We start from the raw sequence: 56,336 nt of genomic DNA, 5'->3' as shown, positions 1-56,336 counted from the left end.
AACCCTCCCAGAGATTGTGAATTTTTATAAGTTTTGCTTTACTATATGTTCTTTATAAGCTATTAGGGTGTATCAGAAAGATCTGGTCCGTCTACTCCATCCCTGATCTCATTTATACGGTCCTGGATCACCTTAAGCTCCTCAATGCGTGCATCAAACCTCTCAAGCACCTCGTCGGTACGGGATGCCACAAGCGCGTTTACATCTGAAAGGGTGGAGATAGCGTTGGCAAGCGCTTCCTCACCATCGGCACGCTTCTGCTCAAGTAAGGCTTCCCGGTCCTGAGCGGTTGCCGCGTTACTGTATTCTTCAACGGTAGCGGACATCTTTTCAAGATACGGAGCTGCTTCTTCCATTACGGTACTAAGCTTTTCTTCCAAATCAACCATAGATACCACATCGGTTTTTTCCTGTGCAAAAGAGATAAACAGTGCGCCGCTGATCAGTAAGGTGGTTAGTGTTTTCATAAGATCCTCCCAGAGAAAGTGAAAAAGTGTTTTTTTCTTTCAGGCCTGTTTCTGAGTAGATGATTTAAACAAGCACCGTGCCATACTACCTAACTTATTAATTTTCAACTTATTACAATCACACCAACTTTAGCGGTTAAATAAATTGTGGGTAGTATTGCCCCCTTTAGCTCCTCTCCCTATCATCAGTTTCAAGCTAAGTCCCTGATTTCTTTTGCGATTTAACCTGCTTAGGAAATAGTGTGGTCATTTAACCCCTGCCAAAAAACAGCCCTCTCTTTTTGGTGTACAATAGGTTTATATAGTAATTTTGTGTAGTATTACATTTTATCTCTACAAACATTCAGCCTCAAACAAGGTAAACTTCATGAAAACCAAAAAAACTTCTATCCGGGCATCAGTTATTGCTATGATGCTTTTTCTTATCAGTGTAACAGTGAACTCTACCCACAGCTCAGAGCTTAAAAATCTTGAACGACAGATTATGAACCTTGTTACGAATGGTTCAATTGTTCTTCATGATGAATCGGGAAACCCTCTGATCTCCTACAATAGTGATCAGCCTCTTGTTCCGGCCTCGATAATAAAGATTCTCACCTCTGGTGCAGCATTTGATCTACTTGGGGAAGATTTTCGGTTTAAAACAGATTTTTATAGAGATGACAGAAACAATTTAGCCATAAAGGGATGGGGGGATCCTTTTCTTATTTCCGAGGAGATTGAGATCATAGCCCATGAATTGAAAAACCGGGGAATTAATAGCATACATAGTGTGCATCTTGACAATTCCAGTTTTTCGCCAGACATCATTATTCCCGGTGTTGCACAAACTCTAAACCCCTACAACGCAATAAACGGTGCCCTGATTACTAATTTCAACACCCTAAACCTCACCAGGAGCGCCAATGGGCAAATAAGCTCAGCTGAGGAAGTAACGCCATTAACTCCCCTTGCACTCGCAAAAGCACAAAGCATTGAACCAGGAAACACACAAAGGATCAACCTCTCTTCAGACATGAATGACTGCCTGCGCTATGCTGGTGAGCTCTTTATTGCGATTTTTGAGCGAGCAGGGATTGAGGTCGAGAACCAAACTGTTTCATTTTCTTCGATTGATCCTTCATGGGACCTTTTCTACACACATCTAAACTCCAACGATCTTACAACTATATCACGGGGACTTCAGAAATATTCCAATAATTTCATTGCCAATCAGCTGTTTTTAACCATTGGAGCAGAAAAGATGGGCTATCCTGCCACTCTGGAAAAAGGACGTCAGGTTTTTGAAGATTACATAAGAAATTCATTACAAATAAGCCCTGAGGAACTGATGATGCATGAAGGATCAGGGATATCCAGAAGCAATACTATTACCGCCAATGTAATGATTGGAATACTTGAGGAGCGAAAAGACATCGCTGATCTTTTGCCCTCGCACAGAAATGCGCTCGCAAAATCAGGTACTCTTACGGGTGTTTATAACTATGCCGGCTACATCCCATCTCCCAATGGTAACAGACCATTTGTGATTATTCTTAACCAAAATGCTAACAACAGAGATGCAATTCTTGACCTGCTCGTGCAATACTCAAACAGTATAAATTAGTAATCAAGAAGAGATGTAAATGCCAAAGCCACAGTTCAATATAAATGTAACTGACGCTTTGGCATTATTAAGAGTTATAATTATTCTACACAACATCCGTCCCTGTCTCCCGATTAAGGGACACGGAATTGTTTGATTATATACAGATCTACATCTTACTCCGGCTCCTTTTTAGAACGGATTGGGGATCCACGTCCAAAGGTCTCAATAAATGGTGTAGTCGGTAAGTAAGATACCTTATTGACTTACACTCGGTTATATTATTCTATTTTGGACAAAAATAATTCTCTACAACCGTTAAGCCTTAGCTCATTACCCCCCCTTGCTGTTCAGTACCTTACTATACACAAATTCAAGCTATTAACCTATCCAAAAGCCAAAGCGATCAATCCTCATTTACAAAAACCCCGCTGTTTTCTGCTTCAGTTTATATGCTAAAAGCCTAAGCACGATAGTTAAATATGCGTGACAGATACTGAAAAGTAGTGTATAATGATTGGTCGGTAGTCTAAGCGCCACAAAAAAAGACAATTTATTTCAGGATGTTTTATTGCATTTTGCTATAATACAATTACTTATGATCTTGGGTATAAATGTTGATACTGTCTTATTCACTACAAATTCATAATTAGCAGTGGAGATGCCTATGAGAAAAACAATTGCTACTATTATCATGCTAACTGTCAGCTCAGCGATTATAATGGTGGGAGAAGCCCAAAAAAACACAGTATTACCGGAAGACAATTTTGAAGTAAGGGTTACAAAGGTTATAAATGAAACAGAACCACTTCTGGAAGAAATTGAGCAGATCATGGCTGAGTTTGAGACGTTAACCATTGATGAGGTTGACTCAACAACAAATGATGATTATAATAACGTAGTTCTGTTAAGTGATCATTTAAATTATCTTTTAAAAGTACTGGAAGAGAACAGTCGTGGTAAAGAAAACTCAATGATTGCAAGACACGAATAGAAAGCAAAGAGAAGTAACAATCACCTCTCTTTTTTTCTCTTCACTAATCAAGCCAAAGAGCAGCAGTTACACCTCTTGGATAGTACCTGCTTCCACATACTTTTCCCCGGTTCATTTGATCGCTGAATGCAAAATATGAGTTTTGAGAATTAAGCAGCCACCCGATATGGGCCTTGTCAGCCTCAATATCTGCATCCATTCCAAAGATGTTCTCTGTAATATATTGACACAGATAAATTTTGCTTAACCAGGAATTGTCACTTGTAGAAGACAACTTCCATCCGGAATCATCAAACAGACAGACTCCCTTTTTAAGAACAGCCCTGCAGTGAGCAGCCAGCGCTTCCACAAATTCACTGTACCTGGAGTCTCTAAGAACCTCTCTGCAACAAACATCTATAAATACCAGGCCTTCAATGATAGGAATAATAACCGACTTATTTCCTTTTTCAAGCAGAGCGGGTATAGATTCATCGCCCTGTTTATAGCTAAGAATTGTCTGAGCACACTTATGAGCCTGCAGGGAAGCCAACTCAGACATCTCTTTTTGCTTTGAATTAAGCATTTTTTCAAGGAGTATATAAGCTGCCCAGCACTTTACAGCCAGATAGGTGTTTCTTCTGGACTGTCCCAGAGATGAATCAACGTTATCGTAGGTAGTAATTTCCGCACCGCCTGCAGTCCTGGCGGAATCAAGATCCATCACCCCGTCTCTGAGATTTTCATCATAGTGATCACGATTAACCATGCTTTTAAGACACTCAACTAACAGAGGTATTTGCTTATTAACCCATTTGGTATCTGAAGCAGCGTGTGCGTAGACCCCGGCACACAGCACCCAGTTAACAAGCTGTTCGTGGGTCATATGAGAAAAACACCCATCAATACCTTCAAGTTCGTAGGCTGAATGCCCGAAGCGGGAAAATGAGTTTGCAACCCCCATATCATGGGTAAAACTTACTCCACCCGGAAACTTTTTTTCGGATTCAGGCAGTTTTACCATATCACGGTATCTGTATTTATCGGGATCAGCATACAAGTCAAGAACATTTCGAACAGTCCAGGGATTCATCTTCATCTCAAAAAAGAGCTGATCGACAAAAAGGTCGAAGGTGTTTATCATTCGGTACTCACCTTCATTTACTACCCAAACAGGTCTGTTTTCACTTATGAGAAGCTCTGTATTTCCATAATAACTTCTTATGGCATGAGCGGTCATAAATTTTCTTTCCTCAGAAAGAGTGGAGTTCTCCAGTAATCGGTTACCGTCCAGAGCTGCTTTTTTATACATCTCAACATTAGATAACCCATAGAGCGCTACTTCCTCTATTTGGTTCCAAAATTTGGTATAATAGTAGGCTGTGTCAATACCCGTGGTTACTATTCCACCCCGGTAAAAACATACAGCAAACCTCCAGGTAGATATTTTCCCCGCGGGAGCAGTCATTACCAGCGCAGCAGTGGTACCGAGACCAAAGGAGTAGTTGTTTTCAGTTTCGGGAAAACAGATCTCATCAATAGAGAACGCCTGGGCTGATTGTGTATTATTATCTATTGTACATATTGCATACTGACGGCCCTGGGCGATTCCGGTGAGGTTATCCGATGTTTTATTTAACTGGCGCATTGCGGTATACGGATCGTTTCCTTCAAACCCAAATACAGCTTTGCGCTCTGTACTACACGCCCGGTTATCTACGGTAATTTCTGCAAAAACGGCTGGTATGATAGCGTTCTTTAGTTCGTTATGAGATGCAGTGTCCGGATCCGGTATAGCGTGGACGGGAGAAAAGATCTCAAAGCTTAAATCTTCAGCTTGCCATTTATCTGTACACAGAGCATAATTACGCTTTATAGCAGTAGATGGGAAAGAGTGAATTTGGTTTGGTTTTGAGTCAGTAGTTTGTGCCTGATTGTCGAATTTTTCTCTCATGTTTTTTGCCGATGCAAAGAAAGGCATCATAGAAAAGGTCTTAAAATCCTTTGATTGCAGCCCGATATAAACATTTTGATTTGCAGGTCCGCTCAGCTCCATTCCAAGCCCGCCGCAGGCCCCCGCATGACCCAATGTGAATGAAGCAAATGCCCCCATAGGCGAATGGTGTGCATTGAAAAATTGGTTTTCCATCTATTACCCCTGTTCTCTTAAAAGCGATCCCTTAGTGATAATTACACTGAATAATATAATCAAATGAATAGTGGTGTTCAATTTGTATGTTTGTATAATGCTGATTTGAGTACATCTGAAAGAAACATGTAACAACCGGGCGCATTGCTAATAATCCGAATTCAACAGCTGAGGGTAAGGAATGGGCATATGAACAAGGAAAGAACTAATGAGAACAGTGTCACTGATTACTCCCACTGTTTTAGCTTAAAATGCCCCATTGTATTAATTATCATCCCCTCTTATACTATCAAAGTGAATATGGAGATGATATCATGTATCCTTAAGGATATTGCTTAAGTTTTCGGTGAATTCACTCCCCTACAAAAGCCCTGCTCGAAATAGAAAACAACTCCTGAGTATACTTATACTCTTTTTTCTTTTTGGGAAAAGTGTTGTCAAACACCTTTGCAGCCTTAGTATCTATTTGGTAGACTTCACTGGGATAGTATCTCCATTGCCTCCCCTGAAGAGAACCTTTTTCCAATTCAAGGACCAGAAGACTGTAGGGATATTTCCCTTCACTGTCACTAACAGAAAAATCTTTTGAGCATTTAAAGCCATGTACACAGTAATTATGCGGATGCCCTTCTATAACAATTGCTTTATAATTGTCAGAAACAGCCTTTTTAATTGTGTGACGAATCAAAGCCGAACCAATACCTTTTCTTTGGTATTGAGGCAGTACACTAACTGGTCCAAATGTTAAAGTAGTAAGGGTAAAACCATTTTCATCGATTAGTTTTGATCTGGCATACATGATGTTACCCACAACCCTGTCATCAACAACTGCAACAAAGCCATACTCCGGCAAAAAGTCTGGATGTTCTCTCATAACATGGACCAGATAGTGCTCATCACAGCCAGGATCATACAGATTCCAAAAAGCCTCACGCGTTAGGTTTTCTACCTGCCTGTAATCATCTTCCGTTTCATTTTCTAATGGTTATCGACATGTCCCTGCCCTCTGCCAGTTTTATAACGATTGATGTTCTACTCCAAGTGAAATTTCCAAAGGTTTTTACTCTTGCCATCTTCATGAATGATAAATTCATGTTCCTTTCCCGATGTATTCTTCCACTTTATTTTCTCTGAAGGTATCCCCTCAGGCATAAAGGTTTTTATAACTACAGTTTCATTGCGCACCGTATCAATTCTATGAACAATATCTGTCTCAATCAACTCCTGGCTGCAATCATCCCATTTTAAATTAATCAGTACAAAATCCTTTATGACTCCCTGGACATTAACTTCAACATACTCTCCATCCATAGCCCCCTTTAGTATGGTGGTATTACCGTTATGAACTGATTCTGGCGCTTTATACAGTCCTTTTATAGTCACTGTAGTACTTGTTTCTTTATCGATACAATTACCTGCAAACAGATTGAAAGCTACTGATAAACAGATGCAAATAAAAATAACAACTTTTGAATTCATAATATTTTTTGTTGACCCTATCATTAAGCTCTTTTACCTAAACACTTAATTACAGCACTAAGAAATTCGGTTCTATTTAGGGGCTTGGAGAAAGCATAGTTTGCACCAAATTGTTTTGCTGTTGACAGATAGACATCCGGGTGAACTTTTCCTCCTCCGGAAACAGCAATAATCGGAATATGTTTGTAATGTTGGCGTAGTTCAATTATTGTTTCCAATCCTTCTTTATCCGGCATTACAATATCAGTTATAATGAGGTCTGGTTGGTATGAATCAATTATTTGTAGCCCTTCTTTCCCATTAAAAGTCCCGACGGCATCGATGCCTTCCCGTTCCATCATTTGCAAAAGCATACCTCTAAAGAGCTCATCATCATCAATTATCATTACCTTTGGCATTAAGATTCACCTTTCTTCTGCAATACCTCGCTAATTAGCTGTGCAATACTTCGTTTTCTAAACGGTTTGAATATTAACGCATCAATACCAGCATCCATTGCACTTTGTTCATCTACAAGCTTACTGTATCCGGTACATAAAATAATAGGTATATCGGGTTTAATTTTTCGGATTTCCCTGGCAAAATCAACACCGGGATAAACCGGCATTGTTTGATCAGTTATAATCAAATCAAACATTCCAGGGGTTTTCTTAAAAGCACCAAGGGCTTCAAAAGAGTTGTTAAAAGTGATAACTGTATAGCCAAGATCACTGAGCATCTCTTCAGCCATTTTCACCATCAATTCTTCATCATCAACAAACAAAACAGTCCCTGTTCCCTGACTTACAGGCCTGTTTTCCTCTGGGGTACACGAAGCACATACATCTTTTTTGTATTTAGGCAAATAGACACGAAAAGTAGTTCCTTTTCCCAATGTACTTTCAACTCTGACTGTTCCCCGATGACTCTGAATTATACCGAAGAGCACAGCCATGCCCATTCCAGTTCCTTCACCCTGAGTTTTGGTGGTAAAAAATGGATCAAATACCCGCTTAAGTGTATCGGTATCCATACCACATCCGTTATCACGTATGGTTATAACAGAATAAACTCCCGGAGGAACTGTCCCCGCTCTCCCGGTGATTTTTTCAGTAAACGACTTCTCCTCATGGATCACTTCCAGAAGTCCCTTTTCGTTTTGCATTGCATAGGCAGCATTGGCGCACAAGTTCATCACTATTTCATGAATTTGTGTAGGGTTAGCCCAAATGGGACACGTGTCTTTTTTGATATTACTTTCAATAATAATGGATGATGGTAAACTTGCCCTGAGTAATTCAATAACTTCTTTAATCAGTGGACTAAGATACTGAGGTGTCTTCTCGTCATTACCACGACGACTAAAGTTAAGTATCTGATTCACCAGATTCTTAGCACGTTCGCCTCCCTTTAGAATGCAGTGAATATTTTTAGCAAGCCTGCTTTGAGGCTCAACATCATCCAGTGACAAATCTGCATAGCCGATGATGCCACCTAAAATATTATTGAAATCATGAGCTATGCCCCCGGCAAGCGTTCCGATTGCTTCCATTTTCTCAGCTTGTCGAAGACGCTCACTCATGCGTTTGTTCTCCGTTATATCGAGAAAAACGACTATCCCCGCCTCTACTTTATCGGAGGTTCCAAGTATTGGAGCAGCATTAGCCCACACAATTCTTTTTTCTCCATCAGGACGTTTAATAACAAACTCCTTACTGCAAGTTTCACTGTAGATAATAGCTCGTGCCAAAGGTACTTCATCCTTTTGGTAAGGATTTCCGTTGAAATGATATATTTGCCAGCTTTCAACATAATTGTCTATGGTTATATTATTTACAGAATAATTTGCCGGTATACCTCGAATATCCATTGCGGCTTTATTAACATAACGTAATTTACCATCAGGAGCATCCGCTATCGCAATCCCCGCGTGGCTATTATCTAACGCAGCTTGTAAAAAGGCCTTGTTTTTCTGCAGCGCTTCAATCATTTGTTTACGTTCAGATATTTCTGTACGGGTTCCATACATAAGTAACGGTGTAGAATCACCTGATCTGCTTAGAACTTTCCCTCTATCCAAAACCCAGATCCAGTCTCCATTTTTGTGCATTACCCTGTATTCACATTCAAAGTACTTATCATTTTCTGAAAGATGGCCTTCCAAGGCCTTATTATACAGTTCAAAATCATCCGGGTGAATCACCTTTTCCCAGGAGCTTCTACTAACAGGAAGTAATTCCTTTAGATTATAGCCAAGAATTTGGGCCCATCTATCATTGACAATAATTTCTCCGGTTTGGATATTCCATTCCCATGTACCTACGCGTGTTCCTTCTATTATATCTTCAAGTCTTCGACGTTCATCAGTAAGATTGTCTATTTGCTGTTCCAACTGTGAATTCACCCGAACATTTTCAATCGCGATAGCGGTCGCATCGGCAATAGCCTGTAGATTATTCTTATCATTAGGCGAAGCCAAATGCTCTTTGGCCCAATAAACACCTATTGCACCAAGGGGATCCATACTCCTTATCGGAACCATGAGTAAACTTTTTACAAAAGTAGGCCGGTAAGCATCATGGGGTATTCTGTCGTCGGCATAAATATCTCTGATAGCAACCGCTTTCTTGTGCTCCATCACCCATCCACTGATACAGCTCGACTTTGGAAACCTTTGCCCTTTCCATAAAGGCTCAATTGCTTCCTCATCGGCATAAAAGCAATTATCATCCTCGCATAAAACAAATGTTGCGCCATCAGCACCGGTGAAGCTCTTCGCGGTTTTTCGCACGATTTTCATAATTGATTCAAGGTCCCGCGCCAAGGACAGTTCACATATCATATGAGCAAGGCCAGAGGCATCATTAGATATATTGCCTGTCATGAAAACATTCTCCTCATCTGGGTATATTCGAAAACGGTTTTGTATGCGTTGCTTCCCACCACTTGATTAGTTCACCCTGGCACATTGCTATCAAACATAAGATTGTACCATAGTGAGTAATCAATTTCTAATAACTATAGTCACTCATCTCCTGGTTCATCGTTCTCTGAAGCCTCTTCACCTTCATCATCCTTTATCGTTTCTTCAACGATATTTGTAAGGCGTTCTTTCTCCAGGAACTCTTCTACCTCATTTTCCACCGTTTCATTTATGTGATGTTCCTGAGAAAGACCAAGGTAAAGCGAATACACAATAAACAAAAGAATAACGGCAAAGGGAAGCCCCGTGGCAACAGAAGCAGTCTGAAGAGTAGTTAATCCACCTCCAGCCAGAAGAACAGAAGCTATGATTCCCTCCATTATAGCCCAAAATACTCTTTGCTGTACAGGTGAATTCAGTTTTCCTCCTGAAGTCAAATGGTCAACCACCAATGATCCGGAATCTGAAGATGTTATAAAAAACACTACCACCAATAGGATTCCAATAAAAGAGAGAAGCAACGGCAAGGGGAAATGAGCAAGCATTTGGAACAGGGCGGTCGATACGTCCTCCGTGACGGTAGCATATATTTGCGCTTCCCCGGTAGTTTCCAGAAAAATGGCCGATCCTCCAAAAACAGACATCCACACGAAGGAAAGGAGTGTCGGAATAAACATTACACTTATAATAAACTCCCTCACAGTCCTGCCTTTGGAAATCCTGGCTATAAACATTCCTACAAATGGTGACCAGGATATCCACCAGGCCCAGTAAAAAACCGTCCATAGCCCCTGCCAGTTTGTGTCTCTGAATGTTTCGGTCCAGAAGCTCAAATGTACAAGAGTTCCAAAGTAATACCCGATATTTTGAGTAAACCCTCCTAAAACATAAACGGTTGGTCCGGTTATAACAATGAATACCATAAAAAGAGCCGCCAGCCCCATATTTAGTTTACTGAGCCTCTTTACACCACCATCAAGTCCCAGGATAACCGACCCCGTGGCAACTGCTGTAATTGAAGCGATAAGTACAATTTGCACCCATAGAGTAATTTGAATACCAAACAGATAGTTAAGCCCCGCATTTACCTGTGCAACTCCCAGTCCCAGAGAAGTAGCCAGGCCAACTAATGTAGCCAGAACTGAGAAGATATCAATTAAATCACCCCAGAAGCCATATATCTTTTCCCCAAGAAGAGGATAAAATATTGATCGTATAGTTAATGGAAGCCCTCTGTTAAAGGCAAAAAATGCAAGCCCCAGCGCGACCACCGAGTAAACGCCCCAGGGATGAAGCCCCCAATGAAAAAACGTTACCCCCATGGCAGCCTGAGCGGCTTCGGGAGTTAATGCTTCGATCGCTTCAAACAGAGGGGATGGAACATGGAAGTGGGTTATGGGCTCCCCCACACTCCAAAACATCAGGCCGATACCCATCCCTGCACTTAAAAGCATTGAAAACCAGGCCAGAGTGGAAAACTCAGGCTGTGCATCTCTCCCCCCAATCCTAATTTTGCCAAAACGACTGAATGCAAAAAAGAAAGCAGCTATAATAAGTACATTTACCGTAAGTATCAAAAACCAGCCGAAATTATGGGTGATTATTTCGAACGCACGTCCAAAAAAAACTTCTGCAGGCTGGCGAAAAGAAAGTACCAGCCCTATAAATACAGTCAAAAAAGCTACTGAGATCATAGTGACCCACAGATTAACATCGAACCCTATACCCGTCCAGTTATTCTCCCCGGGTTCTCTTCTTTTGGAATCATCGAAAAAGGATGCTGTAGGTTTGACCTGCAGGCCCTGAAAAGGTTTTCTGTCCTTTATGGCCTTCGACCGCGCATTTTTCTCTATTCTGGATATTCTTTGAAATAGTTTCCGTTTTAATTCCTTCTCGTCGTCCTTGTCTTCCATTTTCACCCCGATTTTTTGGAAAGTAAAAATATGTATAGCAGATATGTTTTTGGCGGCATTTTGAAAAAACTACATAATGCTAATTTTATTGTAAATGGTTATAGTTCAAGATTATAAACAGCAAATATGGATTCATTTTTATTGAAGTATTTGATATTCCGGTATGGAGTACTCAGGTTGTGATAGCAGTTTTGGGTAGGAAAAGACCGGGTAATCAACGTATTTACCACGTTTTCTCCCCGATCTTTGGTGTTACTTAATGAATTGTACTGATTAGTTCAAAGCTGCATGATAAACACCTTCAGTATAGCTTGCCACGGTATTCCAATTATACTTATCTTCAACCGCAACCCGTCCATTGCGCCCCAGCGCACGACAGTGGTCGTGATCCGCTAAAAGGGAACCGATACCATGTGCCAAACCACCAGGATTAGCATCGACTAAAAACCCATTAACATCATGCCAAATAAATTCCGTTGGACCACCAGCACTTGTTGCCACAACCGGTTTTCCTGCCGCCCATGCTTCCAGTGCTACTATCCCAAAGGGTTCGTTTCGACTGGGTAAGGCCAGAATATCTGCAGATCGCATCAGTTCACTGTATTCACCTCTGGAGACGCTGCCAAGAAAACGAATAGCATGAGTTACTCCAAGCTCATCAGCTCTGTTTACAACTAAATCTTTTTCCGGCCCATCTCCCGAAATGATGAATTTGGCAGAAGGGAAATAACCAAGCACCATGGGTATCGCTTCCACTAACAGATCCATACCCTTTTGAACAATCATTCTCCCGGCAGCAAAGATAGTGGGATCAAGAGGGTCGATACCATAACGTGCCTTTACAGAACCGGGCTCAAGAAACCCATCAAAGGCGTTATAAGATATTCCATTTGGAACCACATGAATCTTCCAGTGCGGCACCTGGTATATGCGCTGAAGCTCATTAGCGAGAAAACCACTCACAGAAATAATCACGCTTGCATGATTACAGGCAGCATATTCGGTGTCTCTTATCCATCTGGCAAAACCATCATGAAAAATATTGCCATCCCGACCATATTCAGTCGAATGCATTGTCAGAACAGAAGGTGTTCCAAATCCATCGGTGATGTATTTAAGTACATTACCTGTTAACCAATCATGAGCATGCACCAGCTCAAATTTTCCGATCAGAGATGTTACTTCGTAAAACCTGTGAGCCATAGCCTGGCACATCCAGTCCATACTTTCCACAAAATTATCACTGATTCCGTGATCGATGCGGTGATAATGCACTCCATCGATCCGATCATAATAGCTCTGCTCCGGTTTGCGGCGGGTGAAGACATGTACTTCATGGTTCCTGCGTTCAAGGCCGGCGGCAAGTTCTGTGGTATGAACACCCAAACCACCAATATTGATTGAGTGTAGAGATTCCCATGAAAAAAGAGCTACACGCATAACAGCGTCTCCTTTAGTTTAAAAGGTGTATTTAGGTAATGTAAAAAAGGGAATTTTAATTTTAGATCAATGTTCTGTGAGAATAAAAATGAGTGATGCTTGTCGCATTTCGAAATAAAATATAGTTTTTGGACATGGTACGTCAAATAAATTTATTGTTATTATAAAAAATGTCTCCCAAATCATACTATTATATATAGTGATGAAACAGATCTAAATCACATTCATCCCATAGGGTTTAAAAAATATTTGACCTAACAGCGAAGCTTCTATTGATGGGGAATTTAAAATACAGAGGTCGATAGAGGTGCCTGAGGGTGGAAAGGGGAAAGAGAGTGCATTTTTTTCCTCTCTATGCCTCATCTCTGACTAACGCGTTTTTTTACTGCGTTCTCGGTGACTCTGCGTTTTTTATCTTTCTGTAAGAGAGGGTTAACCGTAAAATATGTAAAGACAAATGTGTGAACAGACTGTTGAAATCTGAAAGAACTTATATCCATAACCACAAAAAAAAGCAGCTTCTGCAAAAATTTTACATTATTTGGATGGTAGTGGATCTAAATTACAGAAACGGCAGTTCTTAACAATCATATCACCTTTGTGATCTGCTATGGCAACCATAACAGTTTTTCAAAATCAGATATATGGTTCAAAGTTTTTCTTTCACGAACAAAAATCTTCGGGAAGCTTACCCCTGTAACATTGAAGTGGTTTTTTAACACAAGCCAGCAAGCAGTAGTTACAATCGATACAGTTTGAAACAGACTGTTCACCTTTTTTCCACTTCTTTGGTAGATCCGGTTCATTGATCAAAGGTCTGCACAGAGCTACATAATCAGACTTACCCGACTCAACTATTTCATTGGCTGACCTTAACTCCCGTATACCACCAACAGAGATAACGGGTACAGAAACCGCTTTTTTTATTTGTTCCGCGATCTCAACATTATAGTCTTTTATCTCTCTGTGCAGTTTGAACCTTTTTTTTACAAACAGATTAATAATACTCTTTTTTAACCCCCGGACATTGTGTAACCCAGGTACCACCTTATACAAAACTTCATAGGGGATACTTTGGCAGCGCACTGTTTCAAACAGATTCCCATTGCCACATGATACTTCAATTGCATCACATGAAGAAAGCTCAAGCAACTTTGCTACAGCTACTGCTTCTTCGGGATTCATTCCCCCCTTCTGCTCATCATTTCCGCTTATTTTTATAATGATTGGAAAAGTGCCAACCTTCTCTCTTGACCGGGTTAATATCTCCTTTATTATACGAAAGCGATTTTCAGTCGATCCGCCCCACTTGTCTTTGCGTCTGTTTAGGTAAGGTGAAAGAAATTCGGAAAGAAGATATCCGTGTGCGGCAAGTAGTTGCACACCATCAAAACCAGCCCTTTTTGCACGAAAAATGCATGAAACAAAAATGGCTATAAGCTCTTCAATCTCTTTTGCGGTAAGCTCAACAGAGGTACTGTGGTTTATTTTGTAACATCTTTTAGAAGGAGCAACCGGATGCTTCCCAACAAGTTCTTTTGCTCCCAATCCACCAGCATGCCCAATCTGAAGCATAATCGGTGTGTGGTGTTTTTTAACAGTAGTAATAATTTTTTTGTATATAGCGACCTGTTCATCACTGTCAAAAACCGCCATGTTTGAACAGGATCTCGCGCTTTTTAGAATCCCTGCATAGCCGGTTATGATCATTCCTACCCCGCCCATTGCAATCTGTTCATACAGGTCTATAAGCGGCTCAAGTGGCCTGCCATGCTCATTTGCCAGCCCTTCGTGTGTTGCAGAACGGATTATGCGATTTTTAAGCGTAATACCTGCAAATGTATTCTTCTCGAATAATTCCATCAATTCTCCGACCGTTATCTATAAAGATATCATCAATGAGCATTCTAAATCTGATAAATTACATTTATCCCTAATTAAAACAAAGTCTTACCTCTCCAAAAAACTTTTTATCACTGGTGATTTGTTTGAATTGTTAAATGTAATACTATAATTTTACTACAGTTTTCAGTTTTACGCTTTTAGTTTTTCCTGATGTTATGTTAAGAGAATACAACTCAAATAGTATAAATGCCTCTTATTACAATCAACTCAAAGGAGAAAATCTTTGTTTTACAATGAGTTGGAAACTAATCGGGACTAGATGCGACCAAAACAAGGACGAGTTTTCATTACATCACTTTTTTTTCGCCTTACAATATCAAAATTGCCTCCCAAAACCATAGTTTTGATAGCTACTGCAAAAGATTCATCGCACCCGGAGCTCCTATTTTTTATCAGTACGAAACCACTCCATTCACACAACCCTATCTTGAAAGAAACACCTTTAGATAGTATTTTAGCTCCTTACAAGGTTGCAACGTGATCATTTAAAGATAACACCATTTCTACCAGAGCTTTCTATGCCTTTTAATATATTAGTTGTCCTTATACTCATGGGTGGATGGTTAGTAGGAAAGTCATTTTCCAAAGCCGGCCTGCCATCTGTACTGGGCATGGTCGTATGGGGCCTTGTAATCGGCTTTTTATGGAGTGACTATCTCCCACCCCAGTTATCTGCAATTGAGCCTTTTTTAAAATCTATGGCCCTGATTATTATTCTTTTACGGGCTGGCCTGGGAATTAAAAAAAGTACATTAAAAAAAACCGGGGTCACTGCCCTGCTGATGGCTTTTATTCCCTGCATAGTAGAGGGCACGGTGTTAACTGTCCTGATCCATTATTTTTTTGGTTTTCAGTGGCCCATTGCGGGTCTTACCGCATTTATGCTGGCTGCGGTATCCCCGGCGGTGGTGGTGCCATCTATGCTCGACCTTAAGGATAAAGGGTATGGCAAAAAAAACGATGTTCCAACGATCGTGTTGGCCGGAGCAAGTATTGATGATGTTTTTGCTATCACTGTCTTTACAGTCTTTCTTCAGTCGCTCACAGCCAACCAGGTTAATTTAACCAGATTTTTACTCTCTGTTCCTTTTGCTCTGGTGACAGGAATTATAAGTGGCATCGTGATTGGTTTCACTTTGGTCTGGCTTTTTAGAAGAAAAGGTGCCGATATAAGAGCAACCGAAAAAACACTCATTTTGCTGATGATCGCCGTAATGCTGGTGCAGATTGGAGACTGGCTCCATATGGCCTCTTTACTGGGGGTTATGACAATTGGGTTTATTCTACTTGAAAAACAGGAAAAAATCGCACATGAGCTTTCTTTCAAACTTTCAAAAATGTGGGTGTTTGCGGAAATAGTACTCTTTGTTCTTATCGGAATATCTGTTGACCCACTTGTTGCTCTCGATGCTGGTAGTAAAGGATTATTGATTATCTTTCTGGGGGTACTGTTTCGCGCTGCATCAGTTCTTTTTGCCACTTCGTGGTCTGAACTCACTTTTAAGGAGCGATTGTTCTGCGCAATCGCCTATACACCAAAAGCAACTGTTCAGGCTGCACTGGGTGGTGTCGCGTTATCGATGGGAATCGAACATGGTGAGACGATTCTGGCGCTTGCAGTGCTATCAATAATGATTACTGCTCCCTTAGGCCTTATCGGAATCAGACACTTTGGAAAACATCTTCTCAGTATGGAGTTTTCTGAAAACGAATAGACAAACTATTATCATGTACCGATTCATAGATATCGTACCTGAAAATCAAACAGAAACCCAAAATACGGTCATCTGATTTTACCCGCAAACTCAGCGATTCTGTTACTCTTCAAGCAGTGTTACCAACCGCTCTTCAATGTGCCTTTTCACTTCGGGGCTATCTGCGGTTTCGTATAAGAAGTAAAGAAGCGCCACACCGGTCTCTTTTCTTCCCGAACGCTGATAAAAAGAGGCTGCAAGAGTACCCAGTTTCTCTGATGGAGCACCGGGCACCTGTGTAGCAATGGTGAAATATTCCGCTGCCCTGTCAGGATCATCATAGTATCTGAAATAAAGCATTCCAAGATAAAAGGGAATTTGCCACCTTTCCTGAGAAAGATGAATCATTCCCCGCTCCATAATAACCCTCGCTGCATCGGGGTTGTTACACACCTCAGGCACAAGAAGCCCTGCGAATTCATAGGCCGGGAAAAAGTGTGGGTGTAAACGGGTGATAATATCAAGTTTCTGTATAAGCCAGGCGTAATCTCTGTCGGTCTGATGCTGTGCACCAAAATAGAGCACCGTTCTTATCCATAAATAATGAGCAAAGGTATCATGAAAACCCAAAAAGAAGGGCTTAACACGTTCGCTGCCCGGTAAAAAAGCCATACTTTCGGGCTTGGGTTCACTGCCATTTATCTTAGTCAGATGGTTCTGTGTTTTAACGGTGGCAGAGAACACAATAAGAGCCGCTGTAATTAAACAGATCGTTTTTTTCACCCCTACAAATCCTTTCTGCCAAAAAGCCAAACGGAAAGAATTAATAACAGTGCAGTATAAAATACACCATAAAGAAAGGTAAAAAAGATATGTCCCTCAGGTACCGGCATCCCGTACACGACCATTGTTCTGATATTAAAGTGGTCAAGATTCGGTAATATATAGTGAACCATTCTAAGAACAAAGGAATGGAAAGCACCCATTGACTGCTGTGCACTCAGCGATACAAGGTTATTCAGATGCCCGGCTGCATAGAAAGCGAGTGTAAATATGGCGGCAAGAGTAGGTGTTGTAAAGGTTGAGAAAAAGATCGCAGCCGAAACGATCACCGCCATTTCGACCAGAATAAGAAAAACTGCCGAAACGATCCCTGCGTTAATACTCCCTCCCATTGTCTGAATCGCTATCATAAAAACAGCGGCAATAAGAAGAAAGTTAAGCAAAAGAGTGAGAAACAACCCGGTAAATTTACCCAATATAAAGGAAGCTCTTCCAACAGGCCGGGTAATGACCCCGTACACGGTTTTGGTACTGATCTCTACTCCAAGCATCCCTACACCGATAAAAACAGCCAAAAGCAGCCCGGTAAGGGACATGGTTGCAAGCCCAAAATCGGTCATTACCTGAATACGTGAAAAGACCGAAAGGTCCCCAAATGAGATAGACAGAAGAAGCACCACGCCAGCAACAAGCAAAATATTATAGAGTACCTTGTTGCGAATGGTCTCCTTAAAGGTATTTGATGCTACAATTGAGAGCACTTTCATGAATTTTTCTCCGCAGTTGATCCATAAAGAAGGGTTTCGAGGGGCATTGTCCGTTTTTGTATTGAGTGACAGTAGATCCCCTTAGAGTGCAGTAGCTCCTGACAACTCATCAGCTCTTTCTCTCCCGGCACAAAAATCATCCATGTATCATCGGGGTTTATCGTACTGTTCCACCCACGGCTATTCAAATCCTGCTGCAACTCCTCTCCAAGCTCTTTAACCAAAAGCTCAGAGCCCAGGTATCCACGCTCAAGAAGCGCATCAACCCTACCGGTGTACCTTAGTTTACCACCATCAAGCACAATCACATCATCACACACCACCTCTATATCCTCAAGCACATGGGTGCTGAAAAAGATCGTTTTACCCTCATTGCCTAACCTCTTAAACAGGTTTCTGAATAATCTTCTGGCAGGTGGATCAAGCCCGCTCATCGGTTCATCAAGTATAAGCAGGTCAGGATCACCCAGTAATCCACATGCCATGTTCAGACGCTGCTGCATCCCCTTTGACATCTCCCTGATCTTAAGCTTCTCTTTTCCGCTCAGCTCAACGATATCAAGAACCCTTTTGACCTCACCGGCAATCTTGCCCTTTTCGATGTCCAGAAGCTCAGAAACAAACCTGAGTGATTCGGCCACCGAGAGATGGCGGTAAAAATAGGGCTGCTCAGATACGTAAGCAACGTTTTGGCGTGCTTTAGGCTGTGATGCATCCACGGAACGAATCTTTATCGTTCCCCTGCTGGGAGCAACAAGCCCCATAATCATCTTTATTGTAGTGGTTTTACCGGCACCATTGGGACCCACAAATCCGGTAATACGGTTTTGGGCAACACTGAAGGTAACATCACTCACTGCAGAAACTGCAGTGCCCTTAAACCCCTTGCGGTAGACCTTGGAAACTTTTTCCAGTGTGATTATATCCATAAGGCTCATTGTTTTTGGTGAGTTTTGAATCGGTTACAATACTTCCATATTAAATATGACACTTTTTTTCTATTTTTTCAATAGTCAGACGCATTTAATTACTAACGCCCAATCAGGGGGTGTATGATCAATGTGACCCCACAGGCTTCATGATGATAAGTGATTGGATACAAAGAGTTTAAACCTGAGCAAAGCAACCACGTAATTTTTTTTGAAAACTCCTCCCCTGGCTGACATTTGGGCTTACCTGAATTAAAACCCTCTGTACCCTTCACCGTTATCGGTAACAAAGGCCTTAAATGAATAATCCGAGGCATCATTTATACAACCAAACCACCTGAGTTTTTTCCCCTATACACTGCCTGTATATATATTGATAAAGATACCACTACTCTTCATATTGCGCTTCAAAGGATAAGATATCTATGAATGATAACTTGTATAGCAAAAGTGTTAATTACATGAAAACTCTTTGCGAAAAGATTCCGGAACGAAGTATAGGTAGTGAAGGTAACAGAGAAGCCACCAGATATTTTAAGACTATCATGTCATCATTTGGTTGGAGAACAGATATACAGGAATTTGACGCCATTGACTGGGTTGATGGAGGAGCCACATTAACCGTTGGTAATTCCGGCTATGACGTACTTGTTAGTCCCTACTCACTCTCCTTTTCGGGTAAGAGGCAGCTCACAAGCGTTTCAACCATTGAAGAGCTAAAGAACAGTACATTTGAAGGAAAGATTTTGCTGCTGCATGGAGAGATCGCTAAAGAGCAGTTGATGCCCAAAAATTTTGTATTTTACAATCCAGAGGAACATCAGCAAATAGTTTCGCTTTTAGAACAAGGTAATCCCAAAGCTATTATTTGCGCAACAGGTAAGAATTCTTCCGTGGCCGGAGGTGTATATCCTTTTCCGCTCATTGAAGATGGGGATTTTTTGGTGCCATCAGTGTATATGACCGAAGAAGAGGGCAAACGACTTTTACCTCACGTTGGAAAAGAGGTACAGTTATCCTCTGACTCCAAAAGAATACCCGGCAAAGGGTATAATGTAGTTTGCAAAAAAGGTAGCGATAATTCAAAAAGAGTTGTTGTAACAGCTCATATTGATGCAAAAAAGGGAACACCGGGCGCAATTGATAATGCTTCAGGTGTTACAGCCCTGTTACTGCTTGCCGAAGTTTTGAAAGACTATTTGGGTGATAAACAGATAGAGATCGTTGCCCTTAACGGCGAAGATTATTATTCTGTGCCGGGACAGATGAAATACATTGAAAAAAATCAGGGCCAATTTGAATCGATGCTAATGAATATAAACATTGATGGTGCTGCTTACAAAGGCAGTAATATTTCATTTTCACTCTTTGAGTTGCCTCATGAGCTCAAAGCTAAGGTTACGGCTCTCATAAAGAAACACCCTGACATTGTGGAAGGTTCCCCCTGGCCCCAGGGAGATCACAGTATCTTTGTTCAATATGGTGTACCGGCTGTTGCCATTTCTTCACAGTGGTTTATAGATAATATGGATAATCAGAGCATAACCCATACCCCTAAAGATAATTTATCCATAATTGACTACGGTAAGATAGTAACTATCGCAAAAGCGGTGGAAGCGTTTATAAGGTCTGTGATTATTAATTGATATACACTGATTGTTGAATTTTAGGAAGATTTTTTAGAAGGAAGGATTTTTATGGGGCTAAAGGCGATGGATTGGGTCTCCCCCGGGCGTCAATGGTGAAAGAGTGGAAGGATCCGTTTGGGGGGACCCTTCGGCTATAATCTCGGGAGGAATTTGGAATTCTTGTCTCGCGGTCTTGCCGTCCCACATTTTTCCCAGGTTGGAAACCTGGGGCTAATATAGAAATCCCCTTTGGGGTATTACATACTAATTCCCATCGGTTTAATCAGGCTAAAAACCGAATTTGTATGATCTATGGTTTTTGTAGAAGGATTGTTCATTTCTCTTGCTCCTTCCTGCTCAACAGGGCGACTTCTATTGTAGATGATACTTTCTTTGGCCTTGATCTCCCCTTCAAGCGCTGAAAGCGCGGGATATTCTTGATGCCATCGAGATTTGTGGGAAAAGGATTTTTATGGGGCTAAAGGCGATGGATTGGGTCACCCCCGGGCATCAATGGTAAAAGCGTGAAAGGACCCGTTTGGGGGGACCCTTGGGCTATGATTTCGGGAGGAAGGGAATTGGAATTCTTGTGTCGCGGTCTTGCCGTCCCACATTTCCCCAGATCCCCAGGTAGAGAAACCTGGGGCTAATATAGAAAACCCCTTTGGGGTATTACATACTAGTTACCATAGGTTTAACCAGGCTAACAGATGAATGTGTACGTACTATGGACCTCATCCCGCCGTTGGCCACCCTTCTTCCACAGGCGAAGGACACGCATAAACATGGTATTTAGAGTGAGGTGATTAACATGTGTGTTTCAATTATCTATATAGGAAATGGGAAAAAGGATTTTTATGGGGCTAAAGGCGATAGATTGGGTCTCCCCCGGGCGTCAATGGTAAAAGCGTGAGGGGACCCGTTTGGGGGGACCCTTGAGCTATGATCTCGGCAGGAAGGGGGGAATGGGAATACCATTCCTGTTATATATCCATATTTTTTTCGTTCTTCCATAATACTACACGAGAAAATACCGATCGTTTGCTCTTGATCTTTTTCATAAGCGCTGAAGGCGCGTTATTCTATAGCCCGGGGTAAGCCAGTCTTCTGGCGCAACCCCGGGTCCTGGGCGCAAAAAAGATCCCAAGCGCTGAAAGCGCGTAACATTCGTTGATGGCTATTGGGATTTGTGGGAAAAAGGATTTTATGGGGCTAAAGGCGATAGATTGGGTCACCCCCGGGCGTCAATGGTAAAAGCGTGAGGGGACCCGTTTGGGGGGACCCTTGAGCTATGATCTCGGCAGGAAGGGAATTGGAATTCTTGTGTCGCGGTCTTGCCGTCCCACATTTCCCCAGATCCCCAGGTAGAGAAACCTGGGGCTAATATAAATAACCCCTTCGGGGTATTACATAGTAAATCCCAGAGGTTTAATCAGGGCTAACAGACGAATTTGTATCTTCTATGGCTTTTGTAGAAGGATTGTTCATTTCTCTTGCTCCTTCCTGCTCAACAGAGCTTCTTCTATTGTAGATGATACTTTCTTTGGCCTTGATCTCACTCTTAAGCGCTCAAAGCGCGCAATTTAATAGCCCGGGGTAAGCCAGTCTTCTGGCGCAGCCCCGGGTATTGATGCGAAAAAAGATCCCAAGCACTGAAAGTGCGGGATATTCTGGTGGTATTTGGATATGCAGGAAAAATGAAACTCACAACCCTTTTTTTCGCTCATAAGTCACTTAGAAATGAATATCACAACTCGTTTTTTCACTCATAAGTCGCTTAGAAATGAATATCACAACCCTTTTTTTCGCTCATAAGTCACTTAGAAATGAATATCACAACTCGTTTTTTCACTCATAAGTCACTTAGAAATGAATTTCACAACCCTTTTTTTCACTCCTAAGTCGCTTAGAAATGAATATCACAACTCGTTTTTTCGCTCATAAGTCGCTTAGAAATGAATTTCACAACCCTTTTTTTCGCTCATAAGTCGCTTAGAAATGAATTTCACAACTCGTTTTTTTGCTCCTAAGTCGCCTAGAAATGAATATCACAACTCGTTTTTTCACTCATAAGTCACTTAGAAATGAATTTCACAACTCGTTTTTTCACTCATAAGTCACTTAGAAATGAATTTCACAACTCGTTTTTTCACTCATAAGTCGCTTAGAAATGAATATCACAACTCGTTTTTTCACTCCTAAGTCGCTTAGAAATGAATATCACAACTCGTTTTTTCACTCATAAGTCGCTTAGAAATGAAACTCACAACTCGTTTTTTCGCTCCTTAGTCGCTTAGAAATGAAAATCACAACCCGTTTTTTCACTCCTCAGTCACTTAGAAATGAATTTCACAACCCTTTTTTTCACTCCTAAGTCGCTTAGAAATGAATATCACAACCCTTTTTTTCACTCATAAGTCACTTAGAAATGAATATCACAACTCGTTTTTTCACTCATAAGTCGCTTAGAAATGAATATCACAACTCGTTTTTTCGCTCATAAGTCGCTTAGAAATGAATTTCACAACTCGTTTTTTTGCTCCTAAGTCGCCTAGAAATGAATATCACAACTCGTTTTTTCACTCATAAGTCACTTAGAAATGAATATCACAACCCTATGAAAAACAATCCCCAAAAAAATAGTTCCCCATCTCTTCTTTGGCGAAAACGCCAAAGAAGCTGCTGATGTTTTTATGTGTCTGCTTTCGGCAAAAACTCAATGATTAAAAACATCACTACACTTCACAATACCCCGCCCGGAGACACCGACACTGTCACTTTTGAACTTTTTGGGTATGAATTTATGGCTATCTCTCCCGGCAATCTCTTCAAATTAAATCCATCCATCTCGTTTTTCATAAATTTTGTTCCACTGCATGATAAAGACGCACGCGCCCGGCTTGTTAGTTTGTGGAATAAGCTCTCTGAAGGTGGCACGGTGCTCATGCCTCGGGATAAATACCCTTTCATTGAGCGGTATGGATGGCTCGAAGACAAGTACGGCGTTTCATGTCAGTTGATTTTAGCGGACTCAACAGGTTGACCCCAGGCCGGAAATTATCCCATCGATGATGTTTGTCACTGAAATCATTCTTAGTCATGGAATCCTTCAGACGAGTAGTAGCTTTGAGCCGTGAGCGGTGAGCCTTGAGCAGGAAAAGGAGAAAGGAAGCTATTTCCGTTTCTTTGTTTAGTAATTAGTCATTGGTAATTGGTAATTATGTCACCCATTCTTAGTCATGGAATCCTTCAGACTCACCTGCAGAAGGCGGCATGTTTAAAAAACGTTGGTTGGTCTTAATCCATTCTTAGTCATGGAATCCTTCAGACGCACGTGCGCTCATCGCAGAGCCCTGGGTGGGATGAGAGGCGTGTCTTAATCCATTCTTAGTCATGGAATCCTTCAGACTGTTGCTTCAACAGCAAGCAAAGAAAAGGGACCTATTATATCTTCCCAAAAAGCTGGCGTTTAAGCCACGAAAGCTCACTTTGAAGTTGAGCTATTGTAGATTGCAGGTTTTGATACTCAGAAAGTGAAATAGGAATAGTTTTTTCTGTTGATTTCATATTTACACCAAAATAATACACAGAAGTTATAATGTAAAGCGTTTTCTTCTTCTTACTGTAGTATAATCTATTCCTTCCAGTATCATCAAAAGCTGATCATAGGTTAAATACAGATCTGGTTGAGGATGCTCAGAAAAAGAAGGAATCTGGAAATGTCCCTGTTCAAGTCTCTTATAGTATAACCAGAAACCATGCCTGTCCCAGTGCAATATCTTCATACGGTCGCACGTTCTGTTCACGAATACAAAAACATTTTCAGAAACAGATTGCTTACCCATATAATTATGAACAAGACCACATAAGCCATCAAATGACTTCCTCATGTCACAAGGTTCTGTGCACAGATAAATAGGTGTAGATGCGCTAAAACCGATCATGTCACACAACCTTTATTAAGGTCTGCAATTAACCTATAAACAGAGGTACTGATCTCCGTTCCACGCCATACGATTCGAGCTCCGGAATTAAGGTCAATAGTCAGTTCAGATGTTGCAGGGTATTGAAGATGCGTTTGATTCTGCTGTATGTTTGGAGCTAATTTTATAAATGCTTCGTTATTTGTAGTTTTTGAACTCTCATTTTTGTACCGGCCTAACCACCCTTTAAATGTACCAAGGCTAATATTCTTATCTCTACAAAACTCCCGACGACTCTGCTTACTTCTGTAGTACTCAGAAGCTCAATTCCTTCTCTGCTAAGGTGCTTAGTGTTCATGATCATCTCCTTTATTAAAAATAATAGAGATAATATGGTATTTATTTTAAGATGTTAATAGATGGTTATTACCGGATGCTTACCGTTGGTATAGGCAGGTATCCTGAAACGTCTTTTGCCCTGGCTGATGGTGCACTCTGTTTTTTGACACACACTCTTAATCGATCTTCACGGAGAAAATATCCTGAAAGGACAGTTTTCCTCTTCCTGTAAGGGGCGAGCTCGATAAAATGCAGACCATGGGATAACGGTATATTATTTCTTCTGCTCTCAGAGGTTTCTAGGGAACGGGAACGAACAACGTGCACCGGGTGCCATCATATCCTTTACAAAGCCCTTTGCAGCGTTCGCTGCTGTGAGCGCACTATACCATGAGTATAAAGATCTGTTCTCTTCAGTCTGCTAAGCCACCATCCTCAATTGTCCAATCAAAAACACTTATAAGGTATTCTCTTGCATCTGCTGCATCTAAAGTATACTTGTTGTTCCCAGCATGAAAATCCACATTTTCCTGAACACCACCCTCCTCTACTTCAGCCAGTTCTGCCCATCCATTAAGCAGAGCGTCATAATTTTCTAAAGAAAGAGATGTTCTTACCAGCATTTCATTCATATTATTAACATTAGACACATTCCAGGACCCAATGTCCTGGTCAAAGGATGAGGCATCAGAAAACATGGAAGACATTCTTGTCACATTGGACACATCCCAATTCCCAATATCCTGGTTGAATGATCCGTTATAAGAAAACATGGATGACATATTAGTCACATTGGACACATCCCAATTTCCAATGTCCTGGTTGAAACGGTGACGAGCATTTACCATCCAATCTCCGGAAAACAATCCCCTCATATCAGTTACATTCGATACATCCCAACCACCGATATCCTGATTAAAGAGTTGGGCTCTACTAAACATACCACCCATATCAGTAACATTGGACACATCCCAACCACCGATATCCTGGTTAAAGGATGAAGCATAAGCAAACATGGCAAACATACCTGTCACATTGGACACATCCCAGGATTCAATAGCACCATTAAAGGAAGTTGCTTGAGCAAACATATTATGCATACGCGTCACCTTAGACACGTCCCACTCATCAAGATCCTGATTAAAGGAAGAGGCACCCGAAAACATCCGGCTCATATCTGTAACATTAGACACATCCCATGAACCGATATTCTTGTTAAAAAATGTAGCACCATTAAACATCAGTCTCATATCTGTAACACCCGACACATCCCAATTTCCAATGTCCTGGTTAAAGGATGTAGCATCGTAAAACATCCCCTGCATATTGGTAACACCCGACACATCCCAGGTTCCAATGTCCTGGTTAAAGGATGTAGCACGATTAAACATCCCCACCATATCTGTAACATTAGACACGTTCCAGGAACCGATATCACCGTTAAAAGAAGTTGCAGCACTAAACATATGGCGCATATTCGTAACACTCGGTGGAATAGAAGCGGGTACTTCCAGAAGGTTTTCGGCACCTCCAAATGCTCCGACTAATAAAGTTAAACCCAGATCACCAAAAGTTTTTACCCTAACCAATTTGCAACTCTGCGGAAAGCTCCTGTATGAACCATACCAGCTTAATGTACCGGTAATGGTTACCTCATATTCTCCTTCCTCATCATACGTGTGTTCATGAATGCCTTCTCTCTGGATGATTTGGCTATTGCCATCTCCCCAATCTACCCTTACAACCACGTTTCCACTGAGCGGAAGTTCTATTGTAGTTCCTTCAGAAAGTTCAGTATTGAAGACAAGCACCATTGCAGCACTTGTCCACTGAGCTGTAACTGTAAGATCCTCAGCTGGCATGACATCAGGAAGATCTGGGTACCAACCATCAAAGGCGTAACCTTCGCGGCTGGGAGCTTCAGGGGCAGTTACTGAAGTACCAAAGTCTTGAGTTATCGCACTGACTTCACTACCACCATCACTGTCAAAACTGATAGTAACTGAGTTAATAATCCACTGAGCTGTAACTGTGAGATCCTCAGCTGGCATGACATCAGGAAGATCTGGGTACCAACCATCAAAGGCATAGCCCTCACGGCCGGGAGCTTCAGGGGCAGTTACTGAAGTACCAAAGTCTTGAGTTATCGCACTGACTTCACTACCACCATCACTGTCAAAACTAATAGTAACTGAATTTATATCCCACTGAGCCGTAACTGTGAGATCCTCATCTGGCATGACATCAGGAAGATCTGGGTACCAGCCATTAAATGCATATCCCTCGCGGCTGGGAGCTTCAGGGGCAGTTACTGAAGTACCAAAGTCTTGAGTTATCGCACTGACTTCACTACCACCATCACTGTCAAAACTGATAGTAACTGAAATAATATCCCACTGAGCATAAAGCGTTACGCCTTCTGTTCTCATTGTAAACTTTGCTTTATCTTCATAATAATCACCGCTACCATCAGCTTTGGTATTCCATCCGGTGAAAGAGTGCCCTTCACGGGTAAATTCATTCTGCGAAAGTGCCACGGTTTCATCAGTAGCGATGGTCTGAGGATCCATGCTACCAGAGCCCTCATTGTAATCAAAATTAACAGTATTGGGAAGTGGTGTCCATTTTGCATAGATCGTATGATCTTTTTCAATTATGGTTTCCTTGAAATCAAATGGTGTGTTAAGCGTTTTTTCACCGAACCAACCATCAAAACGGTACCCATCCCTTTGCGGTTCATCAGGTCTTTTGGCATTCTGCCCGTGTTCTATATTCTGCCTGGCTGTTTCTGAGCCGCCACTAGTCTCAAATGTAATAGTATAAACATCCAGCTCCCACAGAGCATACAAAAGAAGATCGTTATTAGCCATTTTAAACGTATCCCCAACAAACAATGTATCCCGCTGACCATCAGGGTCACTGCTCCAGCCGCTAAATTGGTATCCGTATCGTACAAGATTACCAGTATTGTCAGGTATTGTAACTTCATCTCCCTCTACATATAAAATAGTATCCGAGGGTGCTTCACCATCTGTATTCTGATTTCCATCAAAGGTAATTGTGAAGTACTTAACTTTATTCTCCTCCCAAACCGCATAGAGTTCTAAGTCATCATCGGAAATTATTAAAGTGTCTCCTGTTTTAAGTACTTCAGACAACGCCCCATAATCATTGCTCCACCCTAAAAACTCAAACCCATCTCTTATGAGTCCCCCGCTATTACCGAGTACAATTACCTCTTCCCCGCTTTGGTAGAAATTTGTATCCTGTGGGACGTCTCCGGAATCATGGTTGGTACAATTATAATAAACATTGTAAACAGAAGGGTGAACATTTATAGTAAGTTCTGCCACTCTTTGTACATTCCGTAAAAATTCGACTGTTATTGAAAGTGTATATGTCTCGGCAGAATCATAGGCAAGGGTTAACTCCTCTTTTCCCGTCCACCCATCCGTGCGAAGATAAGGAATAATACTATCCTCTCTTAAGTCCCCAAAATCTATTCTGACATTCTCTACATAATTACCACCTACCATATACATTGTAACCCCAAAAGGTTCTCCTTCAATAATCTGACTATCTTTATCGGTAAGATATATATCCAACGTAGCACGCTCCATCGGATCTTTCGGATTTCTACATGATAAACCATATAGAAAAAGTGAGCAGAGGAAAAACAGTATGTATTTTTTCATAGGATAACTCCTGAAGCTAAGCGGGTATTTGTAAATGACCTTAGTAATATAGTTATTAAACCACGATTTGGACAGTTTAGTAGTATATTTTTTTTCAACAGGATATTTTTGGGACCAAAGCCTCTTACGCTTTAGCTACGGAGGCCAGGGATGCCCTGAACAGTTCCTCGAGCGTAGTCGAGAGGCGTAACGGTTCTAATATATAGTATCTATCCAGCTTTCCATTTTTCTGCTCAACGCTCAATGCTCACAGTTCATAGCCAGACAGGGGGCCTGAAACCCTTATGCCATGATCGCGTAAGAAAAGACCCGAATTAACGTCCTGTTGTTTTCTCCAACAAAGAATCAACACTCCAAAACCCAAACCACCCACTCTACCACCGAAGCAAGCCCAGAAAAGGGCGGTTTCCAATAATAGCCCAGGGCAATGCCCCATATGCGCTAACATCAAAATATACGATAGGGTAACCATTTGTCGTTTTCTCTTCCTTTTGTGCTCTTTTAGATTAGATGAAATTTTTCTCCAATCTTGATCTCAACCACACCGTCTCGCCGTTCTCTCTTAAGACCTCATCCCGGACGTTGGCCACCCTTCTTCCACAGGATACGCACAAACTTCCTGATAAGCGTATAGTACTACCGGTGCCTGTTAACAAAATTTCTCCTCATGCACTCCCCTTTCTTCCTGTTTTCAAGATCTTCTCAAACTAGCGCTCCGGTTATGCATGATATTCCCCTATCCGAAAATCAAACTGTACAATAAACAGGTATTCCCTTTGTTCTCTATTCCTTTTTCATTTAGGTCATTTACCCATTTGGTTATCTACTCACTTTGTAGCAACTCTTTTGGGGGGTGTTTTAATTTTAAAACAGTTTTTTTCATGAAAACTTTACTCTCCTGTTGCCATAAAAATATATTAACTGTAGTGGTTTTATTTAGCAAACCACTACATTAACATCTGACCTGTTGTAATTAGTAGATAGTAATACCAAAGACAGAGCATCTATACAACCGCTGTATAATTGCTGCTTCAGGCCACTCTAGTATTTAAAATGATGATAAAGAAAATTTTACAGCCGTATTTATGCGGGTGTTTATCTATAGGTGTTTATATTCTCAGATATTTTCACCATTTTTCTATTAATCTTATCATAAGGAGTCTTTGTATGACAGTACAAGAGTTAGAAGCTGCCTCTGCTATTACCGAAGAAGAGATTTCGGATATGCCCGAAATCATCGGTACAATTGAAGAGAAAGTTGCTGCCATAAGTGGTCCGGTTCCAGATCCGCACATGCCGGTTACAGTATTTGTAGGTGAGTTTGGTAAAGATCTTGCCAATATGGAGCACGATAGGGACACCTGGGAAGCGTGCGGTTTCGATTGGAACAAGTATGACATCTACAAAGAACTCCACAAAGAGCTGTTTCGGAGTAATTCGAAAGTAGTGGTTAACAGGGAAAATGTTTCCGCGGCCGTTCAGGAGTGGCAAAAAGAGCAGGATAACATTAAAACCGAACGCAACCGCCTTATCGCTGCATGCAGAGTTGCGGCTAAACAAGTACCCTCTATACGCAGTGTACTTAAAGAAATATCTGAAGGTAACTCAAACATGGACAGCATACAGGATATTCTTTCTCTTGCCAAACTGTGCCTGAAGGTTATCGATATTGTTTCAAATATCGTTATTGGTGGGAGAAGAATAGACAGAATCTATCTCAATGAAAAAATTGAGTGGGCCAGTGAATTAAAACAGCTCTTAAACAGAGCTGATGCCTTAAGAAATGTACGCCAGGAAGAGATCATTTACCGTAACAAGATCATTCTTCTTTGCCGCCAGTCACAGGCAAATATCAATTCCTGGCTGGATGCGGTCTATTTTGATAATCCGGACAGAAAGTCAGAATATGCAAGTGATTACTTCAGGCGCTTACGCAACAGATCAAACAGAAGTGACTCTCAGGCAGCTGATGAGGCAGCAAACCCTGAGTGTTAATCAGGTTGTTTCAGTGGTGTATGTTTTAAAAATGATATGAGGATGGATCATACCCACTGTTCACACAATCCTGTCAGCGCTACTGTCGCAGGCAGGATTTTTTTTTGGTCCCCAACAACAATACCGCAAAAACCCCTGTATCTAACACATTTGATTGATAAAAAACACCGGGAACCGCTGCCATTTCCTGCTTAAGCGTAGTGCCTACCTAATTGTCGTTGGTTGTGTGCGCAGTGTATTTCATTTGGACGCAATCAACGGTAATCTGGAACAGGCCCTGCCAATTTGGGCGCAGTGGGTACCAATTTGGGCGCAGTGGGTACCAATTTGGGCGCAGTGGGTACCAATTTGGGCGCAGTGGGTACCAATTTGGGCGCAGTGGGTACCAATTTGGGCGCAGTGGGTACCAATTTGGGCGCAGCGGGTACCAATTTGGGTGCAGCGGGTACCAATTTGGGTGCAGCGGGTACCAATTTGGGCGCAGCGGGTACCAATTTGGGTGCAGCGGGTACCAATTTGGGTGCAGCGGGTACCAATTTGGGTGCAGCGGGTACCAATTTGGGTGCAGCGGGTACCAATTTGGGTGCAGTGGGTGGATATTCTCGCGTATAGAAACCATCAAGGGGGCGCAGTGGGTGCAAATTTGGGCACAGTGGCTATCACTTTTGGTGCAGTGGGTCGATATTTTCGCGTATAGAAACCATCAAGGAGGCGCAGTGGGTGCTAATTTGGGCGCAGTGGCTATCACTTTTGGTGCAGTGGGTCGATATTCTCGCGTATAGAAAGCATAAAGGGGGCGCAGTGGGTGCTAATTTGGGCGCAGTGGCTATCACTTTTGGTGCAGTGGGTCGATATTTTCGCGTATAGAAAGCATAAAGGAGGCGCAGTGGGTGTCAATTTGGGCGCAGTGGCTACCACTTTTGGTGCAGTGGGTCGATATTTTCGCGTATAGTAGCCATCAAGGAGGCGAAGTGTCCGGTTTTTTGGCAAATTGGTCTAATCCATTCTTAGTCATGGAATCCTTCAGACTCGACCTTCTTTAAATGTTCCATCACCCATATCCCAAGTCTTAATCCATTCTTAGTCATGGAATCCTTCAGACACGTGAAACGCACCGCACTGGGCGGATGGACTGACAGGGTCTTAATCCATTCTTAGTCATGGAATCCTTCAGACTAGGTTGGGCGATCGCAATAATCGGGATCGCCTAATGGCAGAACTCTATGAGCACCTGGGCGTGTCTTAATCCATTCTTAGTCATGGAATCCTTCAGACGAGTAAAACACCGCGATTCGGCCATCTCCTTTAGTCTTAATCCATTCTTAGTCATGGAATCCTTCAGACATACAGCCGCAGCGATACTTTTGAACCAGCCGCTTAAAGAGTCTTAATCCATTCTTAGTCATGGAATCCTTCAGACTTTAACAAAGGAAATGTATATGGACGACCAATCTCAAGATAGTCTTAATCCATTCTTAGTCATGGAATCCTTCAGACGAAAATATTCGGATGGGCGAAGACCGGACATGGTTCAAATAGGTCTTAATCCATTCTTAGTCATGGAATCCTTCAGACTCAGCGAAACACTTCCAGCAACACTTGATAAATCTGGTCTTAATCCATTCTTAGTCATGGAATCCTTCAGACACAAGTCAGTTGCACAATGATCAGTAGGAGAATTCCGGTCTTAATCCATTCTTAGTCATGGAATCCTTCAGACTCTAGACCCAGTTTGATGTCTTCCAACCTCTTGCGCCTTTCCGGTCTTAATCCATTCTTAGTCATGGAATCCTTCAGACTCTAGACCCAGTTTGATGTCTTCCAACCTCTTGCGCCTTTCCTGTCTTAATCCATTCTTAGTCATGGAATCCTTCAGACTTATCAGATGATATTACGAAAAGAGGTTTCAGCCAGGAACGTCTTAATCCATTCTTAGTCATGGAATCCTTCAGACTATGTATCCAAATATTCAAATCTATGATTGTCTTCAGTATCTGGTCTTAATCCATTCTTAGTCATGGAATCCTTCAGACGGGATGCACAAATGCGGTGCACCTGGTACACTTATGGAAAGTCTTAATCCATTCTTAGTCATGGAATCCTTCAGACTTGCTGCCATACGCCCAATCCCCGGGCTAACTTCAGTATGTCTTAATCCATTCTTAGTCATGGAATCCTTCAGACGAAAAAACCGAGGACAGCGAATCGACCTATCAAGTACGGAGTCTTAATCCATTCTTAGTCATGGAATCCTTCAGACCCCTTTTTGTGCTTCCACCCATCTTCAGAGCGCCAGAAGCGGTCTTAATCCATTCTTAGTCATGGAATCCTTCAGACGTTAGGTTGTCCTTACTTAAATATAGGTCAGCAGAAAGTGGTCTTAATCCATTCTTAGTCATGGAATCCTTCAGACTCAACCGGCCTTCTCAGAGGTTTACGTCTTGGTCTACGTATGTCTTAATCCATTCTTAGTCATGGAATCCTTCAGACATCCGGTAAATGCCTCGTGGTGTGAGCCAATAAACGGTTTTGTCTTAATCCATTCTTAGTCATGGAATCCTTCAGACTCATCATTTTCTGGTTGACGCAATACTCTCCCATCTCTATCGTCTTAATCCATTCTTAGTCATGGAATCCTTCAGACGTGATAACCCTGCACAGCTTGCAGCGCATGGAAATAGTCTTAATCCATTCTTAGTCATGGAATCCTTCAGACTGAGATTATTTCCACCTCGGCGCGCTACCTCTGTTAATAGTCTTAATCCATTCTTAGTCATGGAATCCTTCAGACTAATCGGCAGGGGCGTACAAAACGGCGCTGTGATTGGAAATGGTCTTAATCCATTCTTAGTCATGGAATCCTTCAGACTCTACCGCGAGACCTTGCGGGTGTGTCGACGCGACGTGATTAGTCTTAATCCATTCTTAGTCATGGAATCCTTCAGACGGTAATAGCACCTCTGATTCAATTTTAGCTAAGGTTAGTCTTAATCCATTCTTAGTCATGGAATCCTTCAGACCGTAGTCCAATTTTTGGCCTTATAAATCAATGAGTTAGAGGGCCGTTTGCGGCATATCCCCAACCTTCTTTCCAAAGAGCAATCCGGCAACAATGGCCGTTTTCTGTAAGGACTATAAAAATCAACGCCTTGAGCCTTTGCGGCATAGTCACCACTTTTTTGACAAATTTTATATGCCGCAGGAGTTGGTTGCCCCAAATGGTACCATTTTCGCCATTTGGCCACTGCGGCATGTTTTTTTGTACTTTTTAAGCCGTAAAACAGGGGTGTAATCATGCCTCTATTACGGATTACAGAATATAATATTTGGTAACAAACGGGCCTTTTTTTGCCCAAAATCCCATCCTATTCACATCACAAATCTTACTTCTTCTTTCCTATGATAGCAACGAATATCCCGCGCTTTCAGCGCTTATGAAAAAGAGCAAGACCAAATTCCGTTCTCCCTTTCCTCCCGAGATAATAGCATAAGAGTCCCCCAAAACGGGTCTTTACACTCTTTCACCATTGACGCCCGGGGGTGACTCAAACTATCGCCTTTAGCCCCGTAATAATTCTCGATCTTCAGACTTTAGTAGCTATGAGCCGTGAGCGGTGAGCTTTGAGCAGGAAAAGGGAAAAGAAAGACATCTCCCTTTTCTTTAATTAGGAATTAGTCATTTGTCACTGGTAATTACGTTATCCCATTCTTAGTCATGGAATCCTTCAGACTGGAGGGATGAACCGCCTCAGAGCACCTACAGTATCAGATACTCCAACTTCTCGATGCGCGGACCATTCCCAAGCTCCCGCATCGTCTCCGAACACCCCGCACACAACTGATAACAGCGCAAAGAGTCGGTGCGCGAATCAATTACCGTCCCTAAGCGCTCAAGGCATTCAGTAAGTGCACTGTGCCCCATTACCCCCTCAAACACCGACTTTTGAACCCGGTAACAGTACTGAAGCAGAATTTTTACCGCGCGGTAGCGCGCATTGTCATCGCTGATGTCAAAAGCGATCACATATTTCATCTAGCCCCCTCCCCGCTGCCGCTATAGCTGGCTTCCTTTATCCCCTCTTTCCATGAAAAAGGTGTGTACTCTTCATTATATTCCACTGCCCTGCGTAACTTCTCCCCCTGCTTCCACATCACCTGCCTCCAGGAAAGCTCCCCATCATCACCAAGGGTTCGGTTTACCCTGTTTGCCCACTCCTCATAATGACGTATGAAGATCTTTAACGACTCTTTTTTAAGATACACCTGCCCCTTGTCCCCGGTCTCAAAATCATCATCACCAAGCATTCTTTTATTAAAGAGCCTCACCACCAACCTGTCGATAAAGGGGTGGCGAAACTCCTCCATAAGATCCAGTGTCAACGATGCCCTGCCGTAGGTTACTTCATGGAAGAAACCGATATAGGGATCAAGCCCCAGTGCTTCAAGGATCCCCTGCAGCTCACGAGCCACAAAGGAGTAACCGAAGGAAAGCAGCGCGTTTACCGGATCGGTTGATGGATGAAATATTCTACCGGGAAATGCTCTTCCGTGAGTAAGAAGTCGTGCAAATGCCCCAAAGTAGTGTCTGGCCGCGGCTCCTTCATAGCCAAAGAGACTCGCCAGATCATTACAGCGCGTAGCGATATGCTCACAGATCTCTTCAATTGAAGATCGTTCGTCAAAAACAAATTCACTTTTGCCACTGTGATGATAGTCGCTAAGCACCGCCATGCCGTTTCTTATCTTTGCAATAACGTACCGTCGTGCAAAAGCAAGCCGTACTTTGGGATCGTGAAACATAGCATACTGCCCGGCACGCAGAATAGAGTTTTTACCGGCCGCACTTACCAGCCGTCCCTTGAAGTGGCCGTTTTTGGTCATGTAGGCGATATCACAACCACTGTTGAGTAGTGCCAGCGTTGCATCGGTGGTAGGGTGCACCCCACCAAACAGTACCAGACACTTTATCTCGCGTATAACGCGCTCAACCAGCACCTCCTCATTCTTTATCACCTGAATATGACCGCCCTTTTTCTTTATATAGGCTCCCTGTTCTGTAATATAGAGAAAAGACATTGCAGCTCCCCTTTCATGGTAGATACAGAAGTAGCCCGAAAGGGTTAGCAAAAAGTAATCCAGTTGTGCTGTTACCAGATGATGGAAAAAAAAATGTATGGGGGTTGGTCTATTCTTAGTCGTGAAAACCTTCAGAGGTTAGTAGCTTTGAGCCATGAGCTATGAGCGGTGAGCTTTGAGCAGGAAAAGGGAAAAGAAAGGTGTCTTCCTTTCCCATAATTAGTCATTTGTCATTAGTAATTGGTAATTACGTTACCACATTCTTAGTCATGGAATCTTTCGGACTCGCTGCTGCAGCACATGGGATCTGGGGCGGCGGTTATGTCTTAATCCATTCTTAGTCATGGAATCCTTCATCATGGAATCCTTCAGACTGAAGAGTGAAGATGAATTGTCAACCCGCTTTTGGGAGGTCTTAATCCATTCTTAGTCATGGAATCCTTCAGACGAAAATAAGCGTTTCTGTGGTATTCTTCGTTGTAGGTCTTAATCCATTCTTAGTCATGGAATCCTTCAGACTTGATGAAAGCTCTTTAAATCGTAACGAAACATTAGGTCTTAATCCATTCTTAGTCATGGAATCCTTCAGACTTAATTATGAGGTAGAAATAGCACAAAAGCCACTGCGGCATGTTTTTTTGTACTTTTTAAGCCGTAAAACAGGGGGGTAACCATGCCTCTATTACGGATAACAGAATATAATATTTGGTAACAAACGGGCCTTTTTTTGCCCAAAGTCCCATCCTATTCACATCACAAATCTTACTTCTTCTTTCCTATAATAGCAACGAATATCCCGCGCTTTCAGCGCTTATGAAAAAGAGCAAGACCAAATTCCGTTCTCCCTTTCCTCCCGAGATAATAGCCTAAGAGTCCCCCCAAACGGGTCTTTACACTCTTTCACCATTGACGCCCGGGGGTGACTCAAACTATCGCCTTTAGCCCCGTAATAATTCCCGATCTTCAGACTTTAGTAGCTATGAGCCGTGAGCGGTGAGCTTTGAGCAGGAAAAGGGAAAAGAAAGACATCTCCCTTTTCTTTAATTAGTAATTAGTCATTTGTCACTGGTAATTACGTTATCCCATTCTTAGTCATGGAATCCTTCAGACTTAAACTCTACAGTCTTGTGAAAGAGATCCCCCATGGAGCAGTCTTAATCCATTCTTAGTCATGGAATCCTTCAGACTAGCAAAGATGATATTAAAAACCTACTCTTACAATCTTCAGTCTTAATCCATTCTTAGTCATGGAATCCTTCAGACTATGTCTTTGAAAAGTCTAAACTTTTTTATGAGTTTAGTCTTAATCCATTCTTAGTCATGGAATCCTTCAGACTGACAGAGGAGCACGAATATAGCGACATGAACGGGGAGGTCTTAATCCATTCTTAGTCATGGAATCCTTCAGACTGAGATCGTTATAAAATTGTTTAGATAGTTGGCGCTATCTTGTCTTAATCCATTCTTAGTCATGGAATCCTTCAGACGGTGCGGGCGTGCGTACAATACCAGCAGAGGCAACAAGGTCTTAATCCATTCTTAGTCATGGAATCCTTCAGACTTGATTGTAACAAATCAATGGAGCAAAACTGGGCTAAGTCTTAATCCATTCTTAGTCATGGAATCCTTCAGACGTAAACCTTGGGGTGATTTTGAAACTGGTTATATCGGGTCTTAATCCATTCTTAGTCATGGAATCCTTCAGACTCAATTACGCTTGTAAGGTTTTCCATAATATCCTTAACAGGTCTTAATCCATTCTTAGTCATGGAATCCTTCAGACGTACACTAAGCTGATGGTGTGGTTGATGCATCACCTGCCATGGTCTTAATCCATTCTTAGTCATGGAATCCTTCAGACCAACAGAGCAACCCCGGGGCGCAGACAATCCCTATGACATGTTTAGTCTTAATCCATTCTTAGTCATGGAATCCTTCAGACTGGGATTATGATTTTGTGGTTGAGTATTCTATTTTTTTCTTTGTCTTAATCCATTCTTAGTCATGGAATCCTTCAGACTTGAAATTATAGACGGAAAGCCCGTTGAGCGGGTTTTGGATAAGTCTTAATCCATTCTTAGTCATGGAATCCTTCAGACTGTAAAACCTCATTGTTGAGTTTAAAACGTTCTACCCAGTCTTAATCCATTCTTAGTCATGGAATCCTTCAGACTCACAAACTCCTTCAGGACTAGCTCCAGGAGCTATTAAATTAGTCTTAATCCATTCTTAGTCATGGAATCCTTCAGACTCACTCCGCACGGGTGACTTTTGGGTGACTCGCGGCTTTAGTCTTAATCCATTCTTAGTCATGGAATCCTTCAGACACAAAAAAGAAATGGTTATTCAATGCCTAAAAAAAATGCGGTTGTCTTAATCCATTCTTAGTCATGGAATCCTTCAGACCGTAGTCCAATTTTTGGCCTTATAAATCAATGAGTTAGAGGGCCGTTTGCGGCATATCCCCAACCTTCTTTCCAAAGAACAATCCGGCAACAATGCCGGTTTTCTGTAACCTCTATAAATATCAACGTCTTGAGCCTTTGCGGCATAGTCACCACTTTTTTGACAAATTTTATATGCCGCAGGAGTTGGTTGCCCCAAACAGTACCATTTTCGCCATTTGGCCACTGCGGCATGTTTTTTTGTGCTTTTTAAGCCGTAAAACAGGGGGGTAACCATGCCTCTATTACGGATAACAGAATATAATATTTGGTAACAAACGGGCAGTTTTTTTGCCCAAAGTCCCATCCTATTCACATCACAAATCTTACTTCTTCTTTCCTATAATAGCAACGAATATCCCGCGCTTTCAGCGCTTGGGGTCTTTTTTGCGCAAGCACCCGGGGCTGCGCCAGAAGACTGGCTTACCCCGGGCTATTATATCCCGCGCTTTCAGCGCTTATGAAAAAGAGCAAGACCAAATTCCGTTCTCCCTTTCCTCCCGAGATAATAGCATAAGAGTCCCCCCAAACGGGTCTTTACACTCTATCACCATTGACGCCCGGGGGTGACTCAAACTATCGCCTTTAGCCCCGTAATAATTCCCGATCTTCAGACTTTAGTAGCTATGAGCCGTGAGCGGTGAGCTTTGAGCAGGAAAAGAGAAAAGAAAGTCAGCTCCCTTTTCTTTAATTAGTAATTAATCATTTGTCACTGGTAATTACGTTATCCCATTCTTAGTCATGGAATCCTTCAGACTTAAACTCTACAGTCTTGTGAAAGAGATCCCCCATGGAGCAGTCTTAATCCATTCTTAGTCATGGAATCCTTCAGACTAGCAAAGATGATATTAAAAACCTACTCTTACAATCTTCAGTCTTAATCCATTCTTAGTCATGGAATCCTTCAGACCCTTTTTCTGATATTAAAGTAATTATTAGAGATAGAAGTCTTAATCCATTCTTAGTCATGGAATCCTTCAGACTATCAACCATCACACACCCTGTCCGTCCATGTTCCTATCCTGGTCTTAATCCATTCTTAGTCATGGAATCCTTCAGACTGTCGAATCATTAATGTGTAAGAAGGAATGGAATTCTATTGTCTTAATCCATTCTTAGTCATGGAATCCTTCAGACCATCTTCACTCCAACCTCTAACAACAGTAAGTTGACTTGGTCTTAATCCATTCTTAGTCATGGAATCCTTCAGACTATGTCTTTGAAAAGTCTAAACTTTTTTATGAGTTTAGTCTTAATCCATTCTTAGTCATGGAATCCTTCAGACCAGAAAAACTGCTGTGAAAGACATTTTAAGTACCAAGGAGTGTCTTAATCCATTCTTAGTCATGGAATCCTTCAGACCGGGTTTTAGCGGTCACGTCAGTAACACTTTGAGCTTATCGGCAGTCTTAATCCATTCTTAGTCATGGAATCCTTCAGACATGAGTAGAGAAGATGATATAAAAAACTATGCGAAATTGTTGTCTTAATCCATTCTTAGTCATGGAATCCTTCAGACTTAACTATACAATAAAGTGTATAGTTATAGCATTGTCCTTGTCTTAATCCATTCTTAGTCATGGAATCCTTCAGACTCTATAACAGACGTCCCGGCTGCTGAACTGCCTGTACTCGGCGTCTTAATCCATTCTTAGTCATGGAATCCTTCAGATTCTATAACAGACGTCCCGGCTGCTGAACTGCCTGTACTCGGCGTCTTAATCCATTCTTAGTCATGGAATCCTTCAGACGGCGAAGACCACGACAACTGTTTACACTGCGACGTTGATGTGTCTTAATCCATTCTTAGTCATGGAATCCTTCAGACAAAAATTTTGACATCGACGACTTCATTGCATGGTTGTCAAGTCTTAATCCATTCTTAGTCATGGAATCCTTCAGACGATGATCAGTTTACTTGTAAAGACATAAAAGGCAGAGAGCGGTCTTAATCCATTCTTAGTCATGGAATCCTTCAGACAAGAAGTACGCCACCTGTAGAGATTGGCTAGAGGCCGCGTCTTAATCCATTCTTAGTCATGGAATCCTTCAGACTGAAGGGAGGTTGGGTACTACCAAGCAGGCTAATCAGAGTCTTAATCCATTCTTAGTCATGGAATCCTTCAGACGAAAAAGAAGTGATTTCCAGAATCAGGGAATCAATAGTAGAAGTCTTAATCCATTCTTAGTCATGGAATCCTTCAGACCGTAGTCCAATTTTTGGCCTTATAAATCAATGAGTTAGAGGGCCGTTTGCGGCATATCCCCAACCTTCTTTCCAAAGAGCAAACCGGCAACAATGCCGGTTTTCTGTAACCTCTATAAATATCAACGTCTTGAGCCTTTGCGGCATAGTCACCACTTTTTTGACAAATTTTATATGCCGCAGGAGTTGATTGCCCCAAACAGTACCATTTTCGCCATTTGGCCACTGCGGCATGTTTTTTTGTACTTTTTAAGCCGTAAAACAGGGGTGTAATCATGCCTCTATTACGGATAACAGAATATAATATTTGGTAACAAACGGGCAGTTTTTTTGCCCAAAGTCCCATCCTATTCACATCACAAATCTTACTTCTTCTTTCCTATGATAGCAACGAATATCCCGCGCTTTCAGCGCTTATGAAAAAGAGCAAGACCAAAATCCGTTCTCCCTTTCCTCCCCGAGATTATAGCTTAAGAGTCCCCCCAAACGGGTCTTTACACTCTATCACCATTGACGCCCGGCACCCCGTAGCAGTAGCTACTGCGTAGGAGGCTTTAGCCCCATTATAATTCCCGATCTTAACCCATTCTTAGGCATAAAATCCTTCAGACGGTTGTTGACAACAATGAGTTTAAAGACTTAATCCATTCTTAGTCATGGAGTTTAGATACGTCGTTTGGAGCCGAGCGCGAGTTTACTGAGTTTCGCGGAACGGTTTATAAATGTACTTGTTACTTTATCTTTCAAAGAACGTAAACCAAAACAAATATCAAAACCAATAAATGACGATACAATCACCCACTGTTAACGGAATTTTAAAACTACCGTACAAGAACCGTGCGCTTTTATTGTTTTTCCTGCAACTCCTCTAACACCATAGCAATACCTTCTGCCGTACAACCAGCAGGAACACACTTTTCAAGAAAATGTCTAAGTTCTCTTAGTGGGGGCCATACCCTCACCGTTTTGCCGGTCACAATATCTAAAAGAAGATCATCACTTAGTTTTACAGATTCCCAACCATAGCTCAATATTTTCACAGATTTCATTTCAGGTTGTTTCTCTATTGAATTTTTCCACCTTTTAAGCATGGCATCAAAGAGAGCCTGCCCCTCTTTAGTCTGGTTTGCGTCTACCCCAGCAAGCAACTTTTTTTCTTCCGTTTCCTTAAAAGCTTTATTAAATGCTTGCAGATTGCCAAATTTACCATCTTCAAGCTCCTTAAGTAACAGCTCCAGCGGTTTTAAATTCTTCCACATTTCTTTAAGTGAATCTGAATAGCCAAAATGTTTCAATCTAATTCTAAATTCATCTTTTAGACGTGTGTTCTTTTTATGTGACTTATAAATTTCGGCCAGTTCTTCAGCAGTTGTGGCCGATTTTATCTTACCAATTACTGTACTATCCCTCTCTTCTTCGGATAATAGTATTTCAAACCGACCATACCCTACAGAAGTTTTACTACCAATACCTTCTTCCTTTAAAGCTTTTGCGATTATTTTTTTCAAAAACATAATAGTTTCCAGATCACCTTGCAGTGAAACAAAGAAACGCAGCTCAGGTTTTAAAACAAGAGTTTTTATAGGTTTAGGGTTTTCCATTCCATTAGGCATTTTTTCTTTGGAGTAATACTTACTATAATGCACATTAATGATATCACTTTCATACCAAGAGTTATGCTCAGGATAGATCCATGCGTCATTAAAGATAACAGAACCTGAATAACTTTGGGTTTCTCCATTCTTAACACCTCCAAATATTTCAACCTGAAAACTGCTTTTAGTATCTTTGAACCGTTTCCAATCGTCCCCACCATATTTATTAAGATAGGAAGATAGTAAGCCTTTAAATGTGTTACCACTGATATAGGGTACACCCCAAGGTTTATTGAGCTGTAACCCAATTTCCAAACCAGAACTATTACCTGACCCTAAAATCACTCTGGTGGTAGAGATTATGTCAAAATAGATAATATCATTTCTGTTTTTGATACTTTCAATCCATCCATCAAAGGCATATTTGTAGGTTTTGTGTACTTCTGAACCCTTACTTTTTGTGAAAAATTTTATTGCATTTGATTTTTGAACATGTTCATCTGATTCATATGTTTCAGGTAAAAGTTTATCAAACCAGAGTCCGAAGTTCTGACATCTTGTATCGGTATTTGAAAGATTGAATTCTACTTTGTGATCATCCCTTATCGATTGTGTTGCCATCTTCATCCTCTCCTTCAATAAGAATCTCTGCTATCCTTTTATGCCATTGTAGCAGCCGAAGAACTTCTTTGGTTGTCTGCATATAGTTTGGAAGATTTTGTCTCCTTACAGACATGAGTAATGCAGCAGAATCTGCATTTTGAAAATTCATGGAATCACACAATTCCTCACATATGTGTTCCAATAATACTTTATAATGTTTGTCTTTGTCTCTTTTCCCTTTTGACTCACAAAACGTCAAAAACTGAATAAGACCTACCGTGCGTAGTAGACCTCCACCTCTTTTACAAAGCGCTTTATATCTTCTCTTAACTAATTTGTCAAAATTAGTATCATTAACAAACAACTCGACTCTCTTAAACACAATTTCAGCACATTTTTGACTTCTTGTAGCTCCAACCATCAGTTACCACCTTCCAGTGATTTTGAATCTTTGAAACCAATAGCAACAAAACCCTTACCCGTCGTTGCTTTCCCACCGATTTGGCAATGAATTCGTCCTTTACCAGTCATTACTTCTTTTAGTTCATCTGCAGTGGCAGATTGTTCTGGATTGTAGGAGCGATCAATTGTTACAATACCGGTAAAAAGAGTCTCAGGTGACACGGTTTCTTCGTACCATAGAGCCCCTCCTTCAACGGTTCCTGTTTCATAATTTATCGCAATGCGAGCATCGACAGGTAACGCAGTATCCGCAAGAAAGTTGAGAGCATTATCATCTACTATAGTGAAACGCTTTTTAAAAATCCTCTGCCCCTCGTCATCAAAGAAAAAAGGTGCAATCAGTTCAGCCCATTTATCTGCAACTTCTGATTGTTCAGTATCTATGCTCAGATCGAGTTCCTCAAGCAGAATCTGGGTGCTATTGGCTGTTTTCAGTGCAGATTCCTTTGTAAGAATAGCTTTGAAAATTTCATTCTTGGGATCCCGTATATCTGGTACTTCAGGTAGTATATCTTCTTTAATGACACGCTTTAATTGATTTTTAAGCATATGAAGGGTATATGGAGAAGCAAGATAACCAAATGTTCCAAAGAATGATCGAACTGGTAATGCAAGCAGAAGTGCGTCGCCAATAGAAACGGCTGAAGCGAACTTACTATCACCATCCAAACCAAATAGAGCATGCACTTTTTTCTCCTCTTCATCATCTTTTTTGGGACGCCCACGACTAAATTCATCTTTCAAAACACCTTTTAGGGATGATCCTGGAATAATTGGATGCCCAGATACAGCGTGTCTTGCAGTTGGAAGATCGATATCATTAAGACCTTGCCCGATACCACAGTGAAGAGGGGAAAGTGCGCGTAATGCGAAAAGTAAATTATTCATTTTATTTCTCCTTATTCTGAAATTTGATTTTTTGCAGATGCAACAACTACAAGACCGAAACCTTCCCTGGTCTCAGACGACTCACCCAGTGCAGATCCCCAAAAGTAATCAGCAACAGCTTGCGAGTCCTTTTCATCAAAAACTTCAATGAGGTACACCGAGCCTGGTTTAACTAACTTTTTCATCGGTTTTGGTTTTTTTATTGCGTAATCCCAACCACTGATACCCTCCCAACCAGAAACACAGGCACTACGGAGCCTCACTTTAATGTTGGTACCAGGAATTACGACATAATTGATTGAGCCAGCGCTAAGGTCTGGCATAAGCCATTGCGGACACCAGCCTCCAAAGCTTCCATAAGACATGAGTACAAGTTTCAGAAATTTTTGCTTATAAAAACTACTCTCATATACTGGAAATGAATCATCTGATTTAGTGACCCATACAGTCTTCCTCTCGCCACCAAGATGAAAATTACCTTCATGATTTACAGACCTTTTAAGACCTGTTATTTCATAACTAATAGAAAGCGGTACTTTTACATTTACACCATCCTGAGCATACAAATACAGTCCCTTATTGGAAAAAAGTCTTCCATCTTCGGTTAGAAGTGTATGTTCATCAATTGAATTATGCACCCGCGTTTCTGTAATTGGTGAGCCGATGCCAATAGATGTGAACATGTGTTCACTTGAGCTCTTTACCTCTCCATTGAGGTATTGTTTGAAAAAGTCCCATTTAAGTCGAAATGGTAGATTTTTTGATGGCTTGCCAATAGTGTCAATTGTAGGTAGTAACCAATCAGGGTTTTTAATATCAGTTCCACAGCCATTGGGAACCGGGGCAAAATCCATGATATTAGCAGTGAGCATATCATTTTGCTCATTTTGGGTAAGAATCATATCAGACGGAATTGGAGCAAGAGGTATATGTTTTTCCCCAATCAGAGCTGAGTCAAGGATTTTTTCAATACCAACCTCAAGGATATTTTTTTTGTTATCTTCAGATAAGAAATAATTTGGATCCTGTGCAAAGCCTATTGCTGTACGCACCATTCCGGCAAGAGTTTGAGGCATCACCCAACTGCACGAGGTGCCTCCAAATAATCCTTCATCCCCAAATGGTTTACCATCACGAAGGATTAACTGGTCCTCTGTTTGAATTGTATATCTCATTTATTCAGTATTCTCCTTTAGATTGATTGGCAGCGAAGCGAAGTGTTTAGCTATAATTAATTCATCTGCCAGGCATTTGATTGAAGTTCGACCAAATAATACCTCTTTAACTAACTCTTCTCCTCCATCCTTATGTTGAAAAATAGCTTGAACTAGTGCAGATTGAGCATTCTCTGGAACGACTTTATTATCTTCACTAAGATGATAATTTATACTGTCTCCTCCTTTAATGCGTGCAGTTCGGAGCTGATATGCAAGGCGTGAAGATAGTTGCAATGTTTCACAGTTTTTGTCTCTTAACCGCTGTACCAAGTAGTGTAGGTCTTCTACAATACCTTTTTCCCCTTTGAAGTTATCCCATTTACCATAAATTTGGGTAGGTGAACCAGAACGTTTTTTAAGTATAATAGCAAGGGCATCTTTCCCAGCAATTGTTTTTGCAATGTTCTCTGTTTCACGAGCTAAATTTAATGCATTACCCAATGGTTCTGAATAATGCACAATAGCAATTCCAATAGAAAAAGTTGGTATTTGACATTTTAACCCAAGGTCAATAATTACCTTCTTCATCTGTTTAAAGAAGGCCTTACGTAGTTCATTTGCACATAGTAGGGCTGTATGCATCGGAGCATAAGCGAGAACATCATCCCCACCAGCATATACAAGAGAGCCTTCATTTTTACTCACTATTTTTTTTGCATGAGCAGCAAATTCAGAAAGAGATCTTGAGAATGTTTTGTGACCTTTCATATCTTTAATTTCGCCGATCACTTTACCCATATTATCCCCATCACCAAGAAGAATACAAGCATACTTGGTTGGTTCACCTGCACTTTCACGCAACTCTCTTAATTTTTTCCACGCATTTTCAACGCTTTCTGAAGATATATAATCATTAAGATCACTCTTTTTAACATAGTATAATTCGGAAAGGATAGGGTTATCACTCAACTTATCATTTTTTCTGTGATTACTGGTATCCGATGCAATGATGCTTTCAAATGTATCAAGAACAGGTTTTTTAGTACCCTTCTTTATAGCTTTCAACCATGGTGCAATTGCAATGTCTGCAAGGTCTTCAAACTGCTCAACATTTTTTGCTTTTTTCCGTATAGGATAGAATCTTTTTATAAATCCTATTGCATCGAGTTTTTCATTTTTCTTCAACAGTCCCTTTAGCTCATTAATTTTATTGGTGAATACAGTTTCCCTGTAGCCATCAAGGCTGTTTTTAGGAATCCCTTTACCATTCCATTTGGGAGCTTCGAATTCACGAATTTTTTTTCTACCAGATAATAATCTTTCTATACTTTGTCTTCCATTATAATAACTGTCTGATCCAATCTGTGCCCAAACACCAAAAAATTCGCCAATATCAGAGATCTGTGCATCAAAAACTTTTTCATTAACCTTTAAAGGGTAGTTCCGCAATTCATTTTTCGTATCGTCTGCTATGCTTTCAAGCATTTTTCTCCATTCTTTTTTTGCATTAGCAATAATTACCTTTGGTGGTATAGTACCGGAATAGCTTGTAAGTATTTTATTAGCAACGATAAGTTCAGAATTTTCTTCTAATTCAGATACATTTTCAATTGCAGGAAATATGAGTTCACACCCCTGTGAATGTAATGATTTTGCAACCCTTTTTGAAAGCTCTGATAACAGATTAGAACCAAACCATAGATCCCTTAGTTTTCTGGCTGACGAGATAAAATCCTGCACCGGACCAATGGATATTAGTAATAGGAATTGTTCGTTCATATAATCTCCTTTAACTCCATATGATCTGCAAATGCCTCGAAAATTGTTCGCCCGTTGAGGCTTTTCTCTGGATGATCACTATCAAAAATCATTTTTTTATCTTTTTGATAGTTTGGGTTAGCTGTTGTAGGTAATTTTTTTGAACATGTTTCCCCTTTAAGAGACATATTATCAGGAAATTTTTGATTAAGAATTAAAGCTAAGTTCACGTCCTCATTATTACCTAATCTTGAGCACTTTAAAAATACTGGTGAGGGCCATCGTTCCTCTTTATCATCGCTAGTATGCGGCTTTAATTCGATGCATCCATCCGGATCCCTCTTCCCACTTCCTGAAGTATTGAATTTCGTAATTATAGGTAAACCGAAAATCGCTCGAGGAAACCATACTCCGTCTGGATGTTCAGGTTGATGGTAATCAGAACTTATGGTTCTTATAGCATCGGGTTCAGGCCAAAATGAACGTCCGGGCGTGTCACCTTCACGCTTTGTTCGGGCCTGACGAAATTCAGAATATTTATCTAATAACGATTTTACAGTTCGAGCATTTTTGGTGGCATATAGTTTCGCTCCGATTAGATTGGGGTAATCAATTGGTCCTTTTATTTTTTGACTTGTAAATTTAAAAAGAAACTTGCTTACATCTTCTAAAGAGTTCATACCTTTCAGCAACTCTTCACAATAAATAGAACCACAGCCCCTTCGACCTCTTGCGCCAACGGCACCAAAAAGAACCCATAGTTTTAATGTGTTTTCTACATCAGGTTCGAATTCTTTTGGATAAACTACACAAACATCAAATGTAGCTTTTACCAGAAGTTTAATTGTTATTTCATTTTTAATGTCTTCTACAACTGGAAAAAGGACATAGTTTGAAAGAGAATTTTCACCCAAACCGCTTATTTCTCTAGATTCTTTTTTATATTTGGGTTTGATTGTTTCAAAAAGCAAATTTGTTTGCTTTGTGATTGCAATTCTCACTGGTGCTTGAATATTGATATCAATGCCATCCTTATCCTTACCAATGTTACCACCCCAAATCTTGTTTTCTTTTTCGAGAAGTTTTTGACAGTCAGTTTCGCTTTGCATCGTTCTCCACCAGAACCGCAATTGGCCTTTTAAAGACTGTGTTCTGATAGGTGTTTTTTCATTCAGTTTCCAACTCTCTACATCACCACCAAACATGGGTGTTATAAGTTCAAACTCGTAGGTCTTGGAAACAATTCCATTATTCTGGTTGGGTATTATATTTGTAGATATCTTAGGAATTCGTTTTAAACGCATTAGGCCTCCATATGTTCAACTTTCCAATAGTTACGTAAAATGTATGTATAGGCATTTACTCTGGTATTAAAACATACCGACCCATATTATAATCAGAAATTCTAAAATTGGCACTATATTAGTTATTACCTTACTTTTTTAAAGCATTCATTTATACTTAAATAAGAACTTTTTAGACCGTCTAAAAAGTCATCTGGTTTACCGGCTTTATTGTCATTTTCATCCAAGTAACCACCATGGTTTATATCGTTTCTCATCTTAGTTAATGCTTTATAGTTTTCAGCTAACTCTTCGTAAGATATTATTATTTCCTGTAACTTTGAAGTAACATCATTTTTTTTATTTTTTTGTGGATTGCTCCCATTTTTTGTGTTGTTAAGGTTATTGATAGCCCTTTTTGCTAATTCACGTTTTGTTTTCTCATTCCAACCCATCCTAGCTTCAGAAAGTATCTTTGTAATTACCGTTTCCTGTAACAATGTTATACCCTGTTGAACAAGGGAATGCTCAATACACCATTTCACCGAAATGAATCCATTTTTTACGTCATCAGATTCGTATTCTTCGATTTTTTTTTCAATCAGGTGCAAAAGAGTTTTTAAAGGCGGTAATATTTCTTCATTTTCAAGTTCAGTAATTAAGTCCTTTGCTTCTCTAATTGACTTCCCTTCGACTATTTCCTTGCCCCTTGCCGTATGTATTTGTAAACAGATACTATTAATTACAGCTGCCAAACTCTCCATTTTTTTTACACATAGTTGCTTATCACCAGTTTCTTTGGGCAAGGGCAAAGAGTTACAGTAGTCCTCAATAGCTTCTTTAATTCTTCTTGCATCTCCGTATGTTTTGAATGTATCGGTGCCTTCAGTCCACGTTTGTAGTACATGAAATGCTGTTAAATCAATTATTGGTGCATTGCGCTTTTCTAAAGCCATGTTTTTAACTTTATATACAGGCCCTAATTTTTCAAATGCCCCGTAGTATATTCCTCCGATTTTAATATTTTTGGTAACTTTCAAATATTGAAGTAGTAACATCAATAACATTGGTAGCGATCGGAAGCCATTGGTAATATCTAACCATAGAGTATCTTCCCGATCCACCATATTTTCTATCGTTGAAAAAATTTCCCATATATCTTCAATTGAATTACCATCCTTAACTCCCCTTACCGGCTCAATTTTTGCCGACAAGTTTATTTTCTCTAGTTGGGTTTTCAATCCTGACATCGGTTTACCAACATCATCTACCCGCAAGGTTTTACCGTTCTTATCTTTGTGCCCTTCATCGTTCCAATTTTTTTCTTCAGCCTCTTCAGTAAGCAGTATTTTAATTTTGTCTGCAGCTGACCATCTTTGACAAACATTACCAATTATTGCTTCTTGTACGAATCTTGTTTCTTTTGGTTGATAAGTTGTTTCGTTAACATTCTTATCGAAATGATAATTGCAACGTATATAATTATTAGTCCCCAAAAAACTCACAAAAACCCTTGCCATCCTCACCACTCCTTTCCGTTATATCGCTCATATTCCCTAAATTTTACATGCCTGAACTCCCGTTTCACCACAGTGACTCCATCCTCAAGCGTCTCACTCGCGCATCGCTTTGTCGTTGCGTGTACTGCTACTCTCTTGTGTGAGAGACACCAGTCAACCACAGCGAAAGTAAGTGCGTAGTCCCCCTGAACAAGAACATAATCACCACAGGATGTTGCATCACTTAGCCAACAGATTATCTCTTGTACTCCAAGCTGCCCCACAGAAGCGCAAGGGTCTGCATCGCTCCACAAACCCTTTAACTCCGGAGGTAAAGAGATAAATTCGCTAACCCCAAGAGTGGTTTTAGCCTGCTGCTTCTGCTCTTCACTGAGCACATGGTTAAGAAGTATCGCCATTTTCATTGCAGTAGCCCTGTTTCTACAGTGTTTCCCTTTTCTGTACCACATACCTCCTTCACCCTATACACCCCTCCTCCATAGGTCGTATTTTTTCCAACGCCAAAGACCTCTCCGGCATACAGCAGCGGCATCAGGGTACCAATGTCACCGCTAAGCACCACTTTACCGACAATTCCAGAGTAATCAAGCTTCTTTTTCTGGCGGGTGCTGTATCGAGAGCGCCGGTGATATCCCATGCTGCTTTGGGTCTCAAGGCTACTTACCGCATGAAGATAGGCATCAGGGTCGATCTCCTTTTGCTTTTCAACACCAAAAAAGGCATTAAGATTGGTGCAACGGCGTAAAAGCGTGGTAAAGAAGGTGTTGGTGTCAAAAGAACTTATAACCCTGCCCTCTTTTCTTAATGCCAGCGGAGAGCTAAACTTAAGCTCAACAGTGCCGTTTTGAGGCTCCCCGGGCTCAACAATCATAGTATCGGCTGTAATATTCTGATCAATCTCGCAGTTTTTCGCCTGATAAATGACCCTCTCGCCCCACAGCACATTCTTTACTATAAAACGGACCTTTTCTTTGCCCAGCCCTTTCTCACCCAGTTTATTAAGCGCATAGATAAAGTAAGAAAGGTAGGCGTAGGCTCCACCAAAGAGGGTCAACTCAAATGTAAGTATCGATTCCTTCTGGATGGCTTTCATGGTAAAGGGGTGTGGAACGGTGCGGTATTTTTTCATTCTTGGCGCGTCAGGCGGGGGCGGAGTTTCAAACAGAAAGGCGTACGCACATGACGCGTTGAGCATACAGTTGTCACATGTTTTAGCCCCGGTCAGACAGACCAGTTCTTTTAGAGTGTAACCAATACCACCCTTAAGGGTTGTCTCGGGAAAGTGCGAAACCGGACGACCTGATGACAGCTCAAGGGTTACCAAAACCCTTGTAAATGGTACCTGCAGTGTATTTTTGCTGATGTTCATATTCCCTTTTTCCTTATAATAAGAGCGCTATATGGCTCTATTTTTGGTGCCAAAAGCAACGGTGATCAGGATTACCGTGTCAGTTATTCGGGACGATGTCAATTGAGCAGAGGATAGAACAGTGTGAACTACCTGAAGTACTCTGTAAATGCAATATATATAGTTTACCCAATCATAAGCAAGCTACTGGGTAAAATTAGTAGCAATGGCCCCTCGGTTGTTCTGTGCAAGTCCCCGGTTATGGTAGTCAAAATTGCCCGTTGCGTTTGGCGCTTCTGATTTTATAGAGCCTTTCGGTAAACCCGCCCTCAATTAAAAAGTCTTGGCAAGACGGTCGACCTGACGGTCCAGGAGCCCACACAATGACGATACAACTGCAGGTGCCATCATTGAGGTATTCTGTCCATACCGTTTCTTAACACTGACAACCCAGACTGCTACTTCATTTGCGGGTTCCCGAGCGTAACCGAGGGATAACCACCGTATTTTGTACTATTCCAATGTAAAATAAAATGCAGCTCCTTTACCCACCTCACCTTCAGCCCATACCCTGCCACCGTGCTTTTCGACAACGCGCTGCACAATTGATAACCCCACACCGCTTCCACCAAACTCTTTCTCACCATGCCCTCGCTTAAAAGGCTCAAAGATCTTTTTTGCAAACTGCATATCAAACCCTACTCCGTTATCGCGCACAAAATAGACGGTCTGATTCTCTCTTTTAATCGTACCAAACTCTATACGAGCCTTCTCTCTTTGAGAGGTAAATTTACAGGCGTTTCTCAGTAAATTTTCCAGCGCAAGATGTAGTAAGCGCGGATCAGCACTGGCATGCACATTTTCTTCTATAATGACCTCTACCGGTCGTTGTGGTTCGCTGCTCTTTATTTCCCGCATGTATTCACGCACAATGATACTGAGGTCTACATCCTGTCGCTTCACCTCATGCCTGCCCACTCGAGACATGCTAAGCATGTCGTCTATAAGCTGTTGCATCTTTTTAACATTTTCATCTATACGCCTGAGGTAATCCCTCCCCTCCTCATCTATAAGCTCTGCGTAATCTTCCACCACTATGGCCACAAAGCCTTTTACAGTGTTCAGTGGGGTGCGCAGATCATGAGAAACAGAGTAGGAGAAGGATTCCAAATCACGGATAGTGACACGAAGTTCCTCCTCGGCCTTTCTCAACTCAGTAAGATCCGAGACAGAGAGAAAAATAAGTCTGTCACCGCTGCCGGTCTGCACCATTGAGCCTGAGTAAGAGACGATTTTTTCCCATTTCTGATCAGGCCTGCGAAGAATAAGTTCAAGACTTCTAACCCTTTCACCCCGCTTAATGCGACGCATAGGCCATTGATCCAAAGATAACTTTTGACTACCATCAGGTGTCAAAAGCTCAAATGTCAAAGGTGTTTTTTCGAGCGGTTCAATATTTTCATACTCGCTTTTTATACCGTGTAATCTTCGTGCAGCAGGGTTCCAGTAAATTACCTGCTCATCTTCTGTTGCGATTATTGCACCCTCAGCAAAGTTTTCTATGGCCAAACTCCATGTTTCCTCACTTCGCTTCGAAGCCTCCTCTGCCTTCTTGCGCTCGGTAATATCGATGACAAATTCCACTGCTTCGTTTTCTCCAAGCCGCGCTCCTGCAAATAGCCCCCACCAGCGCCGACCATCAGGGCGAATCAGTTCCTTTTCGTAGGGACTGAACCGGCCGGTTTCTTTCAACTTCTCGAATGCTTCCCAGGTCTGAGGCATACACTTGGGCAGTGTCACCCGATCTGATCTCAACTCACCACGCTCCAGTTCCTGCCGGCTACAGCCCACCATGCGCAGAAAGGCGTCATTGGCTTCCGTGAAATTACTCTCCATATCGAAAAAAAGAACCCCGACAGTTTCTATAGAAAACGCTCTTTGAAGACGCTTCTCGCTCTTTTTGAGCGCCTCTTCGCTCTTTTTACGCTCCGTCACATTCAAAAACAGCAGCCCAAAACAGTTTTCGGAATGCTTAAAGGCAAAGGTCTCAAACCATTTACCAAAGCCTGCAGCGTAATTTTCAAAGGACACCGACTCACCGCTTTGTACAACGCGCCCGTAGGTTTCGATCCAGTATGGTTCTATGCCTGGATTAACTTCCCGGGCGGTTCGACCAACAGTGTCACTAACCGAAACGCCGGTTTGAGCCCACGCCTTGTTGGCCTCAATATAACGCCAGTCCACCGGATTACCCTCATCATCCCAGATCAACTCGGCAAGAGCAAAACCTTCACTGATATTTTCGAAAAGCAGTCGATAACGCGCCTCACTGTTGCGCAATGCCTCCTCTGCTTTCTTGCGCTCAGTAATATCTTCAATGATTGCAATCTCATAATCTGGTTTACCTTCCTCATCCCGCACAAGCGAAAGCGTTAGACGTGCCCATACCAGGTGCCCCTCTTTGTGAACAAACCTTTTCTCAACAGAATAGCTGTTGAGATCACCTTTAGCCATTTGCTCAAATGGGATTAGATCAATATCGACATCTTCAGGATGGGTAATTTGGGGCCATGGGGTAGTCTTGAACTCATCGGCGCTGTAACCAAGCATAGTGCAAAAGGCGTTATTAACATCAATCCATGTCGCATTATCAAACCGAACCCGACCAATACCCACTCCCGCCTGCTCAAAAACAGCCCTGAATTTCTCCTCGCTTACACGAAGTTGCTGTTCGGTTACAATTCGTTCTGTCACATCGACTATAGCATTTAGACCACCAACGATACTTCCGGTATCATCACGGAGAGGTACAACATTATTGAGAAAAAAACGCTGCTCATCGCTTCCGAATTTCCTGTTTAAAATAAGCTCATTGTATGTTTCCTCCCCATTTAACAGTGACCGTGCCATAGCCCATTCCTCAGCTTTGATTCGCTCCCCTGTGTCCGGCCACCACCCAACCCAATCTCCATACTGCTCCCATGAAGTTGTCTCAGGAGCAATTCCCCAAATCTGCCGGGCAGCAGCGTTACTGCGGGTAATTCGCCCGAATTTATCGGCAATGACTATTCCCACCGGTAAGAAATCAAGAATCGCATTGAGTGTGGACTCACTCTGGCGCAGCTTTTCTTCAGCCTGTTTACGCTCAGTAATATCGATTGCCGATGAAAGAAAGTACCTTTTCCCTCCTAATTCAACCATTTCTGCAGAGTAGTTCAGATAACGGAACTTCCCGTTCCTTGCTCTGATTTGTATGTCCTGCAGGTGTACATGTCCGGTTTCAGCAGCTTGTCTTTTTATCTTCTCCCTCATTTCGGAGGTGACAATCCCCAGCTCTATTGATGAATGACCGATCAGTTCTTTGCGTGAATAACCCACGGTCAAGCAAAATGATTCGTTTACTTCGTGATATGTACCGTCCTCCACACTCGAAAGTGTTTGAATGCCCGGGCTGTTGTGGAAAGATTTTGCGAACTTTTCCTCGCTCTCACGCAGTGTCTGCTCAGTGCGCTTACGTCCTGTTATATCGGTGGTGACCGCCACAGCACCAATAATCTCTCCATTATGCATAACGGGTGCGTCCGCACTGCGAATGTATATATCCTGCCCGGTCTTCTGATTGGTGGCCAAAACTTCTTCAACCATCGTTTCTCCCTTAAGCGCCCGTACGAACTGAAGCTCATCTTCACGCAGTGGTTTCCCCGTCTCCGGCCACCTGAGATTAAACCGTAGAGCTAATTGGTCCATTCCTTCCCTAAGCTCTTCAGAAGTTGCTATACCCAGCATACGCATAGCCTGTGTGTTGCACTGAGTAATCCCGTTCTCTGTACCAATAAATACCCCATCGGGAATCGACTCTATGACCGCATCCAGTTCAGCGCTGCGCCTCTGGGCCTGCTCCCTTGCACTCTCTGCAGCCTGCCTGGCACGTACGTACTCTGTGGTCTCAAAGGACCACACTAGTATTGCGGTAATCTGCTCCTGTTCATCTCTGAAGGGAAGATAGCTGAATGAGAACCATGCCTTTTCGGGCCCTTTTCCCCGCTCCACAGTAAACCCTGCATCAGTTGCATGGTAGGGCTGGCCGGTGTTGTATACCTGCTCAAGAAGGGGGATGATCTGATCGGCTACTTCAGGCCAAACGTGCGCAACGGGCCTGTTCAGGATATCTCCTTTGTTACGTGCAAAGGTGAGGTATCCGTGATTAACCATAGTGGTGATAAATTCCGGTCCCTCATGCAAGGCAATGCCTACAGGCACTTCATCTAATATTTGCTGAAGCAGCTTGTGGTCACGACGGGTACTTGCCAGAGCGCGTTCGGTCGTTTTACGTGCCACGGTCAATTCGGTAATATCGCGCCAGGAGCCAATAGCACCTATTATGGTTCCCCGGGAGTCGCGGACAGGGGCGGCTGCGGCAGAAAGATACTTAGTCGTGCCGTTACGCTGAAAAGTAATCTCATAATTGGTGTACCGCTCTCCGGTAATAGCAACTTTTGAAAGTGGCATTTCATCAGGGCGATCTATTCTCCTGCCATCGGGCCAGTAAAGTTGCAGCAACTTAAGGCGCTTCAACTCATCGGTATGCAATACTTTTTCCTCCGGAACACCCAATAGCTCTCCTAAATACCTGTTGACCTTTTTTACAACATGATTATTGTCGGTGATCATAATGCCTTCAGGTATGTAGTCAAGAACTGCTTTGAGAATAGAGGAGTCTTCTTCAAGATTTTTGAGGTCTGTAAGATCGAACACAGAGAGCATTATGAAACCTGATTTTTCGCCCGTGCTCATTTTGCTCGCTTTAAAGCGCAGCACCACCTCGCCCCTGTTTTGGAACCGGTGATTCGTCTCGATCTCTTCAGTGGTATTGCCGTTTAAAGCGACCCTTTTAAGCAGATGCCGAAGCGTGGGTATCTCCCACTCCCCCGAACCCAGCTCAAACAGCATCTTGCCCTGCATATCCTCTTTTGGGGTTTTAAATGTTCCACAGAAGGCACTATTGGCAGAGATAATATGCAGGGATTCATCAAGGATAATGAGCGGATCTTTGACAAAGTCAAAGAGATATTCAAAATAGAGTTGTGCGTCTTTGGCGCTGGAACTGCTAAACAGTGGTGATTGATTCATAGCATAACACAGGGTTTAATTAAAAAGAGTACCTTCGATGTTTTTAAGTAATACTTTAAGATGAGCAAGAAATATACCGTGCCGGTGGATAGTGCCCTGTCCTGAAATTAGGTAGTATTTAGCCGAATTATAAACTGTTTAAGAGGAAGATTTAAACGCAAAGGCGCAGAGAACGCAAAGGGAAAACGCAGAGAGGAAAGAATTAAAAAAGGGAGCTGAAAGGGAACGCTTCGCGATTACAGCTTTGAAAAATGTCTAATCAAAACTGAATGGAATCTAAATTCTTCTAGACGCGAAGCG

General features: G+C 41.7%; 35 protein-coding genes, 1 pseudogene and 3 CRISPR repeat arrays. Of the genes and pseudogenes, 8 read left to right on the top strand and 28 right to left on the bottom strand.

The features are described from left to right. Nucleotides 1-62: 62 nt before the first annotated feature. Nucleotides 63-467, bottom strand: a complete 405-nt coding sequence (locus QA601_13980; protein MDG5816198.1) for a hypothetical protein — start codon at nt 465-467, stop codon at nt 63-65. A 367-nt stretch (nt 468-834) separates the two neighbouring features. Here QA601_13980 and QA601_13975 point away from each other — a divergent pair, with 367 nt between their 5' ends. Both QA601_13975 and QA601_13970 read left to right on the top strand, forming a co-directional pair. After that, a complete protein-coding gene (locus QA601_13975; protein ID MDG5816197.1) occupies nt 835-2,073 on the top strand; it encodes a D-alanyl-D-alanine carboxypeptidase in 1,239 nt (412 codons plus the stop codon). Between the two features lie 646 nt (nt 2,074-2,719). Next, nucleotides 2,720-3,046 carry a hypothetical protein gene (locus QA601_13970; protein MDG5816196.1) on the top strand — a complete coding sequence of 109 codons (327 nt, stop codon included), beginning with the start codon at nt 2,720-2,722 and terminating at the stop codon, nt 3,044-3,046. Between the two features lie 43 nt (nt 3,047-3,089). Here QA601_13970 and QA601_13965 read toward each other — a convergent pair whose 3' ends face one another. After that, the gene (locus QA601_13965) at nt 3,090-5,174 is read right to left on the bottom strand and encodes a glycoside hydrolase family 52 protein (GenBank protein MDG5816195.1); all 2,085 of its coding nucleotides are present in this window, start codon (nt 5,172-5,174) and stop codon (nt 3,090-3,092) included. Between the two features lie 189 nt (nt 5,175-5,363). On the opposite strand from QA601_13965, the gene QA601_13960 reads away from it, so the two are divergent. Continuing rightward, nucleotides 5,364-5,513, top strand: a complete 150-nt coding sequence (locus QA601_13960) for a hypothetical protein (protein MDG5816194.1) — start codon at nt 5,364-5,366, stop codon at nt 5,511-5,513. 13 nt (nt 5,514-5,526) lie between these two features. On the opposite strand, the pseudogene QA601_13955 reads toward QA601_13960, so the two are convergent. From QA601_13955 to QA601_13925, 7 genes and pseudogenes are all read right to left on the bottom strand, one after another. Beyond that, nucleotides 5,527-6,132: pseudogene (locus QA601_13955) on the bottom strand (N-acetyltransferase). 74 nt (nt 6,133-6,206) lie between these two features. After that, complete coding sequence (locus tag QA601_13950; GenBank protein ID MDG5816193.1) at nt 6,207-6,653, bottom strand: hypothetical protein; 447 nt, start codon at nt 6,651-6,653, stop codon at nt 6,207-6,209. A 23-nt stretch (nt 6,654-6,676) separates the two neighbouring features. Continuing rightward, entirely contained in the window at nt 6,677-7,051 is a 375-nt protein-coding gene (locus QA601_13945) for a response regulator (protein ID MDG5816192.1), read from the bottom strand. Then, nucleotides 7,051-9,516: a PAS domain-containing protein gene (locus QA601_13940; protein MDG5816191.1), complete on the bottom strand. Its 2,466-nt coding sequence runs from the start codon at nt 9,514-9,516 to the stop codon at nt 7,051-7,053. The genes QA601_13945 and QA601_13940 overlap by 1 nt, the downstream gene beginning before the upstream one ends. Nucleotides 9,517-9,656: 140 nt before the next feature. Beyond that, the gene (locus tag QA601_13935; protein MDG5816190.1) at nt 9,657-11,468 is read right to left on the bottom strand and encodes a BCCT family transporter; all 1,812 of its coding nucleotides are present in this window, start codon (nt 11,466-11,468) and stop codon (nt 9,657-9,659) included. A gap of 273 nt (nt 11,469-11,741) precedes the next feature. After that, nucleotides 11,742-12,908: a glycosyltransferase family 4 protein gene (locus QA601_13930; GenBank protein ID MDG5816189.1), complete on the bottom strand. Its 1,167-nt coding sequence runs from the start codon at nt 12,906-12,908 to the stop codon at nt 11,742-11,744. Nucleotides 12,909-13,571: 663 nt separating this feature from the next. Beyond that, a complete protein-coding gene (locus tag QA601_13925; GenBank protein MDG5816188.1) occupies nt 13,572-14,771 on the bottom strand; it encodes an NADH:flavin oxidoreductase in 1,200 nt (399 codons plus the stop codon). Between the two features lie 560 nt (nt 14,772-15,331). Between QA601_13925 and QA601_13920 the strand changes: the two genes are divergently transcribed. Beyond that, nucleotides 15,332-16,528 (top strand): cation:proton antiporter, encoded by a 1,197-nt coding sequence (locus tag QA601_13920; GenBank protein MDG5816187.1) that lies wholly within the window; start codon nt 15,332-15,334, stop codon nt 16,526-16,528. A 102-nt stretch (nt 16,529-16,630) separates the two neighbouring features. Here the strand turns inward: QA601_13920 and QA601_13915 are convergent, their stop codons facing one another. Genes QA601_13915 through QA601_13905 form a run of 3 tightly spaced genes read right to left on the bottom strand, consistent with a single transcriptional unit; the run spans nt 16,631 to nt 18,986 of the window. Beyond that, nucleotides 16,631-17,290 (bottom strand): hypothetical protein, encoded by a 660-nt coding sequence (locus QA601_13915; protein ID MDG5816186.1) that lies wholly within the window; start codon nt 17,288-17,290, stop codon nt 16,631-16,633. A gap of 2 nt (nt 17,291-17,292) precedes the next feature. Then, the gene (locus tag QA601_13910) at nt 17,293-18,057 is read right to left on the bottom strand and encodes an ABC transporter permease subunit (GenBank protein ID MDG5816185.1); all 765 of its coding nucleotides are present in this window, start codon (nt 18,055-18,057) and stop codon (nt 17,293-17,295) included. Beyond that, complete coding sequence (locus tag QA601_13905) at nt 18,054-18,986, bottom strand: ABC transporter ATP-binding protein (GenBank protein ID MDG5816184.1); 933 nt, start codon at nt 18,984-18,986, stop codon at nt 18,054-18,056. Before QA601_13905 ends, QA601_13910 begins: the two co-directional genes overlap by 4 nt. Before the next feature lie 425 nt (nt 18,987-19,411). Between QA601_13905 and QA601_13900 the strand changes: the two genes are divergently transcribed. Further along, nucleotides 19,412-20,632, top strand: coding sequence for a M28 family peptidase (locus tag QA601_13900; protein MDG5816183.1), 1,221 nt, complete (start codon nt 19,412-19,414; stop codon nt 20,630-20,632). 2,677 nt (nt 20,633-23,309) lie between these two features. Beyond that, the gene (locus tag QA601_13895; GenBank protein ID MDG5816182.1) at nt 23,310-23,657 is read left to right on the top strand and encodes a VOC family protein; all 348 of its coding nucleotides are present in this window, start codon (nt 23,310-23,312) and stop codon (nt 23,655-23,657) included. Nucleotides 23,658-24,058: 401 nt separating this feature from the next. On the opposite strand, the gene QA601_13890 is transcribed toward QA601_13895, so the two are convergent. From QA601_13890 to QA601_13875, 4 genes are all read right to left on the bottom strand, one after another. Then, nucleotides 24,059-24,181, bottom strand: coding sequence for a hypothetical protein (locus QA601_13890; protein ID MDG5816181.1), 123 nt, complete (start codon nt 24,179-24,181; stop codon nt 24,059-24,061). A 26-nt stretch (nt 24,182-24,207) separates the two neighbouring features. Continuing rightward, nucleotides 24,208-24,558, bottom strand: coding sequence for an IS66 family insertion sequence element accessory protein TnpB (tnpB, locus tag QA601_13885; GenBank protein ID MDG5816180.1), 351 nt, complete (start codon nt 24,556-24,558; stop codon nt 24,208-24,210). A gap of 214 nt (nt 24,559-24,772) precedes the next feature. Next, on the bottom strand, nt 24,773-24,895 hold the full coding sequence (locus QA601_13880) for a hypothetical protein (GenBank protein MDG5816179.1): 123 nt from the start codon (nt 24,893-24,895) through the stop codon (nt 24,773-24,775). 394 nt (nt 24,896-25,289) lie between these two features. After that, a complete protein-coding gene (locus tag QA601_13875; GenBank protein ID MDG5816178.1) occupies nt 25,290-28,571 on the bottom strand; it encodes a BspA family leucine-rich repeat surface protein in 3,282 nt (1,093 codons plus the stop codon). A 1,167-nt stretch (nt 28,572-29,738) separates the two neighbouring features. On the opposite strand from QA601_13875, the gene QA601_13870 reads away from it, so the two are divergent. Next, nucleotides 29,739-30,566: a hypothetical protein gene (locus QA601_13870; GenBank protein MDG5816177.1), complete on the top strand. Its 828-nt coding sequence runs from the start codon at nt 29,739-29,741 to the stop codon at nt 30,564-30,566. Between the two features lie 294 nt (nt 30,567-30,860). Next, a complete protein-coding gene (locus QA601_13865; GenBank protein ID MDG5816176.1) occupies nt 30,861-31,178 on the top strand; it encodes a hypothetical protein in 318 nt (105 codons plus the stop codon). 381 nt (nt 31,179-31,559) lie between these two features. Next, a CRISPR array of direct repeats spans nt 31,560-33,586; the repeat unit is 36 nt; unit sequence GTCTTAATCCATTCTTAGTCATGGAATCCTTCAGAC. 737 nt (nt 33,587-34,323) lie between these two features. Here QA601_13865 and cas2 read toward each other — a convergent pair. From cas2 to QA601_13805, 12 genes are all read right to left on the bottom strand, one after another. Then, nucleotides 34,324-34,599 (bottom strand): CRISPR-associated endonuclease Cas2, encoded by a 276-nt coding sequence (gene cas2, locus QA601_13860; GenBank protein MDG5816175.1) that lies wholly within the window; start codon nt 34,597-34,599, stop codon nt 34,324-34,326. After that, nucleotides 34,596-35,642: a CRISPR-associated endonuclease Cas1 gene (cas1, locus tag QA601_13855; protein MDG5816174.1), complete on the bottom strand. Its 1,047-nt coding sequence runs from the start codon at nt 35,640-35,642 to the stop codon at nt 34,596-34,598. The genes cas2 and cas1 overlap by 4 nt, the downstream gene beginning before the upstream one ends. A gap of 1,074 nt (nt 35,643-36,716) precedes the next feature. After that, a CRISPR array of direct repeats spans nt 36,717-38,048; the repeat unit is 36 nt; unit sequence GTCTTAATCCATTCTTAGTCATGGAATCCTTCAGAC. Nucleotides 38,049-38,807: 759 nt separating this feature from the next. Beyond that, a CRISPR array of direct repeats spans nt 38,808-40,293; the repeat unit is 36 nt; unit sequence GTCTTAATCCATTCTTAGTCATGGAATCCTTCAGAC. A gap of 844 nt (nt 40,294-41,137) precedes the next feature. Next, complete coding sequence (gene cmr6, locus QA601_13850; protein ID MDG5816173.1) at nt 41,138-42,508, bottom strand: type III-B CRISPR module RAMP protein Cmr6; 1,371 nt, start codon at nt 42,506-42,508, stop codon at nt 41,138-41,140. Further along, nucleotides 42,483-42,911: a type III-B CRISPR module-associated protein Cmr5 gene (gene cmr5, locus QA601_13845; protein ID MDG5816172.1), complete on the bottom strand. Its 429-nt coding sequence runs from the start codon at nt 42,909-42,911 to the stop codon at nt 42,483-42,485. The genes cmr6 and cmr5 overlap by 26 nt, the downstream gene beginning before the upstream one ends. Continuing rightward, complete coding sequence (gene cmr4, locus QA601_13840) at nt 42,911-43,840, bottom strand: type III-B CRISPR module RAMP protein Cmr4 (protein ID MDG5816171.1); 930 nt, start codon at nt 43,838-43,840, stop codon at nt 42,911-42,913. The genes cmr5 and cmr4 overlap by 1 nt, the downstream gene beginning before the upstream one ends. 11 nt (nt 43,841-43,851) lie before the next feature. Continuing rightward, nucleotides 43,852-45,015 (bottom strand): type III-B CRISPR module-associated Cmr3 family protein, encoded by a 1,164-nt coding sequence (locus QA601_13835; GenBank protein MDG5816170.1) that lies wholly within the window; start codon nt 45,013-45,015, stop codon nt 43,852-43,854. Then, the gene (gene cas10, locus QA601_13830; GenBank protein ID MDG5816169.1) at nt 45,016-46,776 is read right to left on the bottom strand and encodes a type III-B CRISPR-associated protein Cas10/Cmr2; all 1,761 of its coding nucleotides are present in this window, start codon (nt 46,774-46,776) and stop codon (nt 45,016-45,018) included. It abuts the gene before it with no gap. Beyond that, nucleotides 46,773-48,059, bottom strand: coding sequence for a type III-B CRISPR module RAMP protein Cmr1 (gene cmr1 / locus QA601_13825; protein ID MDG5816168.1), 1,287 nt, complete (start codon nt 48,057-48,059; stop codon nt 46,773-46,775). Before cmr1 ends, cas10 begins: the two co-directional genes overlap by 4 nt. A 125-nt stretch (nt 48,060-48,184) precedes the next feature. Further along, nucleotides 48,185-49,558 (bottom strand): TIGR02221 family CRISPR-associated protein, encoded by a 1,374-nt coding sequence (gene csx2 / locus QA601_13820; GenBank protein ID MDG5816167.1) that lies wholly within the window; start codon nt 49,556-49,558, stop codon nt 48,185-48,187. A 2-nt stretch (nt 49,559-49,560) separates the two neighbouring features. Further along, nucleotides 49,561-50,007 carry a CRISPR-associated protein Csx20 gene (gene csx20, locus QA601_13815; protein ID MDG5816166.1) on the bottom strand — a complete coding sequence of 149 codons (447 nt, stop codon included), beginning with the start codon at nt 50,005-50,007 and terminating at the stop codon, nt 49,561-49,563. Next, nucleotides 49,959-50,927 carry a CRISPR system precrRNA processing endoribonuclease RAMP protein Cas6 gene (gene cas6 / locus QA601_13810; GenBank protein MDG5816165.1) on the bottom strand — a complete coding sequence of 323 codons (969 nt, stop codon included), beginning with the start codon at nt 50,925-50,927 and terminating at the stop codon, nt 49,959-49,961. The genes csx20 and cas6 overlap by 49 nt, the downstream gene beginning before the upstream one ends. A gap of 492 nt (nt 50,928-51,419) precedes the next feature. Next, nucleotides 51,420-56,036, bottom strand: a complete 4,617-nt coding sequence (locus tag QA601_13805) for a PAS domain S-box protein (protein MDG5816164.1) — start codon at nt 56,034-56,036, stop codon at nt 51,420-51,422. Between the last annotated feature and the right edge of the window lie 300 nt (nt 56,037-56,336).

This window comes from Chitinispirillales bacterium ANBcel5 (assembly GCA_029688955.1).
Taxonomy (GTDB): Bacteria; Fibrobacterota; Chitinivibrionia; order Chitinivibrionales; family Chitinispirillaceae; genus Cellulosispirillum; species Cellulosispirillum alkaliphilum.
Note: the sequence above shows the minus strand (reverse complement) of the source record. Positions and strands in the feature narration are given on the sequence as shown.

What these genes read in the sequence shown, in the direction of transcription:
- QA601_13945 (MDG5816192.1), bottom strand. Translation starts at nt 7,051, where the DNA reads ATGCCAAAGGTAATGATAATTGATGATGATGAGCTCTTTAGAGGTATG.
- QA601_13970 (MDG5816196.1), top strand. Translation starts at nt 2,720, where the DNA reads ATGAGAAAAACAATTGCTACTATTATCATGCTAACTGTCAGCTCAGCG.
- QA601_13805 (MDG5816164.1), bottom strand. Translation starts at nt 56,036, where the DNA reads ATGAATCAATCACCACTGTTTAGCAGTTCCAGCGCCAAAGACGCACAA.
- QA601_13935 (MDG5816190.1), bottom strand. Translation starts at nt 11,468, where the DNA reads ATGGAAGACAAGGACGACGAGAAGGAATTAAAACGGAAACTATTTCAA.
- QA601_13920 (MDG5816187.1), top strand. Translation starts at nt 15,332, where the DNA reads ATGCCTTTTAATATATTAGTTGTCCTTATACTCATGGGTGGATGGTTA.
- cas2 (MDG5816175.1), bottom strand. Translation starts at nt 34,599, where the DNA reads ATGAAATATGTGATCGCTTTTGACATCAGCGATGACAATGCGCGCTAC.
- QA601_13930 (MDG5816189.1), bottom strand. Translation starts at nt 12,908, where the DNA reads ATGCGTGTAGCTCTTTTTTCATGGGAATCTCTACACTCAATCAATATT.
- QA601_13880 (MDG5816179.1), bottom strand. Translation starts at nt 24,895, where the DNA reads ATGAACACTAAGCACCTTAGCAGAGAAGGAATTGAGCTTCTGAGTACT.
- QA601_13905 (MDG5816184.1), bottom strand. Translation starts at nt 18,986, where the DNA reads ATGGATATAATCACACTGGAAAAAGTTTCCAAGGTCTACCGCAAGGGG.
- cas6 (MDG5816165.1), bottom strand. Translation starts at nt 50,927, where the DNA reads ATGAACATCAGCAAAAATACACTGCAGGTACCATTTACAAGGGTTTTG.
- cmr5 (MDG5816172.1), bottom strand. Translation starts at nt 42,911, where the DNA reads ATGGTTGGAGCTACAAGAAGTCAAAAATGTGCTGAAATTGTGTTTAAG.
- QA601_13835 (MDG5816170.1), bottom strand. Translation starts at nt 45,015, where the DNA reads ATGAGATATACAATTCAAACAGAGGACCAGTTAATCCTTCGTGATGGT.
- cmr1 (MDG5816168.1), bottom strand. Translation starts at nt 48,059, where the DNA reads ATGCGTTTAAAACGAATTCCTAAGATATCTACAAATATAATACCCAAC.
- QA601_13980 (MDG5816198.1), bottom strand. Translation starts at nt 467, where the DNA reads ATGAAAACACTAACCACCTTACTGATCAGCGGCGCACTGTTTATCTCT.
- QA601_13900 (MDG5816183.1), top strand. Translation starts at nt 19,412, where the DNA reads ATGAATGATAACTTGTATAGCAAAAGTGTTAATTACATGAAAACTCTT.
- tnpB (MDG5816180.1), bottom strand. Translation starts at nt 24,558, where the DNA reads ATGATCGGTTTTAGCGCATCTACACCTATTTATCTGTGCACAGAACCT.
- csx2 (MDG5816167.1), bottom strand. Translation starts at nt 49,558, where the DNA reads ATGGCAAGGGTTTTTGTGAGTTTTTTGGGGACTAATAATTATATACGT.
- QA601_13910 (MDG5816185.1), bottom strand. Translation starts at nt 18,057, where the DNA reads ATGAAAGTGCTCTCAATTGTAGCATCAAATACCTTTAAGGAGACCATT.
- QA601_13940 (MDG5816191.1), bottom strand. Translation starts at nt 9,516, where the DNA reads ATGACAGGCAATATATCTAATGATGCCTCTGGCCTTGCTCATATGATA.
- QA601_13975 (MDG5816197.1), top strand. Translation starts at nt 835, where the DNA reads ATGAAAACCAAAAAAACTTCTATCCGGGCATCAGTTATTGCTATGATG.
- QA601_13965 (MDG5816195.1), bottom strand. Translation starts at nt 5,174, where the DNA reads ATGGAAAACCAATTTTTCAATGCACACCATTCGCCTATGGGGGCATTT.
- cmr6 (MDG5816173.1), bottom strand. Translation starts at nt 42,508, where the DNA reads ATGGCAACACAATCGATAAGGGATGATCACAAAGTAGAATTCAATCTT.
- QA601_13875 (MDG5816178.1), bottom strand. Translation starts at nt 28,571, where the DNA reads ATGAAAAAATACATACTGTTTTTCCTCTGCTCACTTTTTCTATATGGT.
- QA601_13950 (MDG5816193.1), bottom strand. Translation starts at nt 6,653, where the DNA reads ATGAATTCAAAAGTTGTTATTTTTATTTGCATCTGTTTATCAGTAGCT.
- QA601_13925 (MDG5816188.1), bottom strand. Translation starts at nt 14,771, where the DNA reads ATGGAATTATTCGAGAAGAATACATTTGCAGGTATTACGCTTAAAAAT.
- cas1 (MDG5816174.1), bottom strand. Translation starts at nt 35,642, where the DNA reads ATGTCTTTTCTCTATATTACAGAACAGGGAGCCTATATAAAGAAAAAG.
- QA601_13890 (MDG5816181.1), bottom strand. Translation starts at nt 24,181, where the DNA reads ATGAAATCAACAGAAAAAACTATTCCTATTTCACTTTCTGAGTATCAA.
- csx20 (MDG5816166.1), bottom strand. Translation starts at nt 50,007, where the DNA reads ATGTGGTACAGAAAAGGGAAACACTGTAGAAACAGGGCTACTGCAATG.
- cmr4 (MDG5816171.1), bottom strand. Translation starts at nt 43,840, where the DNA reads ATGAATAATTTACTTTTCGCATTACGCGCACTTTCCCCTCTTCACTGT.
- cas10 (MDG5816169.1), bottom strand. Translation starts at nt 46,776, where the DNA reads ATGAACGAACAATTCCTATTACTAATATCCATTGGTCCGGTGCAGGAT.
- QA601_13960 (MDG5816194.1), top strand. Translation starts at nt 5,364, where the DNA reads ATGAACAAGGAAAGAACTAATGAGAACAGTGTCACTGATTACTCCCAC.
- QA601_13870 (MDG5816177.1), top strand. Translation starts at nt 29,739, where the DNA reads ATGACAGTACAAGAGTTAGAAGCTGCCTCTGCTATTACCGAAGAAGAG.